This is a genomic window from Fodinicurvata sp. EGI_FJ10296, assembly GCF_040712075.1.
Lineage (GTDB): Bacteria > Pseudomonadota > Alphaproteobacteria > DSM-16000 > Inquilinaceae > JBFCVL01.
In genome coordinates this window covers 399,699-456,957 of record NZ_JBFCVL010000004.1, presented here as the reverse complement: position 1 = coordinate 456,957, position 57,259 = coordinate 399,699, and the positions used below count along the sequence as shown (strand labels likewise).

Genomic DNA, 57,259 nt, shown 5'->3' with positions numbered 1-57,259 from the left:
CCGCATGCCGGTCGCCGATATGCGACCCGACCGCCTCGGCGGAATCCACGATGACGGGCACGCCGAACCGGTCGCCCAGTGCGACGATCCGGTCCAGGTCGCAGGGCTGGCCGTAGAGGTCGGTCGGAATGATCGCCCTGGCCTGGGTGCCGGCCACGGACAGCCGTGTGAGCGTCTCTTCGAGCAGCGCCGGGTCCATCGTCCAGCTCTGGTCGGAGTCGATGAACACCGGCTCCGCCCCCTGATACAAAATCGGCGCGATGCCGCCAATGAAGGTCATGCTCGACGCGATGACCTTGTCGCCGGCTCCGATATTCAGATATCTCAGAGCGAGGTGAAGGGCGGCCGTGCCGCTGGTCAGGGCAACAGAATGGCCAAACCCGCTGTATTCTGCGAAAAAGTCTTCGAAGCGCTCGATCATCGGCCCGGCGGGGGCGATGAAGTTGGTGTCGAACGCTTCGGTGACCGCTGCCAGTTCCGCTCCGGACATGTGCGGCGGCGAGAGGTAGAGCTTTTTATGCGGGTTCTGCACCGTTGGACCCTTGCTTTTTGCCGATTGGTTTTGCCGGAACGCCGACGACGGTGGTGGAGGGTGCAACGTCGTTGATGACGGCGGCACCGGCGCCGATCACGGCGCCGCGTCCGATGGTCAGGCCCTGGATAACGCTGGCGCCGATGCCGATATTGCAGTCGGCACCCAGCTTGACGGCGCCGCCAATATGAACGCCAGGGGCCAGCGTGGCATAGTCTTCAGCCACAGTATCATGACCAATCGTGGCGTTCTGGTTGATCAGAACGCCGATGCCGATCCGCACGTCCGGATCGATGACCGCGCCGGGATAGACGATCGTCCCGGTGCCGATAGTAGTATTGCCGCCGACATGGGCGCGAGGATGGATCAAGCGCGCGATCGTCGAGGCAGGCTCCGCGATCAGGCGGTCATAGGCCGATCGGCGATGCCCGGGGTCGCCTATCCCCAGAAAGAACGCGGCGTCCATATACGACTTGCAGGCACTGATGGGGCCGAGCACCGGCAGGCCGTCGATGCTCGAACCGGATTTTGCCGGATCGTCGTCCAGATAGCCCAGGAGACGCCATACCGGTTCGCAGCGCGGCTGGTGTCGATTGACGTCGTCGATGAAATAGCGCAGGGCTCTGCCGACGCCGCCGGTACCGATGATGATGGCGTTTGTCGTCATCGCCGGTCCTGGCCGCTGCCGGTGAACGGCGGCATTGTCGCATGACCTTCGGCCGACACGCCCTCGCGCCCGAAAACGACGCCAACCGTCCGGGCCAGTATCGTCAGGTCGAGCCGGAAGGATCGGTTGTCGACATACCAGACATCCATATCGAGCCTCGTATCCCAATCGACCTGGTTGCGGCCCTGGACCTGCGCCCATCCCGTTATTCCGGGCCTGACCTCATGGCGTCGGGCATGGTGGTCGGAATAGAGCGGAAGATAATGCATATGGAGTGGCCGGGGGCCGACCAGGCTCATTTCTCCTTTGAGGACGTTGATCAGTTCCGGCAGTTCGTCGAGCGATGTGCTTCTGAGGAACCGGCCAAATCGTGGCAGGCGGTCCTCGTCCGGCAGAAGGTTGCCGTTGGCATCAGTCTGATCGGTCATCGTCCGGAATTTCAGGATGGCGAACGGCCGACCATGCAGGCCCGCGCGCTGTTGACGAAACAGCACCGGCCGACCGAGATTGCGTGCCACCAGGATCGCTACGAAAGCTAGAACAGGCGTCGCCAGCACAAGGATCATCAACGCGACGAAGCAATCGAATAATCGCTTCAACGCGGCCTCGTAGGCGGAATCCTGGGGCGGTGGACAGAGGGCGTCAATGTCATCTCCGATATCGGTCCCAATGCCGGAGACAATAGCGTCGGTGAGCGGGATTTGTCATCACCTGTGGTAGATCCAGCGATCAGTATGGCCATGGAAATCGCCGACATCCTGATGACCGATCGTCCCGGCAGTGCATTCACCGGTCAAAGACTGATAGTTGCATCACACATCCATATACCAGCCGCCGTCGATCAGCAGGTTTTGCCCGGTGATGAAGCGGCTCTTGTCCGAGACCAGGAACAGGATCGCGTCGGCGACGTCTTGCGGGTCGCCGCGGAATTTCAGGCTCTGGTGGTCGAGGATGAACTTGCGATAGCTTTCCAGCTGGTCGGCCCAGACGCGGGCTTCGGCTTCTGTCGGGATGGCGCCGGGGCTGATGGCGTTGACGCGGATGTTCCAGGGGCCGAGTTCGCGGGCCAGCGACCGGGTAAAGCCCAGCAGCGTCCCCTTGGAACTGACATAGGGGACGAAGTCCTTCCAGCCGCCGCTGAGCGTGACCGAGCACATGTTGACGATGCGGCCGTCCTTCTTTGCCTTCATTCCCGGCACGACGGCCTGGGCGAGAGCGAAGGCGGCATGGGCGTTGATCCGCATGACCTTTTCGTAGTCATCGATCGAGATTTCCTCGATGGGCCCAAGCGGGATCAGCGCCGCATTGTTGATCAGGATGTCGAAGCCGCCGTGCTTGTCGCCGAGGTCCTTGACCAGTGCCTGGGCCGCGTGAAGGTCGTTCAGATCGCAAGGAACGAACGTCACCGGTGTGGCTGTCTCTGGAAGTCCGGCGTTGATCGCGTCGGCGGCCTTGCGCCCGCCGTCCTCGTCGATATCCAGCATCACGACCGTCGCGCCCGCTTCGGCCAGGGTCCGGCTGTCGGTAACTCCCAGCCCTCCAGCAGCGCCGGTGACCAGTGCCGTCTTGCCGTCGATGCGCATTTCCGTCATGTCGTTTCCTCCTTTGGCCAACCGGCCTTTCTTCACCCGGCCGGGAATTGCAGCCGCATATCCGGGCGGCGGTCGTCGGCCGGATCGGCCCAGCGCGTGTTCGGAACCAGCGGATACCAGCCGGGTCGGCCGGGGTCGCGGTCATAGGCATAGCCGCCCAGTTCGCGGAAGGCCTCGGCATAATGGCCCAGTTTTTCGCGATCCAGCTTGATCCCCAGGCCGGGAGCGGTCGGCACTGCGATGGCGCCGTCGCGATAGGTCATCGGGCCGCCCTCGATCACGTCGTCCAGCAGATGGTGATAATGGGCGTCGGCGTGGAAGGTCAGGTTCGGCAGCACCGCGCCCAGATGCAGCATGGTCGCCAGTTGGATGCCCAGTTCGCCGGACGAGTGGACGGCGATTGACTGCTGCATCGTTTCGCAGACCCCGGCCGCCTTGATGCAGGGACGAATGCCGCCCCAGAATGTCGTGTCGAGCAGGATGACGTCGACCGCCGGATCGAGCACGTTGGCCGCGAGTTGCTCGAAATTGACTACGACCGTATTGGTGGCCAGCGGCATGCCGGTCAGGTCGCGCAGCCGCCGCATGCCGTTCAGGCCCCATGTCGGATCTTCCAGATAGTCGTTGTCGAGATCGGCGATGCCGTTGGCGAAGCGGATACCTTCCTCGACGCTGAGCGCGGCGTTGGGGTCATAGCGAAACGTATCACCGGGCAGGGCATGGGCCAGCGCGCGATACGCCTCCAGTTCGTAGTCCGGCGGGAAAACACCGCCCTTGAGCTTGTGCGAGGTGAAGCCGTGCCGTGCCTTGAGCGCAAGTGCGTGCTCGACCAACTGATCGGGCGTGCGCACTTCGCCGCTGTTGTCACCGTCGCTGCCGACACCCGGGCCGACACCCGGGCCGACACCCGGATACCGGAAGAACAGGTAGCTGGCAAAGGGCACCGCATCGCGCAGCGCGCCGCCCAGCAGATCCGATACCGGGACCCCCAGCTTCTGACCCATGATGTCAAGGCAGGCGAACTCCAGCGCCGCATGATACTGAGTGCGGTTGTTGTAGAGCGAGGCGGTCGGATTGCAGATCGCGAACCGCATGGCTTCCAGCTTGAACGGGTCGTGGCCGAGCAGATAGGGCTTCAGTCCGTCGAAGGCGTCTTCTGCCGCCTGTCCGCCGCCGCCCATTTCGCCCAGACCGATCAGGCCGTCATCGGTCTCGACCTCGACGATGGTGCGCACGAAACGGCCCCAATGGGCGCCGTTGGCGTGGCGCAGCGGTGCCTCCAGCGGCAGGCTGACCGATGTCGCCCGGATGTCGGCAATGCGGGACCGTTTCATGGCATGTCACTTTCTGCCGCCAATGGGTCTTGCTCAGATGATCAGATCGCTAAGGGCCTCGATCGTCGTGTCGGCCTTGGGCAGATCGGCGATCTTCTCGCCGCGTGCCATGACCACGATCCGGTCCGATATCGGATAGACGTGGTGGAGATTGTGGGAGATGAACACGCTGGTAATGCCCATGTCCCGCAGTCCGGCAACGAAATCGAGCACCTTCTGCGTTTCCTTGAGCGACAGGTGATTGGTCGGCTCATCCAGGATCATGACCTTGGAGCGGAAATACATCGCCCGCGCGATCGCCACGCCCTGGCGTTCACCGCCGGAAAGCTCGACCACGGGTGTATCGGGAGAGCGAAGATGCAGGTCGACCTGACGCAAGGCCTCCATCGACTCCCGGGCCATCTGGCGCCGATCGAGCAGGCCGACCGGGCCGATCCGGAACGACACCGGCTCGCGGCCGATGAAGATGTTCCGCGCGATGCTCATATCCGGCACCATCGCGGTGTACTGATAGATGGTCTCGATGCCCAGATCCATGGCGTCGCGCGTGGTGCGCAGATGAACGCGCTTGCCCTCGACAAAGATTTCCCCGGCATCCGGCGCGTGGGCGCCGGACAGGATCTTGATCAGGGTCGATTTGCCGGCGCCGTTGTCGCCGACCAGGCCGATCACTTCGCCCTTGTTGAACGAGACATCGACATTCTTCAGCGCGTGGACGCTGCCGTACCATTTATCCAGCCCGACGCAGCGGATGATCGGCTCGGCTGTTCCGGCCGTGGCGCCGCTGCTGTGCGTGCGTTCCGTCACCTCGGTCATGTCCGCATCCTCCGCGCCCGTTCGCGTATCCAGGTATTGAAGATCACGGCGACGATGGTCAGCGTCCCGATGGCGAGGTTGAACCAGTTCGCGTCTACCCGCGCCATCACCAGCCCGTTGTCGATAACCCGGATCAGCGACGCGCCGATGACGGCCCCAAGGACAGAGCCGATGCCGCCGGTCAGGGCCATGCCGCCAATGACCGACGCCGCGATCGCCTCCAGTTCCAGCCCGACACCGGCCGAGGGCAGGGCGGATCGCAATCGAAAGGCCTGGATCAGACCGGCGAACCCGGCGAGGAACGAGCACAGCATGAAGCAGGCCGTCTTCACCTTGAATACGTCAATACCCATGTCGCGTGCGGCCGGGCGATAGCCGCCGGTGGCGAACACCCAGTTGCCGAAATTCGACATGTGCAGCATCAGGCCCAGCAGAATGGCGAGGCCGGCATACCAGATCAGCGACATCCGGAAGAGGGCGAAAGGCTCGACAAAGATCGCTGCGGGAGCGTCGGCAGGAAAGGGCGGCGGCGATCCGCCGGAGATGACCACCGTCAGGCTGCGGGCGATGAACAACATCCCCAGCGTGGTAATGAATGACGGAATGTTGAAGCGCAGCGTGATCTGGGCGTTGATGAATCCGATGCCCAGCGCGACGAGCAGCGACAGCAGGATGGCAAGCGTCGGATCGAGTCCGCCCGCCATCGTTGTGAAGGCGACCATTGGTGTAAGCGCGAGCACCGAGCCGACCGACAGATCGAACTCACCGGCGATCATCAGGATCGATACGCCCAGGGCCACCAGCCCCAGTTCGGGAATGATGCCGAGAACGACGCGGATATTGGTTGGCGTCATGAAATACGGCGAGTACAGCGAAAACCCGATCAGAACGACGATGATCATGATCAGGGCACTGAACTCCGGCCGCGATAGAAAGAGCTGAACGAATTTTCGCATGGAGCGGCAACCGATATGAACGGGCAGGGACGGTTCGGGCGAACGAAAGGGAGCGGCGTGCCGCCCCCTTTCGCGATTGCCGCACTCAGCGGACGTTCTGTTCCGAAAGTGCCCGGATTTCCGCCACGTCGTCCGGTGTGACCAGCCCGCTGCCGGTATCGACACTCCAGGCGCTCAGGCCGAACTCGTTCATCAGATCCAGCTGGATGATCGGCAGATAACCCTGCAGATAGGGCTGCTGGTCGATCTGGTACTGAATGTAACCGGCCTCCATTTCGTCGAGCACGACCGGCACGAGATCGAAACCGCCAAGCAGGATATCGCCCGGTTCGTAGTCGAGATCGCGCAGCGCGTTGGCGGCGCCGGCGTGCCAGTACCCGGTATCGAAATACGCGGTGAGGTCCGGCGTGGCCTGAACATAGGCCGCGACCCGGTTGGCGGTCGCCGACAGATCGGTGCCGGAATCCAGCCGTTCGTAGCTGATCTCGCGGTCCGGGTTGGCGTCGATATAGTCGTCCATGAAATCGGCGATGCCCTGCGCGCGCAGTTCCGACCAGCTCTGGCCGGGCTCCGACACGCCGATCAGCACCTGAATCGGGCCTTCGTCTGGGAACTCGTCCGACATCGCCTGGGCCAGCCCATAGCCCGCGGCCGTCAGATTCTGGCCGATGAAGGACAGGCGCGGGTTGCCGGCCGCGCCTTCGCTGTCGTCGGTATTCGATGCAATGACCGGGATACCCGCGTCGACAGCCTCGGCGATGGGCTGATCGAATATGGTGTCGTCGACGATGCTGGTGACGATGCCGTCGGGCTGCTGGGCAACAGCGGTCTGGAAATTGTTCAATTGCTGCTGCAGATCGCCCTCGGTCTGGGCAAAGATCATCTGGCAATCGGCGCCGACCTGCTCGCAGGCGTCGTTCATGCCCTGCTGCACCGCTTGCCAGAAAACATTGCCGGTGCTGGCGTGGTGAACGAAAATATAGCGTTCCTGATCCTGCGCGAGCGCCGATCCGGCGACGAGGCCGGCGGTACCGGCGGCGATACCGGCGAGAAGAATCCTTTTGGTGCTGTTCATTGCGTTACTCCCTTTTGATGATTGTTGTGGTGATTTTTCAGGTGGTTCTCTGAGCCGGGGGCGATAAGCGGGTTTGACTAGCTGTCGCTGACCGTCGTCACACGCCGGATGGCATCGTCCCGGTCTTCCAGGCCGGGTTGCAGTGCGATACCCAGGCCCGGCCCCTCCGGCGCCCGGATCGTGCCGTTCTCGATCGGGGGCAGGTCGGTTACCAGCTCCCGGTACCAGCCATGGTAAAAGGCGCGCACCGTTTCCTGGATCATCGCATTCGGGGCATGGATTGACAGATGGGTCGAGGCGGTCAGGACCACCGGGCCGGTGCAATCATGCGGGGCCACCGGCAGATGCCAGGCTTCGGCCATGCCGGCAATCTTGCGGGCTTCCGACAGGCCGCCGCACCAGGACAGGTCCAGCATGACCACGCCGGCCGCGCCGGTCTGCAGCAGATCGCGAAAGCCCGAGACCCCGGCAAGGGTTTCCGAAGCACAAACCGGCGCTGGCGACCGCGCCGCATAGCCGCGCAGGTCGTCCAGGCTGTCCATGCGGATCGGGTCTTCGTGCCAGAAGGTGTTGAAGGGTCTCAGCGCCTCGGCGATCCGGATTGCCGTCGGCAGGTTCCACAGCGAATGGAACTCGACCATGATGTCCATGCGCTCGCCAACGGCATCGCGGATCTGCCGGAACGGCGTCAGCGCCTGTTCCAGCTCGTCCGGCGCGATATAAAGCCCGCCCGACGCCTCGGCATACGGGTCGAATGGCCAGATCTTCATGCCCGTAATGCCCTGGTCCAGCAGGCTTTCGGCCAGGGGGCCGGCATCGTTCAGAAAGGCATCCAGATCCTCGTACGGCCCTTCGTCGCCGCCCAGACCCCAATTGTCGACCTGCTGCGATGTCGCCTTGCGGACGTATTTGTATCCGGCGCAGGTATTGTAGATGCGCACGCTGTCCCGCGACGGTCCGCCGAGCAACCGGTAGATCGGCATCCCCGCGACCTGACCGAAGGCATCCCACAATGCGATATTGATCGCCGAGATGCCGCGCGTTTCCACCCCTGAGCCGCGAAAGCCGAGATAGCCCGACAGCGACCGCGTCAGCCGCTCAACGTCGCGAACGTCGCCGCCAACCAGTCGCGGGGCGGCGTGTTCATGGATATAGGCCTCGACGGCGGCGGCGCCCATGAAGGTCTCGCCCAGCCCGGCAATGCCGCCTTCGGTGTGCAGGCGTACCCACAGGAGATTGGGGAATTCTCCGAGACGGAGCGTTTCGACGGCTTCGATTCGCAAGGCGGCGTTTCCTCGTTAAGGTGGCAGGCTGCGGTCACCCGGCGAATGGTACGGTGGCGAGACCCTGCGTGCCGACATCGGCGACGAACAGATGGCCGGCATCGGGATAACGGTCCAACTCGGTGGCCGACATGCCGAACCGGGCTGTGGTGATGGCCAACCGGTCGAGCCGAGGGCCGATGAAGGTGCAGCTCGTGACATTCGGTACGGGCATTTCCAGGATGCGGTCGATCTCGCCGTCCGGGCGATAGCGAATTACGACGCCACCGCCGAAACGGGCATTCCACAGGCAGCCGTCGACATCGACGCAGGACCCGTCCGGTGCGCCGCGCCCCTCTGTTCTCGCGAACAGGCGCTTGGCGGCAATCTCGCCGCTGTCTGCGTCGAAGTCGTAGACGTGTATCGAACCGTCGAGCGTTTCCGCGAAATAGAACCGCGTCTCGTCCGGGCTCCAGGCGAAGGTATTGGCGATCCCAAGGCCGGTTTCGAATTCCGTCACCGTGCGGTCGGGATCGATCCGGAACAGCGCGCCCGACCAGCGATCCATCTCGCGCGGGGTGGCGTCATCGTTGATGTTGTTCTGCATGCTGCCGGCCCATAGCCGGCCTCTGGGGTCGACGCCGGCATCGTTGAACCGGTTGCCCGGCCGGGCGGCGTCCGGAGAACAGCAAAGCGTCGGTGTTCCGTCGGCGGTGGATTGCTGGAAAATGCCGCTGACCATCGGCAGCAGGAAGCCGCCGTCGCGGCGTGGGATCACCGCGGATACGAATTCCGGTGTGGGCCAGCTGTCCATTGCGCCGGTTTCCGGGTCGAGTGATTTCACGACCTTTCCAACGATGTCCACCCAATACAGGAGACCGCTGTACCAGACTGGTCCTTCGCCGACCAGGTCGGCGGATTCCACCAGTCGTTCGACCTTGTCCCGTGCCATCTTCCCCCCAGTCGAGCCGGCCGCCACCTTGCCGGCACCTGTTGTTCATTTTATCGTATTATAGGATATAAATCTAAGCAATGCGGTATTTCGCGACGAGGACGACCGTTGGCGCCGTCGGTGGTCCCGATCCCCGGTGGACATGATTCCACCCTCGTTGTACGCCATCTGCAAGTACAGGAGGTGCGACGTGAGCGATACGACCGAACAGACCGACATATCCGAAAGCCTTGAGGCAGCGATCGACGCGGGCGACGGCGCGGCGCTGAATGCGCTGCTCGACCCGCTGCCGTATAACGAGGCGCTGCGCGAATTGCTCAATCTGTCGCAGGCCCGGCGCTATGCGGCATTCGACCTGATGCCGGTGGAACTGGCGGCGGAACTGGTCGAAGAGGCGCCCTATGAACTGGCCGCCGAGCTGATCGAGCATGTGGCGGCGGCCAGGGCCGCGGAAATCCTCGACGAGATGCACAGCGACGTTCAGGCCGATGTCGTCCGCGAGATGGACGATGCGGCGGCCGAGGCAGTGTTCGCGGAGATGGATGCCGACGAGGCCGCGGATCTGCGCCGGCTGGTCGAATACGATGCCGAGTCCGCCGGCGGTCTGATGATGTCGGAGGTGTTCTCGTTCCCGCAGCATGCCACCGTTGGCGCCGTGCTGAAGCGGCTCGCCGGCGATGGGGAAGACGATTTCGAACGCTATCGCGGCCAGCATCCCTATATGCTGGACGACGCCGGCCGGCCGGTTGGCGTGGTGTCGCTGCGCCTGCTGCTGACCACCCGACGCAGCGTTGCCCTGAGCGAGATCATGATCGCGCCGATGACCGTCAGCGTCGACACGCCGCTGGATACGCTGGAGAACCTCTTCGACGAACACCCTTTTCTGGGCTTGCCGGTCGTGGACGAGGCCGGAATCCTCGTCGGCGTGGTTTCCAGATCGGCCGTCGACGAGGCGCTGGTCAAGCGCGCGGAACGGTCTCACCTTCGCCAGCAGGGCGTTTTCGGCGATGAACTGCGCTCCATGCCGCTTAAGATCCGGGCCGGACGACGGCTCGGCTGGCTGTCGGCCAATATCGTGCTGAACATCCTGGCGGCGGGCGTGATCGCACTTTACGAGGAGACGCTGGCCGCCGTGATCGCGCTGGCGATCTTCCTGCCCATGGTCTCTGACATGAGCGGCAATGCCGGCATGCAGGCGATTGGCGTCACCATGCGCGAATTGTCGTTGGGGCTGGTGCGGCCGGTCGATGCCCTGCGGGTATGGCTGAAGGAACTGTCCGTCGGCGTCATCAACGGCATCGCGCTGGGGATATTGATCGCCATCGTCGCCTGGGTCTGGAAGGGCAATGGGTGGCTGGGGCTGGTTGTCGGTCTGGCGCTGGCGGCGAACACGGTGATCGCCGTCTCGATCGGTGGTGTCGCGCCCCTGATCCTGAAACGGCTTGGCCAGGATCCGGCGGTCGCCAGCGGACCGGTGCTGACCACGATCACCGACATGGCCGGCTTCTTCCTCGTGCTCAGCCTCGCCACCCTGATGATGCCGCTGCTGGTGTGATCGTTCCAGTGGCCTGACCACGCGCACGAGCCCGGCGGGCGAAACGCCGACCGGGCTCGTCAGGGGACTGACTATTTGGGCCTGACCCTTTGGGTGTGGCTAGTTCAGGTACTGGGAATCGTTGGCCTCGGCGACGTTTTCCTTGAACAGATCGAGCAACTCGACCGCGTCCTCACCCAGTTCCTCCTGGATGTGGGCTTCGAACGGCGGCTGGGTCGCGTCGCGCATGGCGTCGCGCTGCTCGGGCGACAAGGCGGTGATCTCCATCGAGTCCTGCAGACCGCCGACCCCGCGATCCGACGCCTCGATGATCCGCGAAAGCCCGCGCGAGGCGGTGACGCAGGATTCGGCGGCATAGCGAACGACCGTCTGCTGCTGCTCGCTCAGACCGTCCCAGAACGATTTCGACAGCAGCATGATGTATGGCGAAAACAGGTGGTTCGTCAGCGTCATGTATTGCTGCACTTCGGAGAAATTCGAGAACGAGATGATCGGCACCGGATTCATCTGGCCGTCGATTACGCCGGTCTGCAGGGCTGAATAGACTTCGCCCCATGCCAGAGGGTAGGATTCCGCACCCAGCGCATTCATGATCACCTGATGCGACGGCAGCGTCATGGTCCGAACGCGCACGCCCTCGAAATCATCGAGATCGGCGATTTCCTTCTGCGAATTGGTGACGGCGAAGAATCCGCCGGTATCCGGAAATCCGAGAACCACGACGTCGCCGAGTTCCTCTTCGATGTCGGCCTTCAGCGCACGGCCGAACGCGCCGTCGAACACCTCGTAGGTTGATGCGTTGTCGGAGAAGGCGAAGGGCAGGTTCAGCACGTCGATGTTGGGATAGTAAGAGGCAAGCGCGCCGGATGACGCGATCGTTGCCTGAATGACGCCGTCGCGCACCATCTGCACCTGTTCGGCGTTACTGCCGAGCTGGTCATTGGGATACATCTCGACTTCGATGGCGCCGTTGGTGTCCGCCGAAACGATGTTCGAGAACACCTGTGCGCAAGCGTGCCCCGGATTGTCGAACGGATCGGGGGCATTGTCGTGTGCCAGTTTCAGCAGCCCGCCATCCGCGATGGCGCCCGAGGCCATGCCGGTCAGTGCGCAGGCGGCGGCAAATCCGCAAATATGCTTCCTGTTCATTAGTCACTCCTGATTTATCGTTGGTCGATCACTGGTAATTGAAGGGCGTTCGGCGATCAGGCGAACCCCAGGAGCCGCGGTATCAGCAGGGCCAGATCTTCCCAGAAGGCGAACAGGATCAGGATTCCGATCTGTGCGAGCAGGAAGGGCCAGAGCTTTGCCGCGATCCGTTCGAGCGTCTCGCCGGTTACCGACGAGAGGACGAAGAGGCATGCGCCCACCGGGGGCGTCATGAGCGAAATATTGAGGGCGACGATGAAGATGATGCCGGCGTGTATCGGTTCCAGACCGATCTGGTTGGCGAGGGGAACGAGCACCGGCGTCAGGATGATCAGGATCGCCGTGACGTCCATGATCGTTCCGATAACCATAAGCACCGCGATGATCAGCAGAATCACGATATAGCGGTTGTCGGAGACCGACAGCACCGTTTCGGCGATCAACTGCGGGACCCGGTTGAAGCTCATCCACCAGCCGAGCATGCTGGCGAAGGCGATGATGACGAAGATGACGCCGCTGATCACGGCCGTGCGCAGCAGCATCCGGCAGAGCGCGTTGAAGCTGATGTTACGATAGACCACGCCGCCCAGAAACAGGGCATAGGCGACCGCGACCGACGCTGCTTCGGTCGGCGTGACGATCCCGCCAAGGATGCCGCCCAGAATGATCACCGGCATGAGCAGGGCGGCGAACGACGTGACAAAGGTCTTCGCCATTTCTCTGGCGGAAGCCCGCGTCGTCGCGCCCGGAAGATCCTGACTTGAGGCGCCGAGCGCGATGACCGCCATGCAGACGAGGCAGATGACCAGTCCCGGCAGGATGCCCGCCGCAAACAGGCCGCCAATCGATACACCCATGAGCGAACCATAGACGACCATGATGCCGGATGGCGGAATGGTCGGGCCGATGATCGATCCGGCCGCGGTGACGGCGCAGGCATAGTCGCGGCGGTACCCCTGCTTGACCATCTCCGGGACCAGGGTCTTGCCGAAAGCGGCGGCGTCGGCGGTGGCCGCCCCGGTGAGGCCGGAGAACAGCACCGATGCAACCATGTTCGCCTGCGCGAGCCCGGCGCGGAAATGGCCGACGAGGACCTGGGCGAAGCGCATCAGCTGGCTGGTGATGCCGATGTGATTCATGATCTCGCCGGCCAGAATGAAGAACGGCATCGCCAGGAACGGGAACACGTCCAGACTGTTGAACATGCGGCTCGGCCCCATGGCCAGGAACTGGGCACCGCCCATGTCCACCAGACCGGCCAGACCAGCCAGGCCGATAGCAAATCCGATCGGCGTTCCGATCAGCAGCAGGACGGCGAATATGATTGCGACGATCATCGGTCAGGCCTTCTGTGCTTGATCCTGGACGTGGTGCCGTCCGAGATCGCGAATCATGGCCAGGGCCGTCTGAACGGCAGCCAGCCCTGCGGCGGCCGGAATCGCCGAATAGGCGGGCGCCAGGCTCATGCCGAAAATCATGGCCTGGCGGGACTGCCCAGATGCGGCGAAGCCCAGCCCGTACCAGAACAGGTATCCGAACAGGCAGAGCGCCAGAACGTCGGCCAGGATCAGGGCGCCGCGCCGCGCGACCTCCGGCAGCCGGTCGATGAGAATGGTGAGACCGATATGTTCGCGGTTCGTGATTCCGGTGGAGATGGCGAGCAGAACCGTCCAGATCATCAGATAACGCGCCAGCGTTTCCGGCCAGTTGAACTGCCAGCTGAAATAGTAGCGGTCCACAACGCCGATCCAGACATCGATCACCAACGCGGCCATCAGCACGATGAGAATAAGCTCGACCACTTTGTTGATCCGGTAACTGAGCGTAGCCGCGAGTTGTCTCATTCGTTTCCGCTTCTCTTCTCGTTGATGCCGCTTGCTGGTTTCGCCAGGACGGTCAGTCGCCGATGGGCCTGCCGGGATCGCTCATGTTCAGGCCGGACAGGCTGGTGCGGATGCGGCGCAGCCCTTCCAGCACGCGGGGACCGATCGATTCCGCTGTCGCCATGGCGATAAGGTCGATGACGAACAGCAGCGCGTATCGGCCTGATGTCGGCTTGTAGAGCTGGGTGTCGGCCGGGATGACGAAGGGCAGCGTCACTTCGGCTTCCCGGGCGAGGGAGGAATCCGGATTGGTGATCGCAATCGTCCGGGCGCCGTATTGTCGGGCCACGCGCACCGATTCCATAATGGATTTGGCTTCGCCAGAGGCGGATATCGCCACGACCAGCGAATCCTTGTCGCAGACGGCGGCCGACATGCGCTGCATCTGGCCGTCGGTATGCGACACGACCGACAGGCCGAGGCGAAAGAGCCGGTTCTGCAATTCGACGGCGCCAAGTGATGAAACGCCGCCCGAACCGTAAACGCAGATCTGCCGTGCCTTGATCAACTGGTCGGCAACGGTATTGACCGTGTTCATGTCGACGATATCGCGCATGCGGTCCATGGCCCGCGCCGCGCCCTCTGACACCGCGTCGACGATACGCGCGTCGCGTTCGTCGCGGACCAGCGGCTCCGGGAAGAGATAGAGCCCCCCGATCGCCAGCACCTGAGCCAGTTTGAATTTGAAATCGCGCACGCCGTCACAATCCAGCGATCGACACAGCCGCGTGACGGTCGGCTCACTGACTCGGGCGCGCAGGGCCAGGTCGGCAATCGGCGCCCTGGATGCATATTCGACGTCGTCCAGTATGACTTCCGCCAGCCGCCGCTCGGCCTTGCTGCCGTCGGTCGAAAGCATCCGCAACCGGTTGATGATGTCGGTCGTCGTCACAACGCTGCATCCCTGTTCATGCGTCGGCGATGCCTTGCCGGCAATTCGTCCGAGAGGGAGGTTGACATTCAAAATGTAAAAAAGCAACATTCATTACGGAACTAACTTGCAATTTTTTGACGCAAAACGTAGGTAGCGCGAAAAAATGTAAGAAAGTTACCAAACATCTGAGGACGACCGTCGCAGGTTGGCCCAAGCCATAAAGGACCCGATCCATGCCCAAAACGACTTTTGGAACCGCGCATGTACCGCTGTCGCCGGCCGTTCGCGCCGGTGATTTCATCTACACCTCGGGCCAGGTGCCCGTTCGCCCGGGCGGCGTCATGGAATCCGGCGGGATCGAGGAACAGACCCGGCAGGTGATGGAGAACGTCAAGGCGGCGCTCGCCCTTGCGGGGGCGGAGATGACGGACGTCGTCAAGACGACAGTGTGGCTGGAGGATGCGCGCGATTTCGGGACCTTCAACAAGGTCTATGCCACCTATTTCCCGAGCGAGCCGCCAGCCCGCACCACGGTGGAGTCGCGCTTGATGGTCGACATCAAGATCGAGGTCGAAGCCGTTGCCTACAAGCCGGCCTCGTAACGGCAGGTTGCCGTATCGACTGGATGCGCACGACAAGAACTGCAAGGTATGCGTGATATGAATTGGGATCTCGTCCTGACGGGCGGTCGCGTGGTCGATCCGTCTCTTGGCATCGATCGTGTGGCCGATGTTGCCTTCAGCAACAAAAAGGTGGCGGCTGTCGGCGACGGGTTTGCCGGTTCCGCAAAAACGGTCCGCGATGTTTCCGGACGGATCGTGACCCCCGGCCTGATCGATCTTCATACGCACGTCTATTGGGGCGGCACGTCGCTCGGGATCGATGCCGAAGCCTATGCGCGATCGAGCGGCGTGACGACCAGCGTCGACACCGGCAGCGCCGGCCCCGGCAACTTCGCGGGCTTTCGCCGGCATGTGATTGACCCCAGCCAGACCCGCATTCTGGTTTACCTTCACGTTTCCTTCGCCGGGATATTCGGGTTCTCGCCGTCGATCATGGTCGGAGAAAGCCATGATTTCCGGCTGATGGCGCCCAGGGACGCCGCGGACGTGATCAATCGGAATCGCGACGTGATCGTTGGCATCAAGGTCCGGATCGGCAAAATCGCCAGCGGACCCCAGGGCATCGCACCGCTGGATGTCGCGCTCGGACTGGCCGACGAAACCGGGATGCCGATCATGTGCCATATCGACGAGCCGCCGCCGTCTTACGAAGCGGTCGTCTCGCGCCTGCGCAAGGGCGATGTCCTTACCCACTGCTATCGGCCGTTTCCGAATTCACCCGTCAAGGGTGACGGTTCGGTCAAGGCGGAGGTGATCGCGGCGCGCGAACGTGGCGTGATCTTCGATATCGGCCACGGCATGGGCTCGTTCTCGTACAAGACCGCCCGGGCGATGCTGGCGGGCGATTTTCCCCCGGACACGATTTCGTCGGATGTTCATGCCTATTGCATCGACGGCCCCGCATACGATCAAGTGACGACGATGTCGAAATTCCTGGCGCTGGGCGTCCCGCTCGGTTCGGTCGTTGCGGCATCGACGGAAAACGTCGCCCGTGCGATCGGCCGGCCCGACCTTGGCACCTTCCGCGAGGGGGCGGCCGGTGACGCCAGTGTCCTGTCGCTGAAGGACGGGCAGTACGAACTTGAGGATGTCGAAGGCGAGATCCTGCACGCCGATCGGCGGCTGTTCGCCGAGGGCGTGGTTGTCGGCGGCGAATGGTGGCATCCGGAATGATCCCCGGAAAGGCCACCACGTCGTGCGCCGGGTGTTGCCGTTAACGGGGAGGAAGAGTCGATGAAGTGGGAAAACCTGACCAGCGCCGAGGTCGGTGCGGTCGACCGCAAGACCGTCGTGGTGCTGAGCATCGCCGCGATCGAGCAGCACGGCCCGCATCTGGCCGTGTCGACCGATGCGGTGATCGGCGGCTATCTTCTGGACCGGCTGGACGAGGCGGTCGGTGACGACATCCTGATCCTGCCGCAGATCAAGGTCTGCTGTTCCGAACACCACATGGATTTCGCGGGCACGCTGTCGGTCAGTCACGAGACGTTCCTGGCTTATGCCGGCGACATGCTGACATCGGTCATGCGTCAGGGATTCCGTAATATCGTGATCCTGAACAGTCATGGCGGCAATCAGGCGGTCGGTCAGGTCCTCGTCGAAAAGCTGGGCGCGCGGCACCCCGATTGCCGGATCGCGTTCATGACCTGGTGGCAACTGGCGGCTCCGGCACTGCGCACCATTCGCGAAAGCGCGTTCGGCGGCATCAACCACGCCTGCGAGTTCGAAACGTCGCTGATGCTGCACACTGCACCGCAGGCCGTTCGTCCGGATCTGATCACCGGCATGTCGCGGGCGCCGACATTCGACTGGGCCGAGGGCGATATGCTGACCGGCGCGCGCGGGCTTATCTATCGCAGCATGGCGGAGAAATCGGGCGGTACCGGCACCGTCGGCGATCCGTCACTAGGGACGGCGGAAAAAGGCCAGCGCATCGTCGATGCCGTCGTGGCGGCGCTGACCGAGGTCGTGACGAGCCTGAAAGCCGCACCGGCAAAGTCCGGGAGAAACGGCTGATGCCGGCGGAAACGCTGCGCTGCATATCGTGCGGCGAGACGGTCTCCATCGCGCTGATGCCGTCGACCTGCGCGAGCTGCGGCGGCATTCTCAACTATGTCGGTCCTGCCGCGACCCATGGGCGCGATGACGGCACCGATGCCGATCACCCCGCCGATCCCAACAGCCTGTGGCAATGGGCGGAATTTCTGCCCCATTGCGCACCGGCCAACAGGATCACACTGGGCGAGGCGCGGTCCCCGCTGCTGGAATGCGGGCGGATCGGACGGGATGCCGGTCTGGCGGATTTCTGGATCAAGAACGATTCCGTCATGCCGACCGGGTCGTTCAAGGACCGGGCGATCGCGCTGGCGGTCTCGCTGGCGCTCGAACACGGGCGGGAGGGGCTTGTTCTGTCGTCGAGCGGCAATGCGGGCGCGTCGGGCGCGGCTTACGCCGCGCGGGCGGGCCTGCCGATCGTCGTGCTGGTGCCCGAAACCGCACCGGCGGCCAAGCTTCGCCAGATCGCGATTACCGGCGCCCGGCTGGTAACCGTGGCCGGGGCGACCAGCGACTGCTGCCGCATGGCCGCCGCGCTGGCGGCCGAGCGCGGCTGGGTCAATCTGACGACGACGTTTCACAATCCCTACGGCGTCGACGGCTATGCGACGATCGCCTATGAACTGGCGCCGCTGAAGCCCGACGTCGTTCTGCTGCCGATTTCCAGCGGCCCGCTTCTGGCGGGCGTGATGAAGGGATTCGAGGCGATGAAGGCGGCCGGGCGCATCGGCCGCATCCCGCGCCCCGTTGCCATACAGGCCGCCGCTTGCGCCCCGATCGCCAAAGCGTTCGCCGAGGGCGGGGACGTGTCGCCATGGCAGCACCGGGCGACGATCGCCTCGGCGCTCAACGACACGCTGGCGGGCTATGAACGCGACGGCGACTACACGCTGCACTGGATCCGCAAATACGGCGGCGCCGCTACCGCCGTCGACGACGACGCGATCGCCGACGCGGTCCGCCGGCTGGCGCGGCGCGAAGGCATCGTGCTGGAACCCAGCGCCGCCGTACCCATCGCCGCGCTTTCTGACCTGCGCGAACGCGGCATCATAACGCCCGGCGAGCGCGTCGTCGCCGTCGCCACCGGTCACGGGCTGAAGGATCTGTCCTGCGCGCCCGAACCCGACCTGGAGGCGCCGATCAGTGCCGATGCGGGGTCCGATGCGGTTCTGACAAGTATCTGATTGGAACCGCCGGCATCGTTGGGTGCGCGTCCGCGCCGTGCGGGGTCTACAGGCCCCACTCCCTTTCCCCTTCGCCGGAGGCGCGACAGCGCCATCCGGCGTCCACACGTACGGTTTTAGAGCGTTGATAGTGTGGGGCCCGGATCTCCTCTCTGTTCACGCCGCTGTCGAAAACGGCTTCGCCCGTTCGATGCGAGCGCGCTCCTCCGGGCTGTTCATCACCGCCCAAAGGTCGCCGCGCCGCTGAGCATTGAGCCAGAACTCCGGGCTGTTGCCGAACACTCTCGCGAGAATGAGCGCTGTTGCAGCCGTCACATTGCGTCGGTCATTGCAAAGGTCGTTCACATGCTTGCGTGGCACGCCCATCGCCTCCGCCAATGCTGCCTGGGTCAGGCCGAGTGGCAGCATGAACTCTTCGATGAGAATCTCGCCAACCGAAGTTGGCTTCCGCTCGGTCATCAGCATGTCGTCACCTCATCGATAGCTGTGGTCGTCGAGATATTCTCCATACTAATGCGAAGATGATAGCAAAAATCGTCCACACGCACCGCGAGAGCGTTGGCAGAGACGTGGGATCTGTCCGGTACCGCCCGCGCGTCTACCGCCCGCGGTAGAAGCAGGCGGCGGTGTGGCCGGGGTCGCCGCCGGCGACCTGGACCAGGGCCGGGCGCTGGTCGGCGCAATCGGGGCGCGCGATCGGGCAGCGGGTGACGAACGGGCATCCGGGCGGCGGGTCGGCAGGGTTGGGCAGGTCGCCGGTCAGGACGATCTGGCGGCGTTCGGCCTGGCGTTCCGGATCGGGATAGGGAATGGCGCTGATCAGCGCCTCGGTATAGGGGTGGGTCGGCTGATCGAACACGGCCCCGGCGTCGCCCTGTTCGACCAGATGGCCCAGATACATGACGGCGAGCCGGTCGCTCAGGTGCCGCACCACCGACAGGTCGTGCGAGATGAACAGATAGGCGAGGCCGAATTCCGCCTGCAGCTCGACCAGCAGGTTCAGGATCTGCGAGCGGACGGACACATCCAGCGCCGAAACCGGCTCGTCGCAGACGATCAACTTTGGCCGCAGCGCCAGGGCGCGGGCGATGACGATCCGCTGGCGCTGGCCGCCGGAGAACTCGTTCGGCAACCGGTCGTAATGCGTGCTGCGCAGTCCGACGCGGTCGAGCAGGTGTTCGACCTCGCGCCGCCGTTCGGCTGGCGTCATGCGCGTGTGGATCAGCAGCGGCTCGGCGATGCTGTCGCCGATGCGCATTTTCGGGTTCAGCGACGAGAACGGGTCCTGAAAGATGATCTGCACCTCGCGCCGGACGGTCGCCAGGTCGGCGCCCGTGGCGCGGTGGACGTCGATGCCGTCGAGGGTGACCTGGCCGCCGGTCGGGCGCAGCATGCCAAGAGCCGCATAGCCGGTGGTCGACTTGCCGCAGCCGCTTTCGCCGACCAGCGCCAGCGTTTCACCCGGCCGGATATCGAACGAGATGCCGTCAACGGCTTTCAGCCACCCCGACGGCCTGCCCAGCATGCCGCCGCCGAGGGGAAAGTGGACCTTCAGATCCGTCACCCTCAAAAGCGGGGAAGCGCCCCCGGTTGTGTCCTCGCTCGTGCCGCCGGTCATGTCCCCGGTCATATCCCCGGTCATGCCATGCTCTCCACCTGATCGGCGAACCAGCAGGCGCTGGCGTGGCCCGGATCGCCGCCGACCGACGCCAGCGGCGGTGCCTGGACGCGGCACTTTTCCGCCGCCAGCGGACAGCGCGGATTGAACCGGCACCCCGTGGGCCAGTCGCGCAGGTCGGGCACGGTGCCCTCGATCGTGTTGAGCGTGTGTTTGCGCGCGCCGTCGATCTTGGGGATCGTCTGCAGCAGCAGATGCGTATAGGGATGGTACTGGCGCCGGAACAGCGCGCGCACCGGCGCGGTCTCCACCACCCGCCCGGCATACATGACGGCCACGGTGTCGGCCATGTCGGCGACCACGCCCATGTCATGGGTGATCAGCAGCAATGCCGCGCCGGTGTCGTTTTTCAGCCGACGCATCAGGTCGAGAATCTGCGCCTGAATGGTTACGTCCAGCGCCGTGGTCGGCTCGTCGGCGATCAGGACCGCTGGCTGGCAGATCAGCGCGATGGCGATCATCACCCGCTGGCACATGCCGCCGGACAGTTCGAAGGGATATTGCCGGAACCGCGATGCCGGATCGGGGATGCCGACCTGTTCCAGCATGCTGATGGCCCGGTCATGGGCGGCCTTGCGGCCAAGCTGCTGATGGCTTTGCAGCGCCTCGACGATCTGTTCGCCGACGCGCATCAGCGGGTTCAGCGACGACACCGGCTCCTGAAAGATCATCGCCATGACGTTGCCGCGGATGTCGCGCAGGCTGCGGTCGTCCAGCCCGACCAGATCCATACCCGCCGCCGTAATCGTGCCGGCGGTGATGGTCGCGGCGTCGGGATGCAGGCCCATGATCGCGAGTGCCGTCATGCTCTTGCCGCAGCCGCTTTCGCCGACCAGCGCCACGGTTTCGCCCTCGTGCACCGTCAGGTCGACGCCGTCGACGGCCGGAACGCCGCCAATGGTGACCTGAAGCCCGGACACTTTCAGCGCCTCCGCGCCGCCGACGCGGTTGGCCCCGGGCAGTCCCGGATCATGGGGGGGCCGGTCAGTCATCGCGCGTCTCCTCCTCGGTCACGGCGGCGGCCCAGGGCGACACCGGATGGGCCATGCCGACGGTGCCGCCGGATGGGCTGCGTGCGACTGCCGACGGTATCGCGAAATGGACCGGATATAGCGTGTCGCTGACCATGCGCACCGGGTGCGTGCGGGCGATTGCCCCGGCCACCGTCGGGTCGGCGGCCTTGTTGACAATGATCGTCGGGCTGCTGGCGTCGATGCGCGGGGTGTGAAAGGCCTGCTCCAGGCTCATGCCGAAATCGGCGAGGTATGACACCAACTGAACCAGCGCCGGGAATATCTGCCTACCGCCCGCCGCGCCAATGGCCAGAGCGGGCCGGCCCTGGCGGGTCGCGATCAGCGGACACATATTGGTCAGCGGCCGCACGCCGCCCTTGATGCTGTTGGGTTGGTTGGGACGGGGGTCGAACCACATCATGCCGTTGTTCATCAGGATTCCCGCCGACGGCGCGACCACCTTCGAGCCGAAGCGCGCCAACAGCGTGTTGGTCAACGACACCATGGTGCCGTGTCGATCGACGACGCTGATATGGCTGGTGCAGCCCGGATCGGGCGACTGTGCGTCATGGCCCATGCGGGTCAGGCGGTCGGCATAGGCGTCGCGAATGGCGTCGGCATAGGCCAGGGCGGCCGCGCCCCCCGGTGTTCTGTCGGATTTGGCGCCGGAAATGCGTGGGTCGTCGGACAGCCGGGCCATGGCGTGCAGAAAGGACGGCCCGCCGGACAGGCCGGGCATCGCCGCCAGTTCCAGACCGCCGTAGGGCGCGGTCAGCGGCGCGCGCCATTCCGGGCGATAGGCTGCCATGTCGTCCATGGTGATCGCCGATCCGCCGGCGCGCAGGTCGGCGACCAGCCCTTCGGCGATTTGCCCGGTATAGAAGTCGGTGGCACCGGCCTCCGCCAGACGGCGCAGCATCGCGGCCTTGGCGGGCATGGGTAGCCGGGGCAGGTCCCTGACCCCGGCATCCGGGGCACGCGGTGCCCGTCCGTCGACCAGGAACAGCGCTGCGGAGTCCGGAAACCGCGCCAACCCGGCCGCATCGATGGCCAGCGCCAGCGACGTGAACCAGTCGACCGCCAATCCGGCCTCGGCATGGGCGATCGCCGGGGCCAGGGCCTCGGCCAGCGTAATCGTCCCGAAACGCCGCAAGGCTTCGGCCAGTCCGGCGACCGCGCCCGGCACACAGATGGACTCGTGTCCGATCAGGTTGCGGTCGTCGGCCACGGCGGGCCAAGCGAACCAGTCGCCGTCGTTGCCGCCCGCCAGCGGATAGCGCCCCGGATCCAGCGCGCCGGGTGACACCAGCGAGAAATCCAGCGCATCGAGCGCGCCGGTGGCGCCGTCGGCGCGCAGCAGGAACCCGCCGCCGCCGACGCCGCTGAGCCACGGTTCGACCACCGACAGCGTAAAGGCCGTGGTGACGGCGGCGTCCATGGCGTTACCGCCGCGCGCCAGCACCGCCGCGCCGGCGGCGGCGGCCTGCCGGTTCTGCGCGGCGACGATGCCGCCGTCGCTGTGACGTTCGGGTTTGGTGATCGTCCAGGTGGCGTCGGCCGGTGTCATGGTGTCGGCGGGCCTCATTTGGAGCCGGAAACGGGTCGGCGGGGGCCGATGGCGTCGGGCGGGGCGGCATCGACAGTGTATCGGCCATTATTGGCCGATGATTTGTGGTGAGCGGCGATCTCGTCGCAGCGCGCCCACCAGACGTTGTCGGCTTCGGCGATCGTGGTCAGCAGCCGGTCCAGCAGCGCGATCCGCTGGCCTCGGCCGGAAATCCACGGATGGACGGTCAGCATGAACAGCCCGCCCTCGTCATGGGTCATCCGCCACTCGTCGCGCCACCCGTCCAGAACGCCGCCGGGGGCGGACGGCGGCCATTTGTCGGCGCCGCCGCCCAGAAACTTGAAATGGATCGCGTCGTCGGTCAGCCACTGTACCGGCAATTCGGTCATGGTGCCGATATCGTAGGGATGGTCGAAACCCATGAGCGAGCTGTCATAGGCCAGACCGTGGCGCGCCAGTTCCGCCAGCATCCCGGGGGTCATTTCCCAGGCGGGGGACCGGAAGCCGACGGGTGCCGCGCCTGTCTGGGCCCGGAACAACGCCATTGCGGCGCCGAGGGCATGGGCGAATTCGTCATCGCTGGAATCGGCGACGATCTCGTGGAAATATCCGTGAAGCCCGACCTCGTGCCCGCGGTCGATCAGCGTCGGCAACATCGACGGGTATGTCTCGGCCACGATGCCGGGGACGAAAAAGCTGCCCTTGATCCGGTGACGGTCGAGCAGTTCCAGAAGCCGGCCCAGACCCTGGCGCGGGCCGAAGCGCCGCATCTCCAGTTGTCCCAGTGTCGGCGGCACCCGATCGCGATGAGCCCATAGCCAGGGCGACTCCGCATCGACATCGACGGTGAAACAGGCGGCGCTTCGAACCGACTGCGGCCACTGATATGGGATTGCCGCGGCGGAGGTCGCGCTGCCGGGCGGAAAGGTCGCCGTTGCCATGGTCAAAGTGCCTTCTTCTTGGCCTGAAATACCGCCAGCGAGCCGATGGAGTTGCCGCCGTCGACCGCGATGCTGGTGCCGGTGACGTATTCGGCAAGCGAACTGGCCAGAAACATGATCGCGTTCGGCGCGTCGTCGGGTTCCGACTGACGGCCCAGCGGGATCGAACCGGTGACCGCTTCCAGGTGTTCCGGCGTGATGTCGCTGACCTTGCTGCCGGGCGCGAAGCCGGGTTCGACAATGTTGACGCGGATGCCGTATTCGGCCAGTTCCAGCGCCAGACCCTTGGTCAGCCGGTCGAGTGCCGTTTTGGACACGCAGTACGGCACGACCGAGCGCCGCATCTTGCGCGCCGCGCCTGACGAAATGTTGATGATCGAGCCTTGCTTGCCCTCAGCGATCATGGCTTTGGCGAAACCCTGCGCGACCAGGAACGGGGCGCGGGTGTTGACGTCCATGATCCGGTCCCATTCGGCCGCATCGATGTCGAGCAGGAAGCCGCTGGGATAGATGCCGGCGTTGTTGATCACGACATCCGGCGCCCCCCATTCGGCCCCGACGGTTGACACGAGATCGGCAATCGACGCCTCGTCGGTCAACTCGGTGACATGGTGGATATGGCCGGGGCCGGTGGCGCCCAGGTCTGCTGCCAGTGCGTCGAGCGCGTCGGCGCGGTTGTCCGACAGGCAGAGCCGGGCGCCCCGCTGGGCAAACGCCGTCGCGATCCAGTGTCCGAACACGCCGCAGGCGCCGGTGATGACGATGGTGCTGTCCTTGAACTCGTCACGGAAATCCATTCTTCGGCCCTTTATCTTCTCGAACGCGGATCCAGGCGGTCGCGCAGGTGGTCGCCGATCAGATTGACCGACAGGATCAGCAGGAACAGGCAAAGACCGGGGAACACGGCGATCCACCACGCGGAGCCCAGATAGTTCCGGCCGACATTCAGCATCGCGCCCCAACTGGACATCGGCGGCTGCACGCCCAGACCCAGAAAAGACAAACCGGCTTCGAACAGCACCATCAGGCCGAATTCCAGTGTCGCCACCACGGTGATCGGGCCGATGATGTTGGGCAGGACATGGCGCAGCAGCAGCCGGGGCAGGCCGACGCCCATATGCCGGGACAGTTTGACATAGGGCGTGTTGGCGACCGACAGGGTCTGGCCGAAGGCGACGCGGGCGTAACGCGGCCAGCGGGTCAGCGCCAGCACCAGCACGACATTGGTCAGGCCCGGCCCCAGCACGGCCACCGTGATGATCGCCAGCAGGATCGGCGGAATGGACAGGAAGACGTCCACCAGCCGCATGATCAGGATCTCGGTGAACCCGCGCCGGATGGCGGCGATCATGCCCAGCAGCGTGCCCAGCACCAGTGACAGGGCGACAGACGAGGTCGCTACCAGCATCGACACCTGAGCGCCATAGATCAGGCGGCTGAGCAGATCGCGGCCCAGTTCGTCGGAGCCAAGCAGGAACCAGGTGCCCCGCGCTTCGCCGCCGGGTGGTTGCAAGCGTCCCAGAAGTTCCTGCGAATAGGGGCTGTAGGGCGCCAGGATCGGCGCGAACACGGCCATCAGCACGAAGGCGGCGAATATGGCGATGAACGGCGTCACCGGTGCCACGCCGCGCCAGGGCGATGGTCCTGTAGCGGGTCCGGGGGCGGCTTTGGCGGCGGCTCCGGCGGGAGCGAACCGATCGCCCAGAAGGCCGCCCAGAAGATTGCGCATCAGACTCATCGGCTGTCTCCCTTGAGCCGGATGCGCGGATCGACGACGCTGTAAAGAATGTCCGCCAGCAGATTGAGCGCGATAAAGGCGAACGAGCCGATCAGCACGATCGCCTGAACGATCGGGAAGTCTCGGGAATTGATCGACTCCACGGCCAGCCGTCCCAGGCCCGGCCAGGCGAACACGGTCTCGACGATGACCGCGCCGGCCAGCAGATTGGCGATTTCCAGCGCCGCCACCGTGATCACCGGGATCGAACTGTTGCGCAGCAGATGACGCATGACGATCTGGCGCGTCGCCACGCCTTTGGCGCGGGCGGTGCGGACGTAGTCCTTGCCCAGTTCATCCAGCATGGCGGTCCGCGCGACGCGGGCAAAGGTTGCCATCGACAGCAGGCCCAGCGCGATCGACGGCAGGATCAGGCTGCTCCAGCCGCGGGCGCCCGAGGCCGGCAGCCAGCCCAGCGTCACGGCGAATAGCAGGATCAACAGAATGCCGCTCCAGAATGTCGGCAGGCTCTGGCCGGTCAGCACGACGGCCATCATGGCGCGGGCGGTCGCGGTGCCCTTTTTTACGGCCATCAGGACGCCGAGCGGAATGCCGATGCCCACCGCCACCACCAGGGCGCCGCCCGCCAGCATCAGGGTATAGGGCAGGCGCGATGCGACGATGCCGAGAACGTCGGCGTTGCGCACCACCGATCGGCCGAAGTCCAGTTGCATCAGTCCTGCGAGATATTCGAAATACTGGATGTATAGCGGGCGGTTGAAGCCGAGCGACTCCCGCAGCGCCTCGATATCCTCGCGGCTGGCACCTTCCGGCACCAGCAGCAGCGTCGGGTCGCCGCTGAGCCGCTGGATGAAGAAGACGAGCGTGACGACGCCGAACATCGTTACGATCGTCTGCAGGGACCGTTTGAAGAGGAATTCGGACACCGGTGCGGGCTTCCATTCGAACGGTTCGGGCGCCCCGGCGGTGGTGACCGCCGGGGCTTTCGTGCAGGGCTGGTTGGCGGGAGCGGCCTATTCGCTCCAGCTCATCCGGTTAAGGAACATGCTCTCGTTCGGGGTCGGCTGCCATTCCAGGTTCTCAGCCGCGCCGTACAGGATCGCCGCCTGGTAGAGCGGTACCAGCGGCACGTCCTCGACCACCGTTTCATGGACGTCGGCATAGTTCTCCAGACGGACGTCCTCGTCCAGGCTGGATCGCGCGGCTTCGAGGCTGGCGTCGGTTTCCTCAGAACGCCATGTCGACCAGGCCGAGCTGGAATGCAGCAGCGGATAGAGCACACCGTCGGCGTCCTGGCAGGCGCAGGACCAGCGGCCGAAATTCATGTGCGGCGCTTCTTCGGCCTCGCTCTGAACCCGGCTGAGATAAGTCGACATATCGGTCAGTTCGATTTCGGCGTTGAAGCCGACCTCGCTCAGCATCTGCTGCAGGGCCTGAACGATGCGCTGGTCGAACACCGGCGAGGTGGCGAAGACCATCGGTTCCGTGGCGATATCGCCGGCCTCGGCCATCAGTTCGCGGGCACGGTCAGGGTCGTAACCCGGCCCTTCGATGCCTTCGATGAAGCCGAAATGTGCTGGTGACAGCATGACATCGACCGGTTCGTCAAAGCCGCCGAGCAGCCCCTCGACGATCAGTTCCTTGTCGATCGCATGGGCGATGGCTTGCCGGATCAACGGATCGGCGGTCGGGCCGCGCTGGGCGTTCAGGCGAAGGAACGCGACGCGCTCGGTCAGGACGTTGAGCACCTGCACGCCGGCGCTGTTTTCCAGCTGCATCGCCATGTCGGGATCGATGGTGACAATCAGGTCGCTTTCGCCCGACTGCAGATTGGCCATGCGGGTGGAGGCTTCCGGCACGGCGCGGAACTCGGCCCGGGCGAATTCGCCGCTATCGCCCCAGTAATCCTCGTTCACGATCAGCGAAACCTGGATGCCGCGTTCCCATTCGTCGAAAACATAGGGGCCGGAGCCAATGGGCTCTGCGTTGAAGGCGTCGTTGCCGACCTCTTCAACATAGTGTTCCGGCACGATCGACAGCTTGACCAACTGAGGCAGGAGCACCGGATAAGGGCCGTCGGTGGTCAGCGTGACCTCGTTCTCGCCGGTGACTTCGGCGCCGGTGATCTGGTTGAACTGGCCGAGCTGCGGACTGGCGAACTCAGGATCGATGATGCGGTTGACCGAATAGGCGACGTCGTCGGCCGTCAGCGGCTCGCCGTCGTGGAAAACGATATCGTCGCGGATGGTGAAGACGACCTCGTCCTCGGCGGCGTATTCCCAATCGGTCGCCACCTGCGGCACGATCTCGCCCGCGTTGTCGCGAGTGACCATGTTGTCGAAGATATTGCGATAGACGTAATAGCTGTCCGGGTTCCACTGTTGATGCGGATCGAGTGTCGACGGCTCGTTGACCAGATCGATGACGATCGTGTCACTGGTGTCGGCGAATGCGGGGGCCGCGAAAGCCGCACCCACGCCGAATGCGATGGCGGCGGCGCCTGTCATGAGGCTGGATCTATTCATCTCTCTTTCTCCCTTGTTCTTCAGAGAAGGCTTCCCTGTTGGTGTTTGTTCCCTGCCGACCGGTCGCCGGTTTCGTTTCCGGATACCGGCCGGGCGTCGCCGACGGGTCGGCGACGGTCATGCGGGTCAGGCCGGTGCGCATCCGGTCGGCCAGCGTCGCGACGCGGCGCGCGATCAGGGCCGTGGCTGTCTCGCGATCGCCGCAGGCCAGCGCGTCGATCAGGTTGCCGCGCGGTTCAAGGCCCATGGCGTGGCCGCCGGTTGTCTCGACCCAGGCGACGGCGCGGTCGCACAGGTCCCAAATTTCGGTCAGCCGACGAACGAGCAGGCTGTTGCCCGATGCCGTGGCCAACAGATGCAATGCCTCGCGGTCGGCCTGATACGCTGTCCACCGCGTGGCCGCATCCCCTGCGCCGCCGGTGGCCGCTATGATGTCGTCCAGCCGTTGCAGGCGTTCCAGATCGCTGCGGGACAGCGAGACGTCACCCAGTGTCGGTTCGAGCCGCCGGCGCAGGTCGAAAATATCAGCAATCTCGCGGTCGCTGATCGGCGCGACGCGATAGCCGCGCCTTGCATGCGCCTGAACCAGACCGGTGTTGACGAGCGAAGCCAGCGCATTGCGCACGGGTGCCTTGCCCAAGCCGAGCCACGCCGCCAGCCGGGCCTCGGTCACGAACGTCCCCGGCGCCAGTTCGCAATGAAGCACGGCGGCACGCAGGCGCTGATAGGCGAGATCCTTGAGATGTCCGCGTCCGAAGGTCGGTGCGCCGGACAAATCCGGTGGTTGGCTGGAGCGATCGAGCATTCGTTACCCATTCTTCGAACCGCTTAGGTGTCGAATGTTATCCTGACATGTCACGAAGAATTTGTGAAATGTCAAATTGAGGAGGGATTCGATGGGCGTGCGGCCAGGGCCGGCAGGATCGCCGTCCGACCGCCGGAGTTGAAGTTGAACGCCAGATGTCGATGCCGGTCAGGTCGGTGCCGAAGCCGAATCGAGGCGTTGAACCGGTGCCGCGTCGGGCGATCGCACCGCTTCGAGCGCCCCCTCGGCGAGCAGGTGTCCGGCATGCCCGACATCCTCGCGCACCGTCATGATGGCGGGCCGGAACATGCCGAGAAACGTCACTGTCTCTTTGGCGACGACGTCGATTTCCCGGCCGACGGCCCGCCCCGCGGCCTCGAACGCGGTGATCGCGGCCATCGTCGCGTTGGGCGACGGACAGATAAGTCCGTCCAGTCCGGGCGCGGCCGCGAGGACGCGCCGGATGCCGGCGGCAACATCCTCACGCGGACTGTCGCTCGTTATCGTGTCGGCGATGCGGGTCGATACCCCCAGTTCAGCCGCCCGGCCGAAAACGCCGTCGCGAATATGCCCGGCATAGGTCTGATCCATAGGGGGCAGAATCACGAGCAGGTCGCGCCGCCCGGCGCTGAACAGCGCGTCGACCGCCGAGGCGCCGAATGCCTCGTTGTCGAAATCGATCCAGGCATGCCGGTCCGACCATAGTGTTCGACCATGGGTGACGAAGGGAAAGCGACGTTCCATCAGGTAACGCACACGGACGTCTTCAGGCTTAGTCCGGTTGAAGATGACCGCATCCACCGAGCGCGTTTCGACCAGATATCGGATGGCCTTCAAGGGGTCGTCGTCGGCGAAATCCGGCGTGACGTTCAGATGGTACGCGTTCAGGCGCAAATGTTCGGCAACGGCGGCGATCAGAGTGGCGGTCATGTTCATAACGTCGTGCTCGGGCGCCAGGACCATGCCGATGACGTTGGTGCGGCCCGTGCGCAAGCGCACCCCGGCCCGATTGGGGACGTAGCCGATTTTCCGTGCGATTTCCTGAACCCGCGCTTTCGTCGCCAAACTGATATCGGGCGCATCGCCCAGAGCGCGCGAGACGGTCGGTACCGCAAGCCCACTGAGGGCAGCGATTGTGCGCAGTGTCGGCGGAGACTCCGTCATCGGGCTTGGGCGTCCTCGGTGCGCTAAAAAGGAGAATATATCCCATGACAATACGCTTGTCAGGGGAGTTTTTCGCGACTAAAAGGGGTCCTATAACGTTTTAGATTCAACCATTGAGGGAGGTAATGGCGTGCGACGCATGATTTTTGCCGGTGCATTCGTGGCGGCAGGCGCCGCTCAGGCCGCTCAGGCCGCCGAGCTGGAAGTTACCCATTGGTGGACCTCCGGCGGAGAGGCGACAGCCGCCGCAGAGTTGGCACGGGCATTCGAATCCCGGACCGAACATGCCTGGCTTGACGGCGCGATCGCCGGTTCCGGTGGAACGGCGCGCCCCATCATCATCAGCCGGATCATCGGCGGCGATCCAATGGGCGCGACGCAATTGAATCATGGTCGCCAGGCGGAAGAGCTGATCCGAGCCGGATTGATGCTGGATCTGACGGAAATTGCAGAAGAGCAGGGATGGCGCGACGTGGTCCATCCGTCGTCGCTGCTTGAGGGGTGCACCGTCGATGGCCGGGTCTACTGCGTGCCGTTGAACATTCATTCCGCGGAATGGCTATGGCTCAGCCATCAGGCGTTCGAGGATGCTGGAACATCGGTGCCGACGACATGGGACGAATTCGTCGCTGCGTCCCCCGCCTTGCGCGACGCCGGAAAAGTGCCGCTGGCCATGGGCGGGCAGCCGTGGCAAGCGGCGCTGGCCAACGGTGTGATCTCGATGGCGATCGCCGGTCCCGAGGCATGGCGGGCGGTTAACGCCAATCTCGACGCGGAGGTTGCCGCCGGGCCGGAATTCGCTGCCGTTTTTCAAGCGGCGGCCGATGCGCGGGCGATGACGCGGGGATCGAATGTCCAGGACTGGAATCAGGCTACCAATCTCGTCATCACCGGCCAGGCGGGCGGTCAGATCATGGGTGATTGGGCTCAGGGCGAATTTGCTGCCGCCGGTCTGACCGCCGGGGAGGACTATTCCTGCCTGCCGGGACTGGGCACGCACGACATTCTCTCGACCAGCGGGGACGCGATCTATTTCCCGGTCAATGACGATCCGGAAATCACCGAAGCCCAGTACGATCTGGCGCGTGTCCTGATCTCACCGGAAACGCAGGTGGCGTTCAATCGCCTGAAGGGGTCGCTGCCGGTCCGCGCCGACGTCGACATGGCCGACGCAAACGAGTGCATGGAAAAGGGACTTCGCATTCTGCGCGAGGGCACGATCATGGCCTCCAGCGATCAAACGATGTCGCCGGATACCACCGGCCAGATCGAAGATCTGATGGCCGAATTCTGGAGCGATCCGTCTTATGGGCCGGAAGACGCCCAGACGCGATACGCCGACATCATCGCCAATGCGGACTGAGTTTTCCGGTAGGGCTGCAACCGTAGCCCCATCACGTCGGTGAACGAAAGGCATTGCCATGTCCACCATCATGTCGGGTGCGCCGGGCCGGAAATCGGTCCGCAAATCGCATCGCCGGCCTTTGCGACTGGCGCGGACACTGTCGGCCAAGATCGCCTCGCTCCCCATGATACTGACGGCGCTTGTGGTTTTCGCCGGCGGTACCTTGTGGACGATCGTTCATTCGTTCACCGACTCCCGACTGCTGCCGGCACTGCGCTGGGATGGGCTTGCGCAGTACGAGCGGCTATGGGCGTCGCGTCGGTGGTTGATATCGATCGAGAATCTGGCGCTCTACGGCGTTTGTTCCGTCGTCCTGACCATGGTGATCGGATTCACGCTGGCGGCACTGCTCGATCGCAAGATCCGGTTCGAGGGCGTGTTTCGCAGCATTTTCCTTTATCCGTTTGCGCTCTCTTTCATCGTTACCGGTCTGGCCTGGCAATGGATACTCAATCCCGATTTCGGCATCGAGGCGAATATCCGGGCCCTGGGCTGGGAGGGTTTTGCCTTCGACCCGCTCAACAATCACGATCTCGTGATGTTCGGTATCCTGATCGCCGGAATCTGGCAGGGGTCGGGGCTGATCATGATCATCATGCTGGCCGGATTGCGGGGCATCGACGACGAGATATGGAAGGCCGCCCGCGTCGACGGCATCGGACCTGTGAAGACCTATCTGTTCATCATTATCCCCATGATGCGTCCTGTATTCGTAACGGCGCTGGTGCTGATCGCGGCGGGGATCATCAAGATCTATGATCTCGTCGTCGCGCAGACCGCCGGCGGGCCCGGCCTGTCCAGTCAAGTGCCGGCAATGTACGTCTTCGACAAGATGTTCAAGGATCAGAACCTGGCTCAGGGTTTCGCCGCATCGACCATGATGCTCGTTTCCGTGCTCGTCGTGCTGATCCCCTGGGCCTATCTCGAATTCGGAGGAAAGCGCCGTGGCTGAGCCCGCAATGCGCACCGCTCGCGACCGCTTCGACGCCGGGCCGCGCGGCCCCCGGCCCCGTCGCCGCCTTTCGGGGGCGAATATCATGATCTATGGCACGCTTCTGTTGGTGTCGTTCTACTATTTGCTGCCGCTATGGGTCATGGTGGCTACGTCGTTGAAAGGCATGCCGGAAATCCGCTTGGGCAATATCTTCGCCCCGCCGGTTGAAATCACCTTTGCGCCCTGGTCGAAAGCGTGGTCCCAAGCGTGCACCGGCATCAACTGCGACGGCCTGAGCCGCGGATTCTGGAATTCGGTGCGCATTCTGGTCCCCTCGCTGGTCCTGTCGATCGCCATCGCGTCGGTCAATGGCTACGCCCTGGCCAACTGGCGATTCCGCGGTTCCGAGACGTTCTTCAGGATACTGCTGTTCGGTGCTTTCATTCCCTATCAGATCCTGATCTATCCGATCGTCATTATCCTCCGGGAAGTGGGGCTTTACGGCAATGTATGGGGGCTTGTGCTGGTTCACACGGTCTTCGGCATGCCAATTCTGACGCTTCTGTTCCGGAACTATTTCACCTCGATCCCCGCCGAACTGTTCAAGGCCGCCCGTGTCGACGGGGCCGGATTCTGGGGAATTTATTTCCGCATCATGGTGCCGATGGGTCTGCCGATTTTCGTCGTGGCGACGATCCTTCAGGTCACCGGTATCTGGAACGACTTCCTGTTCGGCGTGATCTACACCCGCCCCGACCACTATCCGATGACGGTGCAACTCAACAACATCGTGAATTCGGTGCAGGGCGTGAAGGAATACAACGTCAATATGGCGGCGACCTTGCTGACGGGGCTCGTCCCGCTTGCCATCTACTTTGCCTCGGGCCGCCTTTTCGTGCGTGGAATCGCGGCCGGTGCGGTTAAAGGATAGCGTCATGACCAATGCCTCTTTGTCGGTCGAGGTACGCCAACTCGACCTACGGTTCGGCGAACTTTGTGTCCTGCAGGATCTGGATCTGGATATTCGGCAGGGAGAATTCCTGGTCCTGCTGGGGTCGTCGGGCTGCGGCAAGTCGACCTTGCTCAATTGCATTGCCGGACTGCTTGAGCCCTCCGACGGGCAGATCATCATCCAGGGCCGCAATGTGACCTGGTCGGAGCCGTCCGATCGTGGCATCGGTATGGTGTTTCAGTCCTATGCGCTGTACCCGCAGATGACCGTTCGCGGCAATCTGAGCTTCGGGCTGAAAAATGCCCGGCTCCCCAAACGCGAGATTGAAAGCCGGGTGGCGCGTGCGGCGGATATCCTTCAGATAGAACCGCTGCTCGACCGCAAACCCGGCGCGCTGTCCGGCGGCCAGCGCCAACGCGTCGCGATCGGCCGGGCCCTGGTGCGGGATGTGGACGTCTTTCTGTTCGATGAACCGCTGTCCAATCTCGATGCCAAATTGCGCGGCGATCTGCGCGTCGAACTCAAGCGCCTGCATCATAGCCTTGGCAACACGATGATCTATGTCACCCATGATCAGGTCGAAGCAATGACGCTGGCCGACCGGATCGCGATCATGCGTGACGGGCGGATCCTGCAGCTGGGAACGCCGGATGAGATCTATTGGCGACCGCAGAACCGTTATGTCGCCGGTTTCATCGGCAGTCCCGCCATGAATTTCATCGATGGGCGCCTGGCAGATGGTGTTTTCCGGTCCGGCGCGCTGGACATGCCGATGACCGGATACCGGGGCGAGGGAGGCGTTTTGCGCGATGGACCGGTGACGCTTGGCATTCGCCCCGAGCATGTGTTTTGCGGATCAGCTTTGCCGTCGGCAGCGGTTCGATCCGCCGCCCGCGTGGATATCGTCGAACCGATGGGCGCCGATACTCTGGTTTATGCCGATCTGGGCGGTACCCCGATCAAGATCCGGATGACGGGGTCGGCGCGTCCGGCATCGGGCGATCGCCTGGAAATCGGATTCGACCCCGCCTGGGCGTCGCTCTTCGACCCCGCCGATGAAGGCCGCCTGTAAACGCCCTCTTGACGCCACGGGCGACGGCCTTGCCTTCGTTTTCCAAGATCAGGAGAAATCATGTTCGACCGTCGCGACTTTCCGCAAGATTTCGTCTTCGGGGCCGCCACTGCCGCCTATCAGATCGAAGGTCACCGCGTCGGCGGGGCCGGCCCGACGCATTGGGACAGCTTCGCGGCAACGCCCGGAAACGTGGCGGGAGCCGAGGATGGCGCGTCTGCGTGCGATCATTATCATCGATGGCCCGAGGATCTGGACCTTCTGCGCGACGGCGGTTTCGACGCCTATCGCTTCTCGACCAGTTGGGCCAGGGTCATGCCCGATGGCAAAAGCGTGAATCCTGAAGGTCTGGATTTCTACGACCGGCTTGTCGATGGCATTCTAGAGCGCGGTCTCGCTCCGTTTCTTACTCTTTATCATTGGGAACTGCCGTCGGTTCTTGCCGACAACGGCGGTTGGACGAACCGCGACACGACATCGCGTTTCGGGGATTTCACCCGCCTGATCGCTGAAAAACTGGGTGATCGCGTCGCACGGATCGCAACGATCAACGAGCCCTGGTGCGTCAGTTGGCTTTCGCATTTCGAGGGGCATCACGCGCCTGGCCTGCGCGACATTCGTGCTGCGGCACGCTCGATGCATCACATCATGCTGGCTCATGCCGAAGGGGTGGAAGCGCTACGCGCGGCCGGTCACAAAGGCGCGGGGATCGTGCTCAATTTCACTGATGTCCAGTGCGGCGACAGCGAGGGTGGATGGTCCGAGGCCGCGGCACGAACCGACGCCATCATGAACCGGTGGTTCATCGAATCCGTCGCCCGCGGGGAATACCCGGCCGAAGCTCTCGAAGGCCTGGAACGGCATTTGCCCAAAGGCTGGACCGGCGATATGGCGCGCATTGCAGCGCCCATCGACTGGCTTGGCGTCAACTATTATTCCCGTGCTCTGGTGACCGAAGCACCGGAGAAACCCTGGCCGTCGACGGGGGCGATCACCGGTCCGTTGCCGAAGACCCAGATGGGATGGGAAGTCTATCCGCGCGGTCTGTCGTCCCTCCTCAATCGAATGGCCGATGACTATGTCGGTTCCCTGCCGATCTATGTGACAGAGAACGGCATGGCCTGGGCCGACGAACCATGTGACGGAAAGATCGAGGATACCGCGCGGATAGACTATGTGGCCGCCCATCTGGAAGCGGTTCGACGATCGCTTTCCCACGGCACCAACATCAAGGGATATTTCTATTGGTCGTTGCTCGACAACTATGAATGGTCCTTCGGCTATGAGAAACGGTTCGGCCTGATTCATGTCGATTTCGGCACGCTGAAGCGGACGCCCAAGGCATCATGGCACCGATTCCGGGACGCGCTGTCGGATGGCCGCCGCTGACCGGCGCAAGGCCGCGCCCCGTCCTTCGATTGCGATCCCAATTAAAATGACTGTCGATATTATTTATCGTATTATACGATAAAACCGGCGCTGATGGGACGCAGCGAAGTGAGTGCGGCTATGGACGACGATGCGCGAGGCTATCCCGATCGGGGTCTTCATGGACGGGTCGTACGGGCGATCGGCGAGCGGATCGTCGCCGGGCGGATCGATCCGGCCGGAAGTTTCCCGCGAGAGTCCGAGCTGGCGGAAGAATTCGCGGTTAGCCGCACGGCCATTCGTGAAGCCATCAAGGTTCTGGCTGCGAAAGGCCTGGTCGTTTCCAGGCAGAAGGTCGGGACGCGGGTGCGCCCACGCGACGAATGGAATCTGCTCGACCCGGATGTGCTTGCCTGGCACGCCGCAAATAATATCGACGAGCGTATGATTACCGATCTGACGGCACTGCGCGATACGATCGAGCCAGCGACCGCGCGGATGGCGGCCGAATCCGCGACGGCAGTAAAGCGGCAGCAAATCGCCGTCGCCGTGGCGGCGATGGAAGCTAATCTCGATGACAAGGACGCGTATTACCGGGCCGATCTGTCATTTCATGAGGCGATATTCGCCGCCTGCGGCAATCCGTTCTTCGAATGCCTGGGCCCGGTCGTGCGGGCGCTGCTGGCGGCGAGTTTCCGGGTTCAGCAAAAGTCGGTCATCCACCCGTCCGACGGCTTTGCTCTGCACAAGGCCGTATTCGATGCCATCGATCGCCGCGATCCCGACGGCGCCGAGGCCGCCATGCGCGCCATCGTGCGGCGAGCGCGTGATGAGTTGCACACAATCTTGTCGGTTGCCGACTCTTCAGGTGCCGACCAGTAACGCGTCGCGACGTCTGGCTATCCGGTGTCCCGGTTCAGATTGTATTTCATGATCCGGCCGTGCTTGCCGGTGCGGTCGCGTTCCAGATCGAAAACGTCGCCGTCCGGGCCGTGGCGGGCCGCTGTGACGGCTTCCAGTTCAGCCGTGTCCTGCGGTGTCAGGTTCAGGTCGAAGACACGCAACGTGTCGGGCAGGTGGCTGGTATTGCGGGCGCCCAGGATGCAGGCGGCGACGGCGGGACGGTCGAGCATGAACCGCGTGGCGACGGCGGAAATCGTCGACGCGTGCCGCCGGGCCACGATATCCAGCGCCTGAAGCAGGTTCTGAAACATCTCCCAGCCGCCGAAATCGTCGATGATCAGCTTGTATTTGATCAGTGAACGGTTATCGAAACCGTCAGTGGGTTCCGGTACGCCCAGCCACCGTTCCGACAGGAAGCCGCCGGCCAGCGTGCCATAGGTCAGCAGCCCGACACCCCGGCTGTGGCAAAGGGCGGCCATTGCCCGGTCCGGCCGATCGTCAAGCAGGGAATACTGCAACTGGTTCGATGCCACGGGGATTCCGGCGTCGAGGATCCGGGCAAGGGCTGGCGTGTTGAAGTTCGTCACGCCGAGAAGCTCGATCTTGCCCTTGCGGCGCTCGTCGTCCAGCCAGCCCATGACCTCGACATACCGGTCGGCGTCATACCGCCACCACGAGAACTGCACCAGGTCGAGGCGTTCCTGGCCCAAGCGTTTGAGCGACCGGTCAACGATGCCGGTGACATACGACCGGTCCAGCGTTTCCAGGACATCGTCGTCGGGGACAAATTTGGTATGGACGCGTGTCTTCGCCGCCAGATCGGGATAGCGGCGGCGGAACGCGCCGATCAGGTCCTCGACCCCGGTATAGATGTCCGCGCAGTCGAATGCGGTCACGCCGGCTTCGACGAAGGCCGCCATGTCGTCGACCGCCTGGTTGCGATCGACCGTGCTATGGCCCGCGGACAATTGCCACGAGCCCTTGATGACGCGGCTGATCGTGTAGCCCGGGGCCAGATCTGTCCGTTCGATGGCGGGTGTGCCGGATTGGCTGGTACCGGAAGCAGTCATCGGGTCAGCATCCTTTATCGTTCGTGTCGGTCATTCTTTGGCGTCACTGCGCGGTTCCAGGGCTGGATAGGGACCGTCGATCAGCGTATGACCGGCCAGGATTTGCGCGATGATGTCGTTGCGCATGATCTTGCCGATGGCGTTGCGGGGCAGGGAAGGCAGCCCGACGAACAGACGCGGGCGCTTGTACTTCGTCAGGCGGGCCATGGCGTCCTCGATACGGTGCTCCCAACCGGATTCAACGCCGGCAGCAACGCAGGTGATCACCTCGCCCCAATACTCCGACGGCAGGCCTACGATGGCAAGATCGAGCTCCGGCGCCGCCGGCTGCAGATAGGCTTCGATCTCTTCCGGACTGATCCGATAGCCGCCGCTCTTGATGACGCTGGCCTCGCGCCCCGTCAGATGGAGACGGCCGATGGCGTCGACGAACCCGATGTCTTCGGATCGGTGAAAGGCATCCTCGTCATTCGGGTGGAAGACACCCTCGCGCAGCATGCCGCCATAGCCGTGCCGGGCACGGATCAGGACCGGGCCGCGGCGCGCTTCATCGGCGCTTTCGGCCACTGAGGCGCTCCCGGAACTGTCCCTGATATCAGAAGCATCATCGGCGGTGTCGGTGCCGATCCTGACTTCGACCCCCGGACCCGGCCAGCCGACGCAGGTTCCGGCCGCCGTATCCTCGTTCTGGAACCATTGGTCGGTTTCGTCCGGCGCCAGGATCGTGATCGGATTGAAGATCTCGGTCTTGCCATAGGTGATCCGTACGACCGGCCCGAAGATGGCGCGCGCCCGCTCGTAGACGTCGCGCGACAGCGGCGCCGTGCCGGAGAAGATGGTCTTGACTGTCTCGATGCGCTGGCCATCCAGGCCGTCGACCAGTTTGCGCAGAACCGTCGGCGGGGCGAAAATCTGGTTCACGCCCTGACTTTCGATCCGCCGCGCGATGTCCGGCACATCGACGCGGTCCAGCAGCGTGATCGTGGCCCCGCCATCGAGATAGGCATAGGTCAGCAGCGACGATCCGTGGGAAAACGGCGTCAGCAGCAACAGGTTGAGATCGGCTCCGGGGGCAAAGGGCAGGCTGGACCGCAGCGCCAGATTGGCCAGCCACCGACCGCCCTGGGTGTGAACAATGCCTTTGGGCTTGCCGGTCGTGCCCGAGGTGAACAGGATCTTGCCGAAGCCATCGGCCGGCGGGGAGCGTTCGGGCAGGTCCGACAGGCTGGCGGACCCGATGGCGTCGATGTCCAGAACCTTGAGGCCCGGAATGGATGCCGCAACCTCCGCCGCCTGCGGCGAACGGGTTATCAGAAGGCGGGCATTGGCCGTTTCCAGGCAATGGCGCATGTCGTCGGGCGCCAGATTCGGGTTCAGCGCCGCTTCCGGCTCGCCCGACAGGACGGTCCCATAACTGGCGGCCACCGCATCGCGGCTGTTGGGCAGATATGACGCGACGGCGCCGCCCGACAGGCCACCGGCGGCTGCCGCATGCTCGGCGATCGCCGCTGCAACACCGGCGGCCTTTCCGAAAAGGGCGGCATAAGTCGTCGGCCCTTCGGCGTCCTCGACCGCCACCCTGTCGGCATAACGGTGGCTGAGCGCAAGAAACTCGCTCTTCCAATTAATACGCGAGACCATGCTCAGCGCTCCCTTGTCGTCCCGATTGGTCCAGATCCGCATTCCATAATGGTCACCTGCTTAGCAGATCGGCCGACCCCGGTTCGACAACAATGTGCATGCGCAACGGTGGCGGGTGTTCGCCGACGGTGCATCTTGACAGACGCGCATTAATGTTGATATCAACATAGCCCGTCGATGCCGCAGGCACTGTGCGTTGGTCGTGGCGCGAAAAATCATATGCGGGGGAAGTCCTATGCCGGAAAAAGTCGTCCAGTTGGTGGCCACGGCCAAGGGCCTGTTCGTCTTCGAAAGTGAGGATGGGCGGAAAAGCTGGAGCCAGCGGGGCCCGTTCTGCGAAACCTGGCCCCTGAACCATGCGATCGGCGATCCCGCGACAGAGACGATCTTTGCCGGGGGCGGCGATGCTTGGTTCGGCCCGGCGGTGTGGCGCTCCGACGATCTCGGCCGGACCTGGAGCCATTCCAGCGAAGGACTGGCCTATGCCGAGGGCGAGGAGCCGATCAAAACGGTCTGGAGCCTCGCGCGCAAGGGCAACAGCCTCTATGCCGGGGTGGAGCCGGCGGGCCTGTTCCGAAGCGACGACGACGGAGCGACCTGGACTCACATCGACGGTCTGCAGCGTCACCCGTCACGCCCGGAATGGCATCCCGGCGGCGGGGGGCTGATACTCCATTCCATCGTCACCGATCCGGCGGATCCGAAACGGATCTGGGTCGGCATTTCGGCGGCCGGCGTCTTCTACACGTCCGATGGCGGCGAAACCTGGGAGCCGCGCAATCGCGGGACGCGCGCGGATTTCATGCCGGAGGACATGCGCGAGCCGGAATTCGGCCAATGCGTTCACAATATCGTCATGGCGCCGGGTGGCCGGGATGTTCTGTATCAGCAGAACCATTGCGGCATGTATCGCAGCGACGATGGCGGCCGGCAGTGGGTTTCGATCGAGAACGGATTGCCGTCCAGTTTCGGCTTTCCGGTCGCAAGCCACCCGCGCGATCCGTCGACGCTGTTCCTGCTGCCGCTGAACGGCGATATCGCCGGCCGCTATGTGCCCGATGCGAAGGCGGCCGTCTGGCGCAGCCGCGATCGCGGCGAAACATGGCAGGCGTTGCGTGAAGGTTTGCCGCAGGAGAACGCCTATTTCAACGTGCTGCGCCAGGCCATGGCGACCGATACGGCGGACCCGGCCGGTGTCTATTTCGGCAGCAATTCCGGCAGCCTTTACGCCAGCGCCGACGAAGGTGACAATTGGGTGCGGGTGACGCAACATCTGCCCAAGATCAGTTCGGTGGAAACGATGGTGGTCGCGGGCTGATATCCGAAGCGGGAGAGGAGCGCCGCACTATGCGTCAGGCAACCGTTTCAGCACCGGCGGTAATGGTCGCGCCTGTGACCGTGACCATTCCCACGGCTTTGGCGCGCCTGTTTCCGGACTGTGTCACGCGGATGAAGATCGACGCGGCGACGGTCGCGGAGGCGATCGACGCGCTGGACGCGCGCTGGCCGGGCATGCGCGATCGCATCTGCGACAGCCGCCCCGCCATCCGCCGCCACATCAATGTTTTCGTCAACGGCCAGCGTTCGACCCTCGACGCGCCGCTGCCGCCACGTTCGGAAATGCTCGTTATGACGGCAATCAGCGGCGGGTGAGGGGCGCCTTGATCCGTACCCGGCTTTTGTGATCGACCACTTGTCTACGCCGCCACCTTGGCCGGCGAGCCATGTCGCGTCTCCGTGATGCCACCAAGCTGACGGTCCGCTCTTCCGCAGGCGGAATATGCATTTTATGCGGGTAAATTCCATACGTTCGTCATATAAAAAGTTGCGCGCGGTTCCTTCGGCGCATCGCCGTGTTGTGTATTCTTGTGTATAAATCGGTATGGGTTATATTGATGGGCAACAAGCGCGGTCCGATGAAGGTGCGCGACCTTGCGAAGCTTCTTCGACAGGACGGCTGGATAGTCAAGCGCAGGGGGGCCTGGTGATCATGTTCAGTTTAGCCATCCGACCAAATCGGGAAACGTGACAATCGATATGGGCGCGCGAGAAATACCGACAAACACGCTGAGATCAGTTTATCGGCAAGCGGGCTGGCGGTGGTAGAGCCACACCGACGGCAAGGCAAGGAGAGTTGGATGCCGACGGCATACGCGTTGATTCATGAGGAGAACGGGGTTTTCGGGATTTCTTTTCCGGATTTTCCGGGTTGCATCTCCACCGGCCCTTCGGAGGAAGAGGCCATTCGTAAGGGCAGCGAAGCATTGACCTTTCATGTCATGGGTATGGTTGAAGATGGCGAACCGATCCCGGACTCGCGGCCTTTGCGGGAACTGAAGGTCGACCCAGCGTTTGAAGACGATGCCAAAGACGGCGTTCTGGTGCTGATCAGCTATGAACTTCCGTCGAGGGCGGTGCGTGTCAACATCTCGATGGATGAGAATCTGCTTCATGCCATTGATCGGGCGGCTCAGACCGCGGGACAGTCGCGGTCAGCTTATCTCTCCGATGCCGCGCGGGTTCGCATCCGGGCTGCAGGGTGAAAAAACTTAGTGAGAAAACGTTTTCTTGACAGTCCGCCCGGCCGCCGGATAGCTTCGCCGCCATAACAGCGAGGAAGCGTGTCAATGCCGGGAGAGACTCCCCCCCTGGACGGAATCACCGTATTCGAATTCGGTCACAGCGTGGCCGCGCCATTTGCCGGGCTGATCCTGGCGGATCTGGGCGCGCGGGTCATCAAGGTCGAAAATCCGACCGGCGGTGACTATGCGCGCGGCTGGGGCCCCCCGTTCTGGGGCGAGGATGCGGCGTGTTTTCACGGCCTGAACCGGGGCAAGGAAGGCATCGCCGTCGATCTCGCCGACGAAGGCCAGCGCGCGGCCCTGCGTCAGCGGATCATCGCCGAGGGCGATATCGTCATCCAGAATATGCGCGCCGGCGTGTTGGCGAAATATGGCCTGGACGGCGACAGCCTGCAAAAGGACAAACCGGCACTGATCAGTTGCGACATCGGCGCGTTCGGCAACGGGCCGCTGGGCAACAAGCCTGGCTATGACCCGCTGGTGCAGGCCTTTGCCGGCGTGATGAGCGTGACGGGCGAGGGCGGGCGTCCGCCGGTGCGCGTCGGCGTGTCGATGATGGATATGGGCTCCGGCATGTGGGCGGTGATCGGCATCCTGGCCAAGCTGGCGGCGCGCGACGGCAAAGCGGCACCGGGCGACAGTGCCGGCGGCACGGTTTCAACCTCGCTTTACGAGACGGGCATTGCCTGGATGAACGTTCATCTGGCCGGTTATGCCGCGTCCGGCGAGGTGCGGCGGCCGCATGGCTCCGGCATTGCGGAAATCGTGCCCTACGAGGCCTTTGCCACGAAGAATGGCTGGCTGATGATCGCCGCCGGCAACGACGGCCTTTTCGGAAAACTGTGCCGGGCGATCGGGCGCGACGATCTGGCAGCCGAGCCGGGCTACGCCACCAATTCCGGCCGGGTGGCGGGCCGCGATCGGCTGATTGCCGAACTGTCACGCACCGCTGCAGGCTTCGAGCTTGACGAACTGATGGCAATCCTCGATGCGGCCGGTGTTCCGAACGCCCCAATTCAGACCGTCGATGCGGTTATGGAGCATCCCCACACCAAGGCACTGGGGATCATGGCGCCGACCGATGGCGACACCCTGCCGCTCCCCGGCCTGCCTTTGAGCTTCGACGGCACCCGCCCACGCGCCCGCCGCCGTGCGCCGACGCTCGGCGAACACAACAGCTAAGGATTGCAGTCTCGTGACTCTCCCCGCGACTTTGATTGATACAGCGTTCGAAACGCTGACCCTGGATTCCCCCGCCGAATACGTGTTGCGCGTGACCCTGAACCGTCCCCAGGCCGCCAATGCCATGAACACGCAGATGGGCCACGACCTGACCGCCGTGTTCGAAAGGCTGTCGGTTGATGTCGAGGGCTATCGCTGTGTGATCCTGACCGGCGCTGGCGAGAAGGCGTTTTGCGCCGGCGGCGACCTGAAAGAACGCAAGGGCATGTCGGACGAAACCTGGGGCGCGCAGCACCTGGTTTTCGAACGCATGGTGCGGGCGCTGATCGGATGTCCGCTGCCGCTGATCGGGGCGGTCAACGGCGCGGCCTATGGCGGCGGCTGCGAGATCGCGGCGGCCATGGACTTTGTCTATGCCGCCGATACGGCCCGTTTCGCGCTGACCGAGGTGACGCTGGGGATCATTCCCGGTGCCGGGGGCACGCAGAACCTGCCGCGCGCTGTCGGTCAACGCCGCGCGATGGAGATCATTCTGACCGGCACGCCCTTTACCGCCGCCGAGGCAAAGGAATGGGGGCTGGTCAATACCGTGTCGGCACCGGCCGATCTGGCAAACGACGTTGTCGCGACTGCTGCGCGCATCGCCGGCAATGCGCCGGTATCGATCCGTCAGGCCAAACAGGCGATCCGCAGGGGTATGCAAATGTCGCTTGCCGACGGTCTGGCCTTCGAGATCGAGGCCTATAACCGCACGGTGCCGACGAAGGATCGCCAGGAAGGCATTCTGGCCTTCAACGAAAAGCGCAAGCCGGTCTTCCGGGGCAATTAACCGGGGCCATTAAGAGGACATGACGATGACGGAAAAAGCCTATATCCGCGAAGTGGGGCTGCGCGACGGCCTGCAACTCGTCAAGGACTTCGTGGCGACTGACAGGAAGCTGGCCTGGTGCCGGGCCTCGGTCGCCGCCGGCATCCAGGAGGCGGAGATCACGTCCTTCGTGCCGGCGAAGATCGTCCCGCAATTCGCCGATGCCGAAGACGTGGCCAAGGGCGCGCTGGCGTTGGACGAGGCCAGAAACGGCAGCTTCGTTCCGGCCGCTCTGGTGCCGAATCTGAAGGGGGCGGAGCGGGCGATGGCGCTTGGCATGCCCAAGATCAACTATGTCATGTCGGTCAGCGAAGAGCATAACCTCGCCAATGTTCGGCGCAGCGTGGCGGACTCGGTGGAGGATTTCGGCCGCATCGTAAGTCTGCGTGATCAGCAGGCTGCCGGCAGCGTTCGCGTCGCCGCCGGCATCGCCACGGCGTTCGGCTGCACGATCTCCGGCGCGGTATCGGAAAAGCGGGTGCTGAAGCTGGCCGAGACGCTGCTGGAGATGGGAGCCGACGAACTGATCGTGGCCGATACCGTCGGTTATGGCAATCCGGCCCAGGTGCGGCGCATTCTCGGTGCCATCGTCAAGGTCGCCGGGTCGGTCCCTGTGGCCGCGCATTTCCACGACACGCGCGGGCTGGGGCTGGCCAATGTCGTCGGCGCGCTGGATGCCGGCGTGCGCCGGTTCGATGCCTCGCTTGGCGGATTGGGCGGCTGTCCGTTTGCGCCGGGCGCGACCGGCAACATCAACACCGAAGATTGCGCCTTCCTTCTGGAATCCATGGGCTTCGACACCGGTCTCGATATCGAGGCACTGGTTTCGTGGCGGCGCGAGGTCGAGACATGGCTGCCGGGCGAGCGGTTCGCCGGGGCCATGGAGCGTGCCGGCCTGCCGAAATCCTTTCGCCAGCCGATCGATCTGGTGGCTTGAACCTGCGCCGCCCGCCGCGCCAATTCGGCGCCGGCAACGGGCGGCAAACCGGGAAGACAATGATGACGAATACCCAAAAGCGTGGAACGGCCGACGGCGTGTCGGTCGAGCTGGGCGAGGATTATGCCGAACTGCGCGAGTCCGTCCGGCGGATCTGCGCGCAGTATCCGGCGACCTACTGGCGCGATCTCGACGACCGGCGGGGGTATCCCACCGAATTCGTCGATGAACTGACCAGGGGCGGGTTTCTGGCCGCTCTGATACCGGAAGCCTATGGCGGCGCGGGGCTGCCGCTGCGGGCCGCCGCCGTGATCCTGGAAGAAATCAATGCCAGCGGCTGCACCGCCAGCCCGGCTCATGCCCAGATGTATATCATGGGCACGCTGCTGCGCCACGGCAGCGAGGCGCAAAAACAGGCCTATTTGCCGTCGATCGCGTCGGGCGACCTTCGTCTGCAGGCCTTTGCGGTGACCGAGCCAAACACCGGGTCGGACACGACCAAGCTGAAGACACGCGCCGAGCGGCGGGGCGATGTCTATGTCATCAACGGCCAGAAGGTGTGGACGTCACGCGCGCTTCATTCCGACATGATGCTGCTGCTCGCCCGCACGACGCCGTTGGAAGAGGTGCGCCGCAAGACCGAGGGGCTGTCGGTCTTCCTGGTCGACATGCGCGAAGCCGTTGGCAAGGGCATGCGCATCGAGCCCATCAAGGCGATGATCAATCACAACACGACCGAGATCTTCTTCGACGATCTGGAGATACCGGCGGACAGCCTGATCGGTGAAGAGGGCAAGGGGTTCGGCTATATTCTCGACGGCATGAATGCCGAGCGCATTCTGGTCGCCACCGAAGCCCTGGGCGACGGCCGCTGGCTGCTGAACAAGGCCACGGAATATGCCGGCAGCCGCGAGGTTTTCGGCCGCCCGATCGGCGCCAATCAGGGCATTCAGTTTCCGCTTGCCCGCTGCCACGCCGAATTGCAGGCGGCCGACATGATGTGCCGCCGGGCCGCCGGGCTGTTCCAGGCCGGCGCGGATTGCGGTGCGGACGCCAACATCGCCAAGCTGCTGGCATCCGAGGCCGCGTGGAACGCCGCCGAGGCCGCGATGCAGACCTTTGGCGGTTTCGCCTTTGCCCAGGAATACGATATCGAACGCAAATGGCGCGAGACACGCCTCTATCAGACCGCGCCGATCTCGACCAACATGGTGCTTGCCTATGTCGGCACCAAGGTTCTGGGCCTGCCACGCTCGTACTGAGCGATGGGGCGTTCATCCAGTCTGCAAAGGAGCAACCCATGGGCGGTTTGACACAAGACATCGCGGCCTTCGTCTCGGCGCTCGATCCGGCCGATCTGCCGGACCGCTGTATCGAGACCGCCAGCACCGGTATGACCGATTGCGTCGGCGTCATGATCGCCGGTTGCGACGAGACCGCTGTGGGTCTGGTCGGCGCCACGGTCCAGGAAGGGTCCGGCGACGATGTTGCCCCGGCCATCCCGTCGGGGCGGCGGCTGGCGCCGGCGGATGCCGCACTTGTGAACGGGGTCGCGGGTCATGTCCTCGACTTCGACGATGTCGGCATCGATGGGCATACCAGTGTCGTCCTGACACCGGCGATCCTGGCCGAGGGTTGGCATCTGAACGCCAGTGGCGGCGACGCGCTGGCCGCCTATGCGGCCGGTTACGAAGCCTGGGCGCTGCTGGACGAGCTGGAACCCGGCCATCTGCACGATCGCGGATTTCATCCCACGGCGGTGACCGGCACCCTGGCTGTGGCGGCGGCGTGTGCCCGCCTGCACCGGCTGTCGGCGGAACAAACGGCGGATGCCATTGCCATCGCGGCGTCGCTGGCATCGGGTGTGGTGGCCAATTTCGGGACCATGACCAAGTCGCTGCATGCCGGCCGGGCGGCGCAGTCCGGGGTCATCGCCGCGCGGCTGGCGGCGTCGGGCTTTACCGGATCGCCGGATGTGCTGGAACATCGCACCGGCTTCATGCGGGCGCATTCCGCCAGCGGCAATCCGGATGTCGAGCGGGGCGATTGGCAGCTGGGCAAGACCTGGCGCATGCTGCGCGAGGGCATCAACGTCAAACGCTATCCGATCTGCTATGCCACCCATCGGTCGATCGATGCCATGCTGGCGCTGGTCGAAAGCCACTCCCTGACACCGGCCGACGTGTCGGAGGTGATGGTGCATATGGGAACGACCGCGCGGCTGATGCTGCGCAACCATTCCCCCAAAACCGGGCTGGAAGCGAAGTTCTCGCTGGAATTCGCCATGGCGTCGTCGCTGGTCGCCGGCCGGGTCGGGCTGGCCGAACTGACCGACGAATTCGTCAGCCGTGGCGATGTTGTCGACGCGATGAAGAAGGTCACCTGTACGACGACCGACGAGACCATGGTCAGCATGCCGTTTGCGCCGGCGGATACGGTCAGTGTCCGCCTGACTGACGGCAGTGTGATCGCGCATCCGCCGGTCGCCCACGCCCGTGGAAGCTGGGACAACCCGCTGACGCGCGCGGAATTGCAGGCGAAGTTCCGGGATTGCTGCCGGGGCCGCCTGCCGGACGATCAGGCGGAAACAGCCTTTGCCCGGCTGATCGATCTGAAGGATGTCGCATCGCTGCGCGACCTGCCGCTGACGGCGTCATGACGGCGGGGGTGCCAAAATTTCTTCCCTGGAAGCGCGAAGCGCTGTCCGAGGTCCACACGTGCCGCGAGAGCGTTGACAGTGTGGGCCCCGGCGCTGGCCTGCGTCACTGCGTGCCGCAGCGCGTCCGGGGCAGGGGGATTTTTCCTTGCCGGCCGTAACGATCCGGGATGTCGCGGCCGAGGCCGGGGTCGCGATTGCCACGGTCTCGCGCGTCGTCCACGGCCACCCTCAGGTCGGGCCTGGTTTGCGGGCGCGGGTGGAAAAGGCGATGGCCGATCTCGGTTATCAGCCCGACGCCACGGCGCAGGCGATGCGCACCCGTTCGACCCGGACGATCGCCTGTGCCGTCCGCGACAGCTCGATCCCGGAATTCGCCACCTTTACCCGTGCGGCCGAAGCGGTCATGCGCGACGCCGGGTACACACTGATGCTGGCGAACACCGACGAGGACACCGCCCAGGAACTCGATCTGATCAAGGTGCTGGGCCGCCGGCGGGTCGACGGATTGCTGATGACGCGCAGCGACGATAGCGACCCGGCGGTCGGCGCGGCGCTGGCGAAACTCGGCATTCCGGTGGTCTATATCGACCGCGACGCCGAACACGGGGCGGATTCCGTGGTGCTCGACCATGCCGCCGGGATGCGTGCGGCTATCGACCATCTGGTAGACGGCGGGCATCGCCGCATCGCGCTGGTCACGGGCCGTCCGTCGATGCGCCCGGCCCGCCAGCGGTTGGCCGCGTACGAGGCATCGCTGGCCGACCATGGCTTGCCGATCGATCGAACACTGATCGCGGCGGACAGCTTCTATGCCGACCAGTCGCTCCACCGCGTCCTTGGCATGCTGGATGCCACTCCACCGCCAACCGCGATCATCGCCGGCGGCATGGCGTTGCTGCCGGCCGTGCTGCGCGGTGTGCGCCAACGCGGGTTGCAGGTCGGGCGGGATGTCGCCGTGGTCGCCGGCTGCGATTCCGAACTGGCCGAACTGGCGACACCGTCGGTAACCGCGATCCGCTGGAATGTTCCGGCCTGGGGGCGCCGGGCGGCCGAACTGCTGCTTGAGACGCTGTCATCATCGCAGCGACGCACCGGTCCGGGCCGTGAAATCGTATTGCCGACGGAACTGGTGGTTCGCGAGTCTTCCGGCGATGGGCAATCCCCGATCTGACGGTCGGCTCTATGCTTCAGAGACTATCCAGCCACTCCAGCACCAGTCCGGCTGTCGCGTCGGGCCGGGCGTTGGGATAGAAGTGCCCGCCATAATCCAGCGTTGACAGTGTGCTGCCGGGGATGGCGGCATGCACGTCGCGCTGGTGATGGAACGGCACGACCTGATCGTCGCGAACCCCCAGAACGAGGCATGGCATCGTCAGGCGTGGCGCCAGGGTCTTGCCGGAAAAGTCCAGTATGGCCGCGACGCGCTCGTTATAGGTCGCGACGGCGGCGGCGGTCATGCCGTGGTTCGGCTCGATCAACCCGTCCCAGGCGCCGGCCCCGACGCCGGTTCCATCGCGGTCGGGAGAGCGGGAAAGCAGGCGTTGAAATCCGGCATGCAGTTCCGGCGCCCGGTCGAGCAGGGCGCGTCGGAACTCGAACTGGGCTCGCATATAGGCGTCGGTTTCCAGCCAGGTGCCGCTGAGGATCAGCCTGGCGATCCGGGCCGGTTGGGTTGCGGCCAGAGTCTGCGCGACGGCGCCGCCCATGGAGTGGCCCATGACGGTCGCGGTCTGGCCGGGAAATACATGGTCCATCAGGGCCAGTACATCGTTGGCGAACTGCGCGATGGTGCATGCCGCCTTGCCGCGCCTGCTTCGTGCAATGCCCGGCTGGTCGAAACTGAGTACCGTGAACCGATCCGACAAATGGGCCGAGAACGGCTTCCAGAATGCCGAGGTGCCGCCAAGTCCGGAAATCAGCACCAGCGGCGGTCCGTCGCCGACCACGTCATAGGTCAGGACGCCGCCGTCGGGCCGTTCGAGTGTCGAGGTATAACCGGATGTCATGCGGTTGCCGTCCTTCTTTTCGGGAGCATCGTGCCGAGCGGGACGATCGGCCCTTCAATGCCGCGTTCGCTCACGACCTTCCGGCCCCGGGGCGTCGTTATCAGGCGGGTGCCCTTTCCGACGATCTTGCCGTCGAGAAGGACCGGCTCGCCGCCGACGAAACTGGACACCGGACGCTGGCGGTCGAAATCGATGATCGTGATGTCGGCATCGGCGCCGGCCCCGAGATGGCCCTTGTCCGGCAAGCCCAGAATCCGGGCGGGTGTGGCGCTGGATTTGATCACGAAATCGTCGATGCTGATGGCTTCAAGGCGAACCAGCGACAGGCCCATGTCGATGATGACGTTGCGAGGAATGCCGCCGCCGTCCGTGGCCAGCGCATCGACCACGAAACCGCGGTCCGGGTCGCGGGCGGTGGCCAGTCTCAGACGCGGTTCGCTGGGATTGACGGCGAAACTGACGCCGAGTTTGGTGTCTGCGGCGCGCCAGGCCGCGACCGCATCGTCGCCTGTGGCCAGCACGACGGCGTCGTCTGTCTCCAGGTTCAGCTGGGCCCAGCCGTTGCGCAGGGCGGTCTCCAGTCCCGCTTCGTCGGGCGCATAGCCTCCCTTTTCGAGCCAGGTCCGCGTGGTCAGGCTTTCCGGGGCGCCATTGCTGCATTTCGCGCTGGTGGCGTTGATGGGCGAGAGATAGGACTCCGACCAGATGTTCGGATGCTGCAACAGCGTCGTCAGTGCAAGCTCGCCCTCGGCCATGGCGTCGCGCTTCTGGCCGCGCGTATAGCTGTTGATATGCGGCAAGTGCAGCGGATTTCCGGCGGCCAATGCGCAGGCTTCCAGCATTCCGTCGATGTGCGAGCCCGACTCCAGCGTGCCGGCGTGAAAGGCGACATAGGCGCCGGCTTCCGCCGCGACCTTGATCGTCGCCGCTGAGGCGTCCGGCGTCAGGGGGAAGTGACCGCCCAGCAGTTTCAGCCCGATGGCGCCGCTGTCCAGACTGGATGCCAGCAGGTCGCGCAGTTCGTCTTCGCCGGGGTCGGTGTCGCGCACGGTATGGCCCGGGCGAACATAATTGATGCACGCCATGTTCAAACCGGCGCCGAATTTGCCGGCGAAATCGACCATGCCGTCGATCGGACCGGCCATTTCCAATGCCGTCGTTATACCGGCCGATGCCAGCATCCGGTGGGCGTGGCGGCCGCCCAGCCATGGCGAGGCGTGAACGTGAATATCGATGATGCCCGGCACCACCAGCAGTCCGGCCGCGTCGATGTCGTGCGTGGCGCTGATCGATTCTGACGGATCGCGCTCGACAATCCGGCCGTCGTCGAAAACCAGATCGGCGGTGCGATTGATGCCGTTGACGGGATCGACCACGGTGCCGTTACGAAGGATTCCCTGGACCTTGCGTGTCGTCATGCTGACTCCAGTATCGGCCATGTCCGGCAAGGGAGCATCGCCCGTGATCGCTGCTGCGAATGCGGGCGGTGCCCGATCGCTGAGGATCGAGACACCGCCCGGCCGTTGGTCCGGATCATCAGGATCCGGTATCAGGCGATTGCCTGCTTATTCGGAGATCTCCGGCACTTCGATGCCCTGATCTTCGAAATACTGGATCGCGCCGGGGTGATAGGGGATGGTCTCGTTCTTGCCGACGTGCTCAAGCAGCGTTTCGACGGCTGACGCGTGGGTCTGGACGAGACGGTCGTGGTTCTCGAAGATCGCTTCGACAATCGCATATGCCAGATCGTCCGGCATATCCTGATTGGCGATCGCAATGTTCCACATCGCCACCGACGGCACGTCTTCGTCGACCGAGGTATACATCTCCTGAGGGATGTCGAACGGCTCGACATACGGGTTGGCCTCGAGGATCATGTCGATCTGCTCTTGGGTCATGCCGAAGATGTTGACCTCGTGGCTGGCTTCGACTTCCGACATCATCGGGTGCGGCACACCGCCGGCCATGATGATGGCATCGAGCCGGCGGTCGCCGAGCTGGCCACCCTGGTCACTGGCCGGGCCGAACTGGGCGTCGACACTGATGCCCATCTGTTCCAGCCAGATCGGCCAATAGGTTCCGCCCGTACCGGCGCGCGGCGCCATGCCGACGGTCAGGCCTTCCAGATCCTCAAGCCCCTGAATGCCGGTGTCGGCGAGCGTGATCATCTGGAACGGCGTGCGGTACATCGGGAAAAGCGCCCGCATTTCGCGGAATTCGGTTCCCGGCGCCATGTCAAGTTCGCCGTTCCAGCCCTGCCAGGCCGGACCCATGGTCGTCATGCCGATCTGTGCCTGACCATTGTTGACCAGCACGACGTTCTGGCCCGGTCCCTGGGTTTGCTGCGTCGATGTCGGGATGCCGACGGCATCGCTGACGATCGTGGCGATGCCCTGACCGTAGACCGCATAGACGCCGCCGGGCGATGCCGTGGCGACCGTCATTGATTCCGGCCAGTTGTCCTGGGCCGAGGCGGTCGTTGCGCCGGCTGCCATCAAGGCGGCTGCTGATACGGTATAAATTAATGTTCTCATTGGTTTCCTCCAGGTTTCAGTAGTAAGACACGCGTCATTGTTATGCGCCGGATTTATTGCGGATCCGGCGCTTCGACGTGTCCCTGCGCCGTCCGTCTTGCGACGAAGCGCCACGCGACCACCAGGCCGGCAAGTCCGAACCCGATGATGTCGGTATATTGGCCGCCAAGGATCATCAGAAGGGCGATCACGGCCAGCAATGTGCGCAGCGGCCATCCGATCAGCCCGAACAGCCAACCTTCGCTGGCATAGGCGAGGATGAGGATGCCCAGCGCGGCCGTGACGAATATCCTGACGATGCTCCAGAAATCGCCGTCGAGCAGTATCTCCGGATAGTAGTAGAACAAGAACGGCACGATGAACGCCGCAATGCCGAAACGCACGGCCTTGAGCGAGGTTGGCCATGGTCGCCCGCCCGACAGCGCCGATGCTGCGAAGGCGGCAATGGCGACCGGCGGCGTGATGGCGGAAATAACGGCGTAATAGAAGACGAACATATGCGCCGAAAGGGCTGGGACGCCCAGTTGCTGCAGACCCGGCGCCACGACCGATGCGGCGATGGCGTAGGCGGCCGTCGTCGGCATTCCCATTCCCAGGACGATGGAAATGAGCATGGCAAAGAGCAGCGCGACGAAGTGGCTTTCTCCGGCAATGGCGAGGATCAGGGTCGAGAAGCGGCCGCCCAGGCCGGTCAGCCCAAGCACACCGACGATGATGCCGGCGCAGGCGCAGACCGCGACGATCTGCAGGCTTGAGTGCGTCGTCTGGCCAAGTGCCTTGTAGCAGCTCTTTGCGGTTTCCCGGGCGCCGTATCCCAGACCCGACATGCCGCTTTTGGCGAAACCGGCCGCCAGGATCGTTACGAAGCCGAGGGTGATTGCGATCGTGCCTGTATAGTTCACCGGCAAACCGAACTGCGGAAGCAGCAGGAAGGCGGCAAGGGGAATGGCCAGGAACCGGGAGTCGACTTCCAGATGGGTGCGCAGCATGACGACGACGGCACAGGCAAGCCCCCAGGTGCCCGACGCGATGATCGAATAGCCGGAGATCAGCAGATAGAGCAGGACGAGCAGCGGCAGCAGAAGAAAGACGTCGCGGACTAGCCGGCCAAGTTTCGGTAATTCCGAACGGGGCAGGCCGTGAATGTTGCTCTTGATCGCGTCGATATCGACATGCGCATAGACCGCGATATAGAAGAGCAGGCAGGGCAGGACAGCCGCGACGATGATGTCGGTATAGGGTATGCCGGTAATTTCCGCCATGATGAAGGCGCCGGCGCCCATGATCGGCGGTGTCAGCTGTCCGCCGGTTGAGGATGTCGCTTCGATCGCCCCTGCGGTTTCGCGCTGATAGCCGACGCGGCGCATCATCGGAATGGTGAAGGTGCCTGACGCAACGACATTGGCGACGGAACTGCCGCTGACCGTGCCGAAAAGAATGCCCGAGACAACGGAAACCTTGCCCGGTCCACCGCGCGCCCAGCCGAACGCGCCGAACGCGAGATCCATGAAATACGATCCCGCCCCGCTGATCTGCAGAAAGACGGCGAAAGCCACGAACAGAATGATGTACCGCGACGAGGCGGCCGTCGTGATGCCGAAGATGCCTTCCTGGCTGTAGACGAACGAGAAGAAGTCGGCGGTCCTGAATCCCTGGTGGTGAAGGATTCCCGGCATCCATGGTCCGACGAAAACATATGCCACGAACAGCAGCGCCAGGATCGGCAGCACGACGCCAGACGTCCGCCTGGCGAATTCGATCGTCAGCACGGTGCCGATGGCGCCGAAGGTAAAGTCGAGCGGCGTCGTGATGACGCCGGTGCGCATGATCAGCGTTTCATGCTCGTACATGATGTAGCCGGCGGCGGCCAGAATGCCGATTACGAGCACGAAATCCAGCGGGTGAACCCGATCCTTGCGCTGGCCTTTCCAGCCGACATAGATCAGAAAGCCGATCGCCGCCCCCAGATTGACGTGGAGCGTCCGGAACACCCATTCGTCCATGTGGTAGAAATTCAGGACGAAAATATGAAACAGGGCGTAGCCTACGGCGGCGAGAAAGAGAAGAGTGGTGGCAAACGGAGACAAATCCCGCATCGGGGATTCGAAATCCATCAGATCGACTTCCGATGGCGACGCGGCGCCACTCCCATTCTTTTTGGGTTCGTCCATAAGCGCAGAGTTTCCTTCCCAGGGGACAGTCGAAGACCGTTCGATAATCGGCCGCTTGAAAAAGTCCGTACAAATTTTTATGTTCGGACAATTCCAGAACCACACAAGTGTGTCAAGCATGGTTGTCCGGACAAAGAGCGCAACCGTTTTCTGCTTCAATTTTGAGATTCTTGCGATTTCAACGTGCAGGTGGGTACCGTGCTCGCAATGTCCGTGTCGGGACGTGGTCCGGGGTTGGGGTAGATGAGCACTTTATATTCAAACGTCGCGCAGTCGATCATCCGGGATATAAAAGCCACTCATTTTCCCGTCGGCTCGATGCTGCCGAGCGAACCGGAACTGGCGGCAAAATACGGCGTGAGCCGTTCGACCATTCGGGCAGCGTTGGAGCGGCTTCAGGCCGCCGGGTTGGTCAATCGCAGGCGGGGTGCCGGGACGCTGGTAAAAGCGGTGCAGGGGGGGCAGCGCTATACGCACAGCATGGTGGTCGTGAACGACATCATGCAGTTCGCGGGAGAAAGCTGGCGGGATATCGCGTCGATCGGCGAGATCGTGGCTGACGAACGGCTGGCACCGGCGCTTGACGGCCGGCCGGGAAAAAAATGGGTCTATATGGGCCAGCGCCGATGGGTCAACGGCAAGGATCTGCCGGTCTGCTGGACAGATCTCTACATCGATATGGCCTTCAAGCGGATATGCGACGAAATACCCACCTATCCGGGCCTTGTCTATAACCTGATCGAAGACGAATTCGATGTCTGCGTTCAGGAGATTCGCCAGACCATCGAATCGATCGGTGTGCCGGAGGCGATCGCGGAGACCCTGGATGCCGAGGCCCATAGCCACGCCCTGCGACTGACGCGCCGCTATATCGACACCACGAACCAGCCCATCGTCATTACCATCAGCGTCCTACCCGCCGATCGCTACGTTTCCGAGATCAAGCTCGTCCGGACGCCATAGCGTTTGACGATTTCCAGACCGCATTGCCGTTCACGACATTACAGAGGTCCATGTTCACCGCGTCGTCTTCGGCTGGTTCTTCGGCCACCAGTGTGCGATCGACTCCGGAAGTGAAGGGCAAAACAGATCGAGTGTCTGTTCACGTGGGGCGCTGGTTTGCTCACGGCGAGCCTGAAAGCCCGAACCGCAGCACGAAACGAGGATGGAGTGATGAACAGGGACATGAAAAGCATCAACAAACTCAAGGACGCCAATGTTGAGCAGCTGGAAGGACACTATGATGATTGGGCCGTCCGTTACGATGAGGATCTGCTGTCAATGGGATACCGCGCCCATGAGTTCGCCGCAGATGACATGGCGACTCTCATCAGAGATAGGCATGCGCCGGTCCTCGATGCCGGATGCGGGACGGGGCTGACCGGACGCAGTCTCTACGAACGTGGCTTCGACAGCCTCGTGGGCATCGACTTGTCGGCCGAATCCCTCGCCCTGGCCGAGACGAAGAAGTGCTACGACAAGCTCGCCAAGCAGGATCTAGGCCAGCCGCTTACCTTCGGCGACGATACCTTCGCTCATGCCCAGTGCATCGGAACGCTGACCTACGTGAAGGATGTCGAGGCGTTCTTCCGCGAAATCTGCCGTGTTGTCCGCACGGGCGGCATCTTCCTCTATTCGCAACGGACGGACCTTCACGACGAGGCGTTCGAAGCAGTCACCGAAAAGCTGTCGCAAGAAGGACGCTGGTCCTTCGTCTCCCGATCAGAGCGGCGTCCCTATATCCCAGGTGACCCTGACTATGGCGATAGGATCAGGATCATCTTCGACGCCTTCCGGATCAGGTAATCATCGCAGTAGCTGAGGTGACGGGCGGTTATGAGCCGCCCGAATAGTCGCGAGCCTGTTTCTACGCCGGAAGGTTGACATCCGGAGGCCGGGGCGCTAACCCTCAGTGCGATTTCGATGTCAGGCGGCCCCCGATCCGGGGGTCATTTTTATTCGGGTGGGTATCATGAAGGTTTCCAACTCTCTCAAGACGCTGAAGAAGCGGCACAAGTCCTGCCGCGTGATCCGGCGCAAGGGGCGGGTCTTCGTCATCAACAAGGACGACCCGCGCTTCAAGGCACGCCAGGGCTGAGTTTGCCTTCCGCGTTTGCGTATGGCCCTGTTGCGGCCGGTGCGTAATCGTGGAATGCGAACCGGCGGCTGTGAACAAATCGGCCTGGTCCCAATTGGGGCCAGGCCTATTTGCGTTTCGGTTACGGATTGAGGTTGGGGCGCACGGGCTGGTGTTGACATGCCTGCGTAAGTGCCCAACCATGCAGCCACCAAATTGGTAATACCACTCGGCGGAGACACAGGCCATGCGCATGCCGGATCCGGATCTTTCGACGATCCAGCGGCGGGAAGAGATCGTTGCCGCGCTGCGGGCGATCGTCCCGGGCGAAGGGGTGATCGTCGACGATGATGAGATGCGCGCTTATGAGTGCGATGGCCTGTCCGCGTATCGCACCTTGCCGCTGATCGTCGTTCTGCCCGAAACGACCGATCAGGTCGCGCGGATCCTGAAATACTGCAACGACCACGAAGTCAAAGTGGTCCCCCGTGGTGCCGGGACATCGCTGTCCGGCGGCGCGCTGCCGCTGCGCGACGGCATTCTGCTGGGCCTGGGCAAGTTCAACCGCATCCTCGACATCGACTACGACAATCGCACCGTGACGGCGCAGCCGGGTGTCACCAATCTGGGCATCACCACCGCTGTGCAGGGAGACGGCTTTTATTATGCACCGGATCCGTCCAGCCAGATCGCGTGTTCGATCGGCGGCAACATTGCGGAAAACTCCGGTGGCGTTCATTGCCTGAAATACGGGCTGACGACGAATAATGTGCTTGGCATCGAAATGGTCACGATCGAGGGCGAGATCATTCGTCTGGGCGGCAAACATATGGATGCCGGCGGGCTCGACCTGCTCGGCGTGATGACCGGATCGGAAGGACTGCTGGGCGTGGTGACCGAGGTGACCGTGCGCATCCTGCCCCGTCCGACCACACAGCGGGCGTTGCTGCTGGGGTTC

At 63.7% G+C, this 57,259-nt stretch carries 55 protein-coding genes and 1 pseudogene (2 of these 56 only partly in view); 25 read left to right on the top strand and 31 right to left on the bottom strand.

Annotated elements, in window-relative coordinates; translation table 11 throughout:
- The 10 genes from ABZ728_RS10980 to ABZ728_RS10935 all read right to left on the bottom strand — a co-directional run.
- Positions 1-532 carry the start of a DegT/DnrJ/EryC1/StrS family aminotransferase gene (locus tag ABZ728_RS10980; protein ID WP_366656147.1) on the bottom strand. 605 nt of this gene lie to the left of the window's left edge, so the window shows 532 of its 1,137 coding nt (coding positions 1-532); the start codon lies at positions 530-532; its stop codon lies off the left edge, out of view.
- Positions 516-1,199 (bottom strand): NeuD/PglB/VioB family sugar acetyltransferase, encoded by a 684-nt coding sequence (locus ABZ728_RS10975; protein WP_366656146.1) that lies wholly within the window; start codon positions 1,197-1,199, stop codon positions 516-518. Before ABZ728_RS10975 ends, ABZ728_RS10980 begins: the two co-directional genes overlap by 17 nt.
- Positions 1,196-1,798, bottom strand: coding sequence for a sugar transferase (locus ABZ728_RS10970; RefSeq protein WP_366656145.1), 603 nt, complete (start codon positions 1,796-1,798; stop codon positions 1,196-1,198). The genes ABZ728_RS10975 and ABZ728_RS10970 overlap by 4 nt, the downstream gene beginning before the upstream one ends.
- 213 nt (positions 1,799-2,011) lie before the next feature.
- A complete protein-coding gene (locus ABZ728_RS10965; RefSeq protein WP_366656144.1) occupies positions 2,012-2,791 on the bottom strand; it encodes a glucose 1-dehydrogenase in 780 nt (259 codons plus the stop codon).
- A 32-nt stretch (positions 2,792-2,823) separates the two neighbouring features.
- Positions 2,824-4,125, bottom strand: a complete 1,302-nt coding sequence (locus tag ABZ728_RS10960) for an enolase C-terminal domain-like protein (protein WP_366656143.1) — start codon at positions 4,123-4,125, stop codon at positions 2,824-2,826.
- A 33-nt stretch (positions 4,126-4,158) separates the two neighbouring features.
- Positions 4,159-4,941: an ATP-binding cassette domain-containing protein gene (locus tag ABZ728_RS10955; RefSeq protein WP_366656142.1), complete on the bottom strand. Its 783-nt coding sequence runs from the start codon at positions 4,939-4,941 to the stop codon at positions 4,159-4,161.
- Positions 4,938-5,897: an ABC transporter permease gene (locus ABZ728_RS10950; RefSeq protein ID WP_366656141.1), complete on the bottom strand. Its 960-nt coding sequence runs from the start codon at positions 5,895-5,897 to the stop codon at positions 4,938-4,940. The genes ABZ728_RS10955 and ABZ728_RS10950 overlap by 4 nt, the downstream gene beginning before the upstream one ends.
- Before the next feature lie 85 nt (positions 5,898-5,982).
- Positions 5,983-6,972 (bottom strand): sugar ABC transporter substrate-binding protein, encoded by a 990-nt coding sequence (locus ABZ728_RS10945; protein ID WP_366656140.1) that lies wholly within the window; start codon positions 6,970-6,972, stop codon positions 5,983-5,985.
- Between the two features lie 77 nt (positions 6,973-7,049).
- Positions 7,050-8,255: a mandelate racemase/muconate lactonizing enzyme family protein gene (locus ABZ728_RS10940; RefSeq protein ID WP_366656138.1), complete on the bottom strand. Its 1,206-nt coding sequence runs from the start codon at positions 8,253-8,255 to the stop codon at positions 7,050-7,052.
- 34 nt (positions 8,256-8,289) lie between these two features.
- Complete coding sequence (locus ABZ728_RS10935) at positions 8,290-9,186, bottom strand: SMP-30/gluconolactonase/LRE family protein (protein ID WP_366656137.1); 897 nt, start codon at positions 9,184-9,186, stop codon at positions 8,290-8,292.
- 190 nt (positions 9,187-9,376) lie between these two features.
- Between ABZ728_RS10935 and mgtE the strand changes: the two genes are divergently transcribed.
- Positions 9,377-10,741, top strand: a complete 1,365-nt coding sequence (mgtE, locus tag ABZ728_RS10930) for a magnesium transporter (RefSeq protein WP_366656136.1) — start codon at positions 9,377-9,379, stop codon at positions 10,739-10,741.
- Between the two features lie 99 nt (positions 10,742-10,840).
- Here the strand turns inward: mgtE and ABZ728_RS10925 are convergent, their stop codons facing one another.
- The 4 genes from ABZ728_RS10925 to ABZ728_RS10910 are packed head-to-tail and all read right to left on the bottom strand — an operon-like array spanning position 10,841 to position 14,665.
- A complete protein-coding gene (locus ABZ728_RS10925) occupies positions 10,841-11,890 on the bottom strand; it encodes a DctP family TRAP transporter solute-binding subunit (protein WP_366656135.1) in 1,050 nt (349 codons plus the stop codon).
- Positions 11,891-11,946: 56 nt separating this feature from the next.
- Positions 11,947-13,227 (bottom strand): TRAP transporter large permease, encoded by a 1,281-nt coding sequence (locus ABZ728_RS10920; protein ID WP_366656134.1) that lies wholly within the window; start codon positions 13,225-13,227, stop codon positions 11,947-11,949.
- Positions 13,228-13,230: 3 nt separating this feature from the next.
- Positions 13,231-13,734 carry a TRAP transporter small permease gene (locus ABZ728_RS10915; protein ID WP_366656133.1) on the bottom strand — a complete coding sequence of 168 codons (504 nt, stop codon included), beginning with the start codon at positions 13,732-13,734 and terminating at the stop codon, positions 13,231-13,233.
- 52 nt (positions 13,735-13,786) lie between these two features.
- Positions 13,787-14,665 (bottom strand): MurR/RpiR family transcriptional regulator, encoded by an 879-nt coding sequence (locus ABZ728_RS10910; protein WP_366656132.1) that lies wholly within the window; start codon positions 14,663-14,665, stop codon positions 13,787-13,789.
- Positions 14,666-14,880: 215 nt separating this feature from the next.
- Here ABZ728_RS10910 and ABZ728_RS10905 point away from each other — a divergent pair, with 215 nt between their 5' ends.
- The 4 genes from ABZ728_RS10905 to thrC are packed head-to-tail and all read left to right on the top strand — an operon-like array spanning position 14,881 to position 18,509.
- The gene (locus ABZ728_RS10905; protein ID WP_366656131.1) at positions 14,881-15,249 is read left to right on the top strand and encodes a RidA family protein; all 369 of its coding nucleotides are present in this window, start codon (positions 14,881-14,883) and stop codon (positions 15,247-15,249) included.
- Positions 15,250-15,297: 48 nt separating this feature from the next.
- Positions 15,298-16,443 carry an amidohydrolase/deacetylase family metallohydrolase gene (locus ABZ728_RS10900; RefSeq protein WP_366656130.1) on the top strand — a complete coding sequence of 382 codons (1,146 nt, stop codon included), beginning with the start codon at positions 15,298-15,300 and terminating at the stop codon, positions 16,441-16,443.
- Between the two features lie 60 nt (positions 16,444-16,503).
- A complete protein-coding gene (locus ABZ728_RS10895) occupies positions 16,504-17,286 on the top strand; it encodes a creatininase family protein (protein WP_366656129.1) in 783 nt (260 codons plus the stop codon).
- Positions 17,286-18,509, top strand: a complete 1,224-nt coding sequence (gene thrC / locus ABZ728_RS10890; protein WP_366656128.1) for a threonine synthase — start codon at positions 17,286-17,288, stop codon at positions 18,507-18,509. The genes ABZ728_RS10895 and thrC overlap by 1 nt, the downstream gene beginning before the upstream one ends.
- A gap of 156 nt (positions 18,510-18,665) precedes the next feature.
- On the opposite strand, the gene ABZ728_RS10885 is transcribed toward thrC, so the two are convergent.
- From ABZ728_RS10885 to ABZ728_RS10835, 11 genes are all read right to left on the bottom strand, one after another.
- Complete coding sequence (locus ABZ728_RS10885) at positions 18,666-18,974, bottom strand: HigA family addiction module antitoxin (protein WP_366656127.1); 309 nt, start codon at positions 18,972-18,974, stop codon at positions 18,666-18,668.
- A gap of 133 nt (positions 18,975-19,107) precedes the next feature.
- Positions 19,108-20,151, bottom strand: a complete 1,044-nt coding sequence (locus tag ABZ728_RS10880; RefSeq protein ID WP_366656126.1) for an oligopeptide/dipeptide ABC transporter ATP-binding protein — start codon at positions 20,149-20,151, stop codon at positions 19,108-19,110.
- Positions 20,148-21,179, bottom strand: a complete 1,032-nt coding sequence (locus ABZ728_RS10875) for an ABC transporter ATP-binding protein (RefSeq protein ID WP_366656125.1) — start codon at positions 21,177-21,179, stop codon at positions 20,148-20,150. Before ABZ728_RS10875 ends, ABZ728_RS10880 begins: the two co-directional genes overlap by 4 nt.
- Positions 21,172-22,767, bottom strand: a complete 1,596-nt coding sequence (locus tag ABZ728_RS10870; RefSeq protein ID WP_366656124.1) for a gamma-glutamyltransferase — start codon at positions 22,765-22,767, stop codon at positions 21,172-21,174. The genes ABZ728_RS10875 and ABZ728_RS10870 overlap by 8 nt, the downstream gene beginning before the upstream one ends.
- Before the next feature lie 14 nt (positions 22,768-22,781).
- On the bottom strand, positions 22,782-23,708 hold the full coding sequence (locus tag ABZ728_RS10865; RefSeq protein WP_366656123.1) for a polysaccharide deacetylase: 927 nt from the start codon (positions 23,706-23,708) through the stop codon (positions 22,782-22,784).
- 2 nt (positions 23,709-23,710) lie between these two features.
- Positions 23,711-24,505: an SDR family oxidoreductase gene (locus ABZ728_RS10860; protein WP_366656122.1), complete on the bottom strand. Its 795-nt coding sequence runs from the start codon at positions 24,503-24,505 to the stop codon at positions 23,711-23,713.
- Positions 24,506-24,516: 11 nt separating this feature from the next.
- Positions 24,517-25,446 carry an ABC transporter permease gene (locus tag ABZ728_RS10855; protein WP_366656121.1) on the bottom strand — a complete coding sequence of 310 codons (930 nt, stop codon included), beginning with the start codon at positions 25,444-25,446 and terminating at the stop codon, positions 24,517-24,519.
- Positions 25,443-26,372, bottom strand: a complete 930-nt coding sequence (locus ABZ728_RS10850; protein ID WP_366656120.1) for an ABC transporter permease — start codon at positions 26,370-26,372, stop codon at positions 25,443-25,445. The genes ABZ728_RS10855 and ABZ728_RS10850 overlap by 4 nt, the downstream gene beginning before the upstream one ends.
- Before the next feature lie 87 nt (positions 26,373-26,459).
- Positions 26,460-27,971, bottom strand: coding sequence for an ABC transporter substrate-binding protein (locus tag ABZ728_RS10845; protein ID WP_366656119.1), 1,512 nt, complete (start codon positions 27,969-27,971; stop codon positions 26,460-26,462).
- The gene (locus tag ABZ728_RS10840) at positions 27,964-28,776 is read right to left on the bottom strand and encodes a GntR family transcriptional regulator (protein WP_366656118.1); all 813 of its coding nucleotides are present in this window, start codon (positions 28,774-28,776) and stop codon (positions 27,964-27,966) included. Before ABZ728_RS10840 ends, ABZ728_RS10845 begins: the two co-directional genes overlap by 8 nt.
- A 168-nt stretch (positions 28,777-28,944) precedes the next feature.
- Positions 28,945-29,940 (bottom strand): LacI family transcriptional regulator, encoded by a 996-nt coding sequence (locus tag ABZ728_RS10835; protein WP_366656117.1) that lies wholly within the window; start codon positions 29,938-29,940, stop codon positions 28,945-28,947.
- 139 nt (positions 29,941-30,079) lie between these two features.
- On the opposite strand from ABZ728_RS10835, the gene ABZ728_RS10830 reads away from it, so the two are divergent.
- The 6 genes from ABZ728_RS10830 to ABZ728_RS10805 all read left to right on the top strand — a co-directional run bounded on the left by ABZ728_RS10830 (position 30,080) and on the right by ABZ728_RS10805 (position 36,553).
- Complete coding sequence (locus tag ABZ728_RS10830; protein ID WP_366656239.1) at positions 30,080-31,303, top strand: ABC transporter substrate-binding protein; 1,224 nt, start codon at positions 30,080-30,082, stop codon at positions 31,301-31,303.
- A 58-nt stretch (positions 31,304-31,361) separates the two neighbouring features.
- On the top strand, positions 31,362-32,297 hold the full coding sequence (locus ABZ728_RS10825; RefSeq protein WP_366656116.1) for a sugar ABC transporter permease: 936 nt from the start codon (positions 31,362-31,364) through the stop codon (positions 32,295-32,297).
- Positions 32,290-33,210 (top strand): carbohydrate ABC transporter permease, encoded by a 921-nt coding sequence (locus tag ABZ728_RS10820; protein ID WP_366656115.1) that lies wholly within the window; start codon positions 32,290-32,292, stop codon positions 33,208-33,210. The genes ABZ728_RS10825 and ABZ728_RS10820 overlap by 8 nt, the downstream gene beginning before the upstream one ends.
- Before the next feature lie 4 nt (positions 33,211-33,214).
- Entirely contained in the window at positions 33,215-34,303 is a 1,089-nt protein-coding gene (locus ABZ728_RS10815) for an ABC transporter ATP-binding protein (RefSeq protein ID WP_366656114.1), read from the top strand.
- Positions 34,304-34,363: 60 nt separating this feature from the next.
- Positions 34,364-35,692: a GH1 family beta-glucosidase gene (locus tag ABZ728_RS10810; RefSeq protein ID WP_366656113.1), complete on the top strand. Its 1,329-nt coding sequence runs from the start codon at positions 34,364-34,366 to the stop codon at positions 35,690-35,692.
- A 120-nt stretch (positions 35,693-35,812) separates the two neighbouring features.
- Positions 35,813-36,553: a FadR/GntR family transcriptional regulator gene (locus ABZ728_RS10805; RefSeq protein WP_366656112.1), complete on the top strand. Its 741-nt coding sequence runs from the start codon at positions 35,813-35,815 to the stop codon at positions 36,551-36,553.
- Between the two features lie 17 nt (positions 36,554-36,570).
- On the opposite strand, the gene ABZ728_RS10800 is transcribed toward ABZ728_RS10805, so the two are convergent.
- Together ABZ728_RS10800 and ABZ728_RS10795 are read right to left on the bottom strand one after the other, a co-directional pair.
- A complete protein-coding gene (locus ABZ728_RS10800) occupies positions 36,571-37,644 on the bottom strand; it encodes an aldo/keto reductase (protein ID WP_366656111.1) in 1,074 nt (357 codons plus the stop codon).
- 30 nt (positions 37,645-37,674) lie between these two features.
- A complete protein-coding gene (locus ABZ728_RS10795; protein WP_366656110.1) occupies positions 37,675-39,327 on the bottom strand; it encodes a class I adenylate-forming enzyme family protein in 1,653 nt (550 codons plus the stop codon).
- Between the two features lie 193 nt (positions 39,328-39,520).
- Here ABZ728_RS10795 and ABZ728_RS10790 point away from each other — a divergent pair, with 193 nt between their 5' ends.
- The 10 genes and pseudogenes from ABZ728_RS10790 (at position 39,521) to ABZ728_RS10745 (ending at position 48,684) form a co-directional block, all read left to right on the top strand.
- Entirely contained in the window at positions 39,521-40,603 is a 1,083-nt protein-coding gene (locus ABZ728_RS10790) for an exo-alpha-sialidase (protein ID WP_366656109.1), read from the top strand.
- A gap of 29 nt (positions 40,604-40,632) precedes the next feature.
- The gene (locus ABZ728_RS10785) at positions 40,633-40,938 is read left to right on the top strand and encodes a MoaD/ThiS family protein (protein ID WP_366656108.1); all 306 of its coding nucleotides are present in this window, start codon (positions 40,633-40,635) and stop codon (positions 40,936-40,938) included.
- Positions 40,939-41,277: 339 nt separating this feature from the next.
- Positions 41,278-41,391: pseudogene (locus ABZ728_RS10780) on the top strand (type II toxin-antitoxin system HicA family toxin); the annotation flags it as partial.
- Positions 41,392-41,423: 32 nt separating this feature from the next.
- Positions 41,424-41,828 carry a type II toxin-antitoxin system HicB family antitoxin gene (locus ABZ728_RS10775; RefSeq protein WP_366656107.1) on the top strand — a complete coding sequence of 135 codons (405 nt, stop codon included), beginning with the start codon at positions 41,424-41,426 and terminating at the stop codon, positions 41,826-41,828.
- An 84-nt stretch (positions 41,829-41,912) separates the two neighbouring features.
- Positions 41,913-43,049, top strand: coding sequence for a CoA transferase (locus tag ABZ728_RS10770; protein WP_366656106.1), 1,137 nt, complete (start codon positions 41,913-41,915; stop codon positions 43,047-43,049).
- 13 nt (positions 43,050-43,062) lie between these two features.
- Positions 43,063-43,878, top strand: a complete 816-nt coding sequence (locus tag ABZ728_RS10765) for an enoyl-CoA hydratase-related protein (protein WP_366656105.1) — start codon at positions 43,063-43,065, stop codon at positions 43,876-43,878.
- Positions 43,879-43,903: 25 nt separating this feature from the next.
- The gene (locus ABZ728_RS10760) at positions 43,904-44,854 is read left to right on the top strand and encodes a hydroxymethylglutaryl-CoA lyase (protein WP_366656104.1); all 951 of its coding nucleotides are present in this window, start codon (positions 43,904-43,906) and stop codon (positions 44,852-44,854) included.
- A 62-nt stretch (positions 44,855-44,916) separates the two neighbouring features.
- The gene (locus ABZ728_RS10755; protein WP_366656103.1) at positions 44,917-46,116 is read left to right on the top strand and encodes an acyl-CoA dehydrogenase family protein; all 1,200 of its coding nucleotides are present in this window, start codon (positions 44,917-44,919) and stop codon (positions 46,114-46,116) included.
- Positions 46,117-46,154: 38 nt separating this feature from the next.
- Positions 46,155-47,513, top strand: a complete 1,359-nt coding sequence (locus tag ABZ728_RS10750; RefSeq protein ID WP_366656102.1) for an MmgE/PrpD family protein — start codon at positions 46,155-46,157, stop codon at positions 47,511-47,513.
- Between the two features lie 145 nt (positions 47,514-47,658).
- Positions 47,659-48,684: a substrate-binding domain-containing protein gene (locus ABZ728_RS10745; RefSeq protein WP_366656101.1), complete on the top strand. Its 1,026-nt coding sequence runs from the start codon at positions 47,659-47,661 to the stop codon at positions 48,682-48,684.
- 16 nt (positions 48,685-48,700) lie between these two features.
- On the opposite strand, the gene ABZ728_RS10740 is transcribed toward ABZ728_RS10745, so the two are convergent.
- The 4 genes from ABZ728_RS10740 to ABZ728_RS10725 all read right to left on the bottom strand — a co-directional run bounded on the left by ABZ728_RS10740 (position 48,701) and on the right by ABZ728_RS10725 (position 54,224).
- The gene (locus ABZ728_RS10740; protein WP_366656100.1) at positions 48,701-49,519 is read right to left on the bottom strand and encodes an alpha/beta hydrolase; all 819 of its coding nucleotides are present in this window, start codon (positions 49,517-49,519) and stop codon (positions 48,701-48,703) included.
- The gene (locus ABZ728_RS10735; protein WP_366656099.1) at positions 49,516-50,937 is read right to left on the bottom strand and encodes an amidohydrolase family protein; all 1,422 of its coding nucleotides are present in this window, start codon (positions 50,935-50,937) and stop codon (positions 49,516-49,518) included. The genes ABZ728_RS10740 and ABZ728_RS10735 overlap by 4 nt, the downstream gene beginning before the upstream one ends.
- Positions 50,938-51,084: 147 nt before the next feature.
- On the bottom strand, positions 51,085-52,053 hold the full coding sequence (locus ABZ728_RS10730) for a TAXI family TRAP transporter solute-binding subunit (RefSeq protein ID WP_366656098.1): 969 nt from the start codon (positions 52,051-52,053) through the stop codon (positions 51,085-51,087).
- A gap of 53 nt (positions 52,054-52,106) precedes the next feature.
- On the bottom strand, positions 52,107-54,224 hold the full coding sequence (locus ABZ728_RS10725) for a TRAP transporter fused permease subunit (RefSeq protein ID WP_366656097.1): 2,118 nt from the start codon (positions 54,222-54,224) through the stop codon (positions 52,107-52,109).
- Positions 54,225-54,467: 243 nt separating this feature from the next.
- On the opposite strand from ABZ728_RS10725, the gene ABZ728_RS10720 reads away from it, so the two are divergent.
- From ABZ728_RS10720 to ABZ728_RS10705, 4 genes are all read left to right on the top strand, one after another.
- Positions 54,468-55,187, top strand: coding sequence for a GntR family transcriptional regulator (locus ABZ728_RS10720; RefSeq protein ID WP_366656096.1), 720 nt, complete (start codon positions 54,468-54,470; stop codon positions 55,185-55,187).
- Between the two features lie 222 nt (positions 55,188-55,409).
- Positions 55,410-56,030: a class I SAM-dependent methyltransferase gene (locus ABZ728_RS10715; RefSeq protein WP_366656095.1), complete on the top strand. Its 621-nt coding sequence runs from the start codon at positions 55,410-55,412 to the stop codon at positions 56,028-56,030.
- Positions 56,031-56,196: 166 nt separating this feature from the next.
- Complete coding sequence (gene ykgO / locus ABZ728_RS10710; RefSeq protein WP_366656094.1) at positions 56,197-56,322, top strand: type B 50S ribosomal protein L36; 126 nt, start codon at positions 56,197-56,199, stop codon at positions 56,320-56,322.
- Between the two features lie 226 nt (positions 56,323-56,548).
- Positions 56,549-57,259, top strand: partial view of an FAD-linked oxidase C-terminal domain-containing protein gene (locus ABZ728_RS10705; RefSeq protein WP_366656093.1) — the start only. It continues 777 nt past the right edge of the window; 711 of the gene's 1,488 nt are visible here — the first part of the coding sequence; its start codon is at positions 56,549-56,551; its stop codon lies beyond the right edge, outside the window.

Coding starts and splice junctions, on each gene's coding strand:
- ABZ728_RS10975 (WP_366656146.1), bottom strand. CDS start 1,199: ATGACGACAAACGCCATCATCATCGGTACCGGCGGCGTCGGCAGAGCC.
- ABZ728_RS10965 (WP_366656144.1), bottom strand. CDS start 2,791: ATGACGGAAATGCGCATCGACGGCAAGACGGCACTGGTCACCGGCGCT.
- ABZ728_RS10960 (WP_366656143.1), bottom strand. CDS start 4,125: ATGAAACGGTCCCGCATTGCCGACATCCGGGCGACATCGGTCAGCCTG.
- ABZ728_RS10955 (WP_366656142.1), bottom strand. CDS start 4,941: ATGACCGAGGTGACGGAACGCACGCACAGCAGCGGCGCCACGGCCGGA.
- ABZ728_RS10950 (WP_366656141.1), bottom strand. CDS start 5,897: ATGCGAAAATTCGTTCAGCTCTTTCTATCGCGGCCGGAGTTCAGTGCC.
- ABZ728_RS10945 (WP_366656140.1), bottom strand. CDS start 6,972: ATGAACAGCACCAAAAGGATTCTTCTCGCCGGTATCGCCGCCGGTACC.
- ABZ728_RS10935 (WP_366656137.1), bottom strand. CDS start 9,186: ATGGCACGGGACAAGGTCGAACGACTGGTGGAATCCGCCGACCTGGTC.
- ABZ728_RS10925 (WP_366656135.1), bottom strand. CDS start 11,890: ATGAACAGGAAGCATATTTGCGGATTTGCCGCCGCCTGCGCACTGACC.
- ABZ728_RS10920 (WP_366656134.1), bottom strand. CDS start 13,227: ATGATCGTCGCAATCATATTCGCCGTCCTGCTGCTGATCGGAACGCCG.
- ABZ728_RS10915 (WP_366656133.1), bottom strand. CDS start 13,734: ATGAGACAACTCGCGGCTACGCTCAGTTACCGGATCAACAAAGTGGTC.
- ABZ728_RS10905 (WP_366656131.1), top strand. CDS start 14,881: ATGCCCAAAACGACTTTTGGAACCGCGCATGTACCGCTGTCGCCGGCC.
- ABZ728_RS10900 (WP_366656130.1), top strand. CDS start 15,298: ATGCGTGATATGAATTGGGATCTCGTCCTGACGGGCGGTCGCGTGGTC.
- ABZ728_RS10895 (WP_366656129.1), top strand. CDS start 16,504: ATGAAGTGGGAAAACCTGACCAGCGCCGAGGTCGGTGCGGTCGACCGC.
- thrC (WP_366656128.1), top strand. CDS start 17,286: ATGCCGGCGGAAACGCTGCGCTGCATATCGTGCGGCGAGACGGTCTCC.
- ABZ728_RS10885 (WP_366656127.1), bottom strand. CDS start 18,974: ATGCTGATGACCGAGCGGAAGCCAACTTCGGTTGGCGAGATTCTCATC.
- ABZ728_RS10880 (WP_366656126.1), bottom strand. CDS start 20,151: ATGACCGGGGATATGACCGGGGACATGACCGGCGGCACGAGCGAGGAC.
- ABZ728_RS10875 (WP_366656125.1), bottom strand. CDS start 21,179: ATGACTGACCGGCCCCCCCATGATCCGGGACTGCCCGGGGCCAACCGC.
- ABZ728_RS10870 (WP_366656124.1), bottom strand. CDS start 22,767: ATGACACCGGCCGACGCCACCTGGACGATCACCAAACCCGAACGTCAC.
- ABZ728_RS10865 (WP_366656123.1), bottom strand. CDS start 23,708: ATGGCAACGGCGACCTTTCCGCCCGGCAGCGCGACCTCCGCCGCGGCA.
- ABZ728_RS10860 (WP_366656122.1), bottom strand. CDS start 24,505: ATGGATTTCCGTGACGAGTTCAAGGACAGCACCATCGTCATCACCGGC.
- ABZ728_RS10855 (WP_366656121.1), bottom strand. CDS start 25,446: ATGAGTCTGATGCGCAATCTTCTGGGCGGCCTTCTGGGCGATCGGTTC.
- ABZ728_RS10845 (WP_366656119.1), bottom strand. CDS start 27,971: ATGAATAGATCCAGCCTCATGACAGGCGCCGCCGCCATCGCATTCGGC.
- ABZ728_RS10840 (WP_366656118.1), bottom strand. CDS start 28,776: ATGCTCGATCGCTCCAGCCAACCACCGGATTTGTCCGGCGCACCGACC.
- ABZ728_RS10835 (WP_366656117.1), bottom strand. CDS start 29,940: ATGACGGAGTCTCCGCCGACACTGCGCACAATCGCTGCCCTCAGTGGG.
- ABZ728_RS10830 (WP_366656239.1), top strand. CDS start 30,080: ATGATTTTTGCCGGTGCATTCGTGGCGGCAGGCGCCGCTCAGGCCGCT.
- ABZ728_RS10825 (WP_366656116.1), top strand. CDS start 31,362: ATGTCCACCATCATGTCGGGTGCGCCGGGCCGGAAATCGGTCCGCAAA.
- ABZ728_RS10815 (WP_366656114.1), top strand. CDS start 33,215: ATGACCAATGCCTCTTTGTCGGTCGAGGTACGCCAACTCGACCTACGG.
- ABZ728_RS10810 (WP_366656113.1), top strand. CDS start 34,364: ATGTTCGACCGTCGCGACTTTCCGCAAGATTTCGTCTTCGGGGCCGCC.
- ABZ728_RS10805 (WP_366656112.1), top strand. CDS start 35,813: ATGGACGACGATGCGCGAGGCTATCCCGATCGGGGTCTTCATGGACGG.
- ABZ728_RS10800 (WP_366656111.1), bottom strand. CDS start 37,644: ATGACTGCTTCCGGTACCAGCCAATCCGGCACACCCGCCATCGAACGG.
- ABZ728_RS10795 (WP_366656110.1), bottom strand. CDS start 39,327: ATGCGGATCTGGACCAATCGGGACGACAAGGGAGCGCTGAGCATGGTC.
- ABZ728_RS10790 (WP_366656109.1), top strand. CDS start 39,521: ATGCCGGAAAAAGTCGTCCAGTTGGTGGCCACGGCCAAGGGCCTGTTC.
- ABZ728_RS10785 (WP_366656108.1), top strand. CDS start 40,633: ATGCGTCAGGCAACCGTTTCAGCACCGGCGGTAATGGTCGCGCCTGTG.
- ABZ728_RS10775 (WP_366656107.1), top strand. CDS start 41,424: ATGCCGACGGCATACGCGTTGATTCATGAGGAGAACGGGGTTTTCGGG.
- ABZ728_RS10770 (WP_366656106.1), top strand. CDS start 41,913: ATGCCGGGAGAGACTCCCCCCCTGGACGGAATCACCGTATTCGAATTC.
- ABZ728_RS10760 (WP_366656104.1), top strand. CDS start 43,904: ATGACGGAAAAAGCCTATATCCGCGAAGTGGGGCTGCGCGACGGCCTG.
- ABZ728_RS10755 (WP_366656103.1), top strand. CDS start 44,917: ATGACGAATACCCAAAAGCGTGGAACGGCCGACGGCGTGTCGGTCGAG.
- ABZ728_RS10750 (WP_366656102.1), top strand. CDS start 46,155: ATGGGCGGTTTGACACAAGACATCGCGGCCTTCGTCTCGGCGCTCGAT.
- ABZ728_RS10740 (WP_366656100.1), bottom strand. CDS start 49,519: ATGACATCCGGTTATACCTCGACACTCGAACGGCCCGACGGCGGCGTC.
- ABZ728_RS10735 (WP_366656099.1), bottom strand. CDS start 50,937: ATGACGACACGCAAGGTCCAGGGAATCCTTCGTAACGGCACCGTGGTC.
- ABZ728_RS10730 (WP_366656098.1), bottom strand. CDS start 52,053: ATGAGAACATTAATTTATACCGTATCAGCAGCCGCCTTGATGGCAGCC.
- ABZ728_RS10725 (WP_366656097.1), bottom strand. CDS start 54,224: ATGGACGAACCCAAAAAGAATGGGAGTGGCGCCGCGTCGCCATCGGAA.
- ABZ728_RS10720 (WP_366656096.1), top strand. CDS start 54,468: ATGAGCACTTTATATTCAAACGTCGCGCAGTCGATCATCCGGGATATA.
- ABZ728_RS10715 (WP_366656095.1), top strand. CDS start 55,410: ATGAAAAGCATCAACAAACTCAAGGACGCCAATGTTGAGCAGCTGGAA.
- ykgO (WP_366656094.1), top strand. CDS start 56,197: ATGAAGGTTTCCAACTCTCTCAAGACGCTGAAGAAGCGGCACAAGTCC.